This window comes from Alcaligenes sp. WGS1538 (assembly GCF_043187505.1).
Classification (GTDB): domain Bacteria; phylum Pseudomonadota; class Gammaproteobacteria; order Burkholderiales; family Burkholderiaceae_B; genus Alcaligenes.
This window is the reverse complement of record NZ_CP171109.1, coordinates 1,861,291-1,917,097: the sequence shown is the minus strand read 5'-3', so window position 1 is coordinate 1,917,097 and position 55,807 is coordinate 1,861,291. Positions and strand designations below refer to the sequence as shown.

The following is a 55,807-nucleotide window of genomic DNA, read 5'->3' as shown; positions in this document are numbered from 1 at the left end:
GGTCGGCTGGCCCTGCTGACCAATTACCGCGAGCCCCTGGTCGCCCCCGAGCCCGGGCGACGCTCGCGCGGCGAGCTGCCTCCGCAATTTCTGCGTGATGAACGCTCGCCACAGGCTTTCCTGCAGCAACTGCATGAGCAAAAAGATCTGTATGCAGGCTTCAACCTGCTCGCGCTGCAATGGCCGAACGGCGCCGGCCCCATGCTGGCGGGCTATTACAGCAACCGGCATCCGCAAGGGCATCCGCTGGCCCTGGACCCGGGCATCCGGGTGCTGAGCAATGAATGGCTGGACAGTCCCTGGCCCAAGAGCCTGTACTTGAAAGAAACATTGGACGCCGAAGGCTTCGACGGTTCGGATGCAGCGCTGGAGCAATTGTTCATGGGTCTGCGATATGATCGAGCCGCGCCGGACGCCGATCTGCCCCGCACGGGCCTGAGCCTGGAACGCGAGCGCCTGTTGAGCAGCCCGTTCATCGTCAGTCCCGACTACGGCACGCGCTGTTCCACCGTCATCGTGGTGGACAAGCAGGGCCGCGGCCTGCTGCGTGAACGCAGCTTCACGCAGCAGGCCGCCGTCTCCCGCCAGCACGACTGGCACTTCCAATGGCCGGCGCCCCTGGAGGCCGCCCCCACCCGACACGACAACCCTTCTTTCAGCAAGGAAACATCATGAGCACTCGTCTTTCCCTGGCCGGCCTGGGCCTGGCCCTGGCTGTGCTGGCCGCTCCTTCGGCCCATGCGCAAGAGCTTCCCCCCAGCCAGCACTACGGCTCCACGGAATACATCAGCGGCGGCATAGGCAGCGACGAGGCCGAACTGTTCCGCCTGGCTCGCAAGACTTTCCCGCTGTCGGTGAATTTTTCCGCCAACCTGGGCGAGCGCGCCGGCTATGTGTCCGACGTGCAGCTCGTCATTCGCAACAGCAATGATCAGACTGTATTGAACAGCCTGATCGACGGCCCCTATTGCCTGATCCGCCTGGCTCCCGGCGCCTACAAGGTATTCGCCACCTACCAGGGCGTGACCCAGGAACGCAGCGCCGAGATCGTGGACGGTCAGCCGCGCGAGATCAACTTCATGTGGAAGTAGGATAGTTGCGCCGGTACGTATCCGGGCCCATGGCCTGGATCTGCTCGGCGATCAATTGCTCGAAGGGCCGCAGCAAAGGCGTGAAGTCCCGCTGCGGCTCCAGTATCTGCAGGACCCGGACGATGGCTTCCAGCGTGGACACGGCCTGCGGATCCGGCGCTTTGCGCAGGCGATAACGCGACGGCGCTCCGGCCGGCAAGACCCAGCGCGGCAGCTCCAGCAGGAGCGGGTTGGCCGTCAGGATGCGGCGCGCCTTGCGCCAAGTGCCGTCCGGCACCACGATAAGGTCGGGCGGCCCGCGATCGGGCGGCCCGCGTTCGGGCGGCCCGCCGTCGGGATGCGCGCCGACGGGCTGGCCTGCCGGCACGGCCCCCTCGCCTGGAAACAGCAGCACGGCCTGGCGAGCCTGCGCCAGACGCGCGGGCAGCGCATCGAAACATTCCCCCACCCACAATTCCGTATCCTGCAGGCCCAGATGGGCCAGGCGGGCCGTATTCAAGGCATGGCGCGCCTCGGACGCATGTTGCAGGATCAATATGGGGCACGCCTGCTCCAGCGATGGAATCAGGGGACACAGGCAGCGGGGCTGAGGCCGCTGGCAACGAGAGCAGCGACGGGAAGGGACGGGGCTCATGCCGGAACGCGAAAACAGGAAGGACCCATTATAAAAGCCTCCCCTTCGAGCCGGGGATCGGCATGAGGAGCGCTCGCCGCCACGCGCCTGTCCATTTCGCGGCCGGCTCCGGGCAAGCGGCATTTTCTTGAAGAAGTCTCTGCAGACAGGACGTTTCGCTCAAGCTGAACTTGGGCAATTCCTATAAATACTGTATATTTATACAGCTAAAAAGGAAAACAACCATGACTGCCGCCTTGCGCCCTCTTCTCGATCTGCACCCGTCCCTGTGGACCGGCCAGCACTGGTCCCGTCCCGCTGACGCCTGTCTGCCCAGCGGCTTTGCCGAACTGGACGCGGAACTACCGGGCGGCGGATGGCCGCGGGGCAGCCTGGTGGAATTGCTGGCCCCCCGGGACAGCAGCGCCTTGTCCCTGCTCCTGCCCGTTCTGAACGCGCTGGAAACCGACCGGCTGCGCGTGCTGGTTGCTCCGCCCTACCAGCCCGTGCACCAGGCCTGGCGCTCCCCGCCTCCCGCATCGGATCCCGACCCGGCCCAGGCGCCCGGCAAAGCCGCGCACAGCGATTCCAGCCCTTGCCCGCCGCGTCTGCTCTGGATACGCAGCCGCCAGGTCTCCGACACGCTGTGGGCCAGCGCCCAGGCGCTGCGTCATGGTCATTGCGGCGCCGTCCTCGCCTGGCTGCCCGCCCAAGTGCCGCTGGCCGCCCTGCGCCAGCTGCAATTGCTGGCCAGCCAGGGCGACAGCCTGTTCTTTTGCCTGCGCCCAGCCGGCGCCCTGCTGCCCGCCAGCCCGGCCCTGCTGCGCCTGCAGCTGGAAACCCGCCAGGATGCGCAAGGCCGCGCCTGGCTGGACGTGCATACCCGCAAGCGCCGCGGCCCGCCCTGCCCCCGCCCCATCTGCCTGCGGCCTCAGGATATCGCTGCGGGTTCCATTTCCACGCCTGCCACGCCTCGCCATGTCCCCCTGGCTATGCCTGCCCCTGTCCGGCAACAGCACCTCGCCTGATGCCTGCCGCGAACAGGTCCAGGCCGTGCTGCCCCTGCTGCTGCGCTACAGCCCGCAGCTGGCGCAGCCGCAACCCGGCGTTCTTCTGCAGAACCTGGGCGCCAGCCTGATGCTGTTCGGCGGATTGCGCACGCTGTACGCCCGCATACGGCAGGACCTGCAGCCCCTGCTGCCCGGTCTGCGCCCGGCGCTGGCCTCCACCGCCCGGGGCGCCTGGATGCTGGCGCTCGCGCCAGGGCGGCAGCGCCGGTGCCTGCGCCGTCTGCAGCCACGCCTGGACGCCTTGCCGGTGGATCTGCTGGGCCCCTCACCGGACGAACTGCGCTGGCTGCACAGTTTGGGCTGCCGGCGCCTGGGCCAGTTGCGCCAATTGCCGCGCGATGGCCTGGCGCAACGCGGTCTGCGCGATCTGCTGCTGCGCCTGGACCAGGCCTACGGCGAACGGGAACTAGTCCTGGACTGGCTGCAGGCGCCTCCCGCTTTCCAGCTGGCCCTGGATCTGGATTATTCCTCCCGCGCCAGCGGCCCCCTGCTGCACGGTTTGCAGCGCCTGTTGCACACTCTGGAACAGTGGCTGGAGCAGCGCCAGCTGGCCAGCGGCCAGCTGCTGGTCCTGCTGCAGGCCGAACGCCGCCGCGACCACCTGCATGAAGCCAGCCTGAACATCCAGATGGCGCGTTCCTGCTGGCGCAGCCAGGACTTTCTGCCCTTGCTGCAGGAGCGCCTGCTGCAGATCCGCCTGGACGCGCCCATCCAGCGCCTGGAGCTGCAAGCCCTGCAACTGCATCCCCGAAAGGCGCAGCCCAGCAGCCTGTTTCCGGACGCCCGGCATTGGCAGGAACAGGACCAGCGCCTGCTGGAACGCCTGCAGGCCCGGCTGGGCGCCGAACAGGTGCTGGTACCGGCGCCGCAGGCCAGCCATTTGCCCGAACAGGCCAATCAATGGCGGCCGGCCCTGGCCGGCACTCATTCCGCCTGTCCGGTTTCCCCTGCCTTGAGCCGGCCTGTCTGGATGCTGGAATCCGCGCAGCCCTTGACCCATGACCAGAATGCCGTCTGGCTGGAGGGCCGGCGCCTGCGCCTTGTGCAAGGCCCCGAACGCCTACAGACGGGCTGGTGGACCCCCGAAGGCCACCAACAGCGCGACTACTTCGTGGCGCAGGACGACCAAGGACGGCGCTACTGGGTCTACCGCGACCTGGGCCAGGAACAGGCCTGGTATCTGCATGGGGTGTTCGGATGAATGCCGCCCCCGAGTCCGGCCTGCTGTATTCGGAACTGGACTGCATCTCCAACTACAGCTTCCTGACCGGCGCCTCGCATCCCGAAGAACTCGTCACCCGGGCGGCCGAGCTAGGCTACCAGGCCCTGGCCCTGTGCGACTACGCCTCCATGGCCGGGGCGGTGCGCGCCTACGCGCAAGCCAGGCTGCACAAGAACATCCGCCTGCTGGTGGGCAGCCGCTTTCGCTTTATCGACGACAGGGACCTGGCCGGTCCAGAGCCCGGCCCCGCCGCAAGCACGCCGCACGAACTTCTGATCCTGCCGCGCAACAAGCAGGGCTACGGCAATCTGTGCCAGTTCATCTCCTTGCTGCGCCAATCCCTGGACCTGAAGAGCCAGCCCGACATCCCCTGGACCTGGCTGCAGCGGGCGCGTTTCGGCCAGGACAGCGAGCCTCTCCAGGACTGCCTGGTCATCTACAAGCCGGCCTACGGCCTGCCCGCCCGGGACATCGTGACCCAGGTGCGCCGCCTGCAGACGCTGTTTCCCGCCCGCCTTTTCCTGGGCGTCAGCCTGCACCGCCGCGACCAGGATGCTCGGCACCTGCAGCAGCTGCGCCTGGCCTCCCGGCACGCGGGATTGCGTTGCGCCGCGCTGGGCGGCGTGCAGATGCACGTGCGCTCGCGTCAGCCCCTGCACGACACCCTGGCCGCCATACGGCTCAAGACTCCGGTCCATGAATGCGGCTGGGCGCTGGCGGGCAACGCCGAACAGCATCTGCGCACCCGCCTGCAACTGGCCAATATCTATCCTGCCGACATGCGCGAAACCACGGACCAGATCCAGCAGCTGTGCCAGTTCTCCCTGGACGAGATCCGCTACGAATACCCTGTGGAAATCGTCCCGCCCGGCATGAACGGCATGCAGTACCTGCGCCAGGAAACCGAACGCGGCATAAGGCGGCGCTATGCCCAGGGCATCAGCGCCGAATTGCGCATCCGCCTGGAGGAAGAACTGGCCCTGATCCGGGACCTGAAATATGAATCCTATTTCCTGACCATCTACGACATCGTGACCTATGCTCGCAGCCAGGGCATTCTGTGCCAGGGACGGGGCTCGGCGGCCAATTCGGCGGTCTGCTATTGCCTGGGCATCACCGAAGTGGACCCGGCCAGCAGCCACACCCTGTTCGCCCGCTTCATCAGCCGCGAACGGGCCGAGCCGCCCGATATCGACGTGGACTTCGAACACCAGCGGCGCGAAGAAGTCATCCAGTACATCTACGGCAAATACGGCCGCGAGCGCGCCGCCCTGACCGCCGTGGTCATCACCTATCGGCGCCGCAGCGCGCTGCGCGACACGGGCAAGGCCCTGGACATCCCTCAGGCCCTGGTCGAGGCCCTGGTCCAGTGCGACCGGGCCTGGCTGAAGGACACCCGCGTGCAGGAAGAAGTCCTGGCGCGCTTTCCGGAATGCCCGTCCGAACTGGCGCATCTGTGGCTGTCGCTGACCCGCCAGCTGATGGGCTTTCCCCGCCACCTGTCCCAGCATCCGGGCGGCTTCGTGATTTCCCAGTCTCCCCTGCACCGGCTGGTCCCCATCGAGAACGCCGCCATGGCGGGACGCAGCGTCGTGCAATGGGACAAGGACGACCTGGACATCCTGGGCCTGCTGAAAGTGGACATCCTGGCGCTGGGCATGCTCAGCGCGCTGCGCCGCTGCCTGGACAGCATCAGCCGGGAGCTCGGCCGGCCCTATCCCCTGCAGGATATCCCCCTGGAATGCGACGAGACCTTCGCCATGATCCAGCGCGCCGATACGGTGGGCGTGTTCCAGATCGAGTCGCGCGCTCAGATGAGCATGCTGCCGCGCCTGAAGCCCGCCTGCTTCTACGACCTGGTGGTGCAGGTGGCCATCGTGCGCCCCGGCCCCATCCAGGGCGGCATGGTGCACCCCTACCTGGAGCGGCGCCGCGATCCCAGCAAGGTGGACTACCCCGCGCCCGAGATCCAGCACGTGCTGGAGCGCACGCTGGGCGTGCCCATCTTCCAGGAACAGGCCATGGAACTGGCCATGGAAGCCGCGGGATTCTCCGCCGACGAAGCCGACCAGCTGCGGCGCGCCATGGCGGCCTGGCGCCGGCGCGGCGGATTGGGCCCGTTCGAGGAAAAACTGAAGGAAGGCATGAAGAAAAAGGGCTACGACGACGACTTCGCCCAGCGCCTTTTCGACCAGATCAGCGGCTTCGGCGAATATGGCTTTCCGGAAAGCCACTCGGCCAGCTTTGCCAAGCTGGCCTGGATCAGCTCCTACCTGAAATACCATCGTCCGGACCATTTCCTGGCCGCCATGCTCAATTCCCAGCCCATGGGATTCTATGGCCCCAGCCAATTGGTGCAGGACGCACGCCGTCACGGCGTGCGGGTCCTGCCGGTGGACGTGCAGCACAGCGACGTGGAAAGCGCGGTCTGCCCCGCCGCCCAAGGCGGGCGCGCCGTGCGCCTGGGCCTGCACATGGTGAAAGGCCTGAGCCAGGACGGCGCCCGGGCCATCGTGGCCTACCGGCAGGCGCATCCCGGGCGCATCGTGGACCTGGCCTGCCTGCGCCAGGAACTGGGCCTGTCGCCCCACGACCAGCAGGCCCTGGCCCAGGCGCATGCACTGCGCAGCGCCTATGACCAGCGCCGCAGGGGCCTGTGGGAGGCTCGCCGCCACAGCCAGCCCGGCCTGCTCAGCCATGCGGAGACCCCCAACACCACGCCCGTCCTGCAAGCCGCCACGGCCGGCCAGGAAGTCCTGAACGATTACCACTCCCTGGGTCTGACGCTGGGCCGCCATCCCGTGGCGCTGCTGCGCGCCCGGCTGGAGCGGCTGCATTTCGTGCCGGCGCAACAGTTGCATGCCGATTACCCGGACCGGCGTCTGGCGCGCGCCTGCGGGCTGGTGACCACGCGCCAGCGGCCCGGCACCGCCAAAGGCACGATTTTCGTCACCCTGGAAGACGAGACCGGCAGCGTCAACGTGATCGTGCGCGACGAACTGGCCCAGCGGCAGTCCGACGCCCTGTTGCAATCGCGCCTGCTGGGCGTCTATGGCGTCTGGCAGCGCGAAGGCAGCGTCTGCCACCTGATCGCCCGCCGGCTGGTCAAGCTGAACCACCTGGTGGGCGAACTGGCGGCGCGCAGCCGGGACTTCCAGTAAGCGGCTCGCCCGCCGGCCGCCTGCGGTAAAATAAATGCTTTGCCCGTTCAACCAGGAACCACCATGAGTCAGACACTCAAAGCCCGCTTAGCCGACGACATCAAGACCGCCATGCGCGCTCGCGATAGCGAACGCCTGGGCACGCTGCGTTTTCTGCAGGCCGCCGTGAAACAGCGTGAAGTCGATGAACGCATCGAACTGGGCGACGCCGAGATCACCAGCATCATCGAAAAACAGGTCAAGCAGCGCCGCGAATCCATCCAGGCCTTCGAACAGGCCGGCCGCACGGAAAGCGCCGACAAGGAAAAAGCCGAACTGGCCGTGCTGCAGGAATACCTGCCCAAGCAGGCCGACGAGGCCGAAATCAACGATGTCATCGCACAGGCCATCGCCCAGGCCCAATCCGAAGGCGCCCAGGGTCCGTCCCTGATGGGCAAGGTCATGGGCCTGGTCAAGGCCAAGCTGGCCGGTCGCGCCGACATGTCCGCCGTCTCGGGCCTGGTCAAGCAAAAACTGAACTCGTGATGCAGCCCTTGCAGGCCGAAGCCCTGTCGGACAAGCAGGACTTCTTCGGCGCCCACATCCCCCTGATGCAGCACCTGGGCCTGCAAACCGTCTCCAACACGCCGCAAGGCGTGGAGACATTTCTGCCTTGGCAGGCCTGCAACGCCAATGCGCGCGCCGACGTGCACGGCGGCACCCTGATGGCGGTGCTGGATTTCACGCTCAGCGCCGCCGCGCGGGCCTGCAGGCCGGGCTCGGGCATGGCGACCATAGACATGAACACCCAGTTCCTGCTGCCGGCGCGCGGCGATGTCTGGTTCCGCGCCCGCTGCCTGTTCCTGGAAGGCGACACCGCTTACTGTGAAGGCGGCGGCTATGACGACAAGGACCGTCTGCTGGTCAAGGCGGCGGCCACCTTCCGCGTCGTGCGCGGCAGCTGAACCCGGCATCCGGAACGAGCCGGCCTTCGAGCTCCGGCTAGCTCCGCCCCCCCTCGGACGAACTCTCCCAAGCGTTGCGCCCGAACAGCCCCGCCATCTCGGCGGCCGCTTCGCGCATGGGCCCGGCAAACTGCAGCAGCTCCGCCATGGAACGCTGGGCCGTGGCGGCATGGCAGGCCAGCGCCGCCACCACGCGCCCCTGCTCATCCTGCACCGGTACGGCGATGGCCACCATGCCGCGCACGAACTCCTCGTTGTCGATGCCGATGCGCTGGCTGCGTATCCCCTGCAGCTCTGACTCCAGGCGGGCCCGATCGGCGATGGTGCGCGGCGTCAGCGCCTCCAGCGTGATCCGGTCCAGCATCTGGCGGCGCTGCACGTCCGGCGCCAAGGCCAGGAACAGCTTGCCGCTGGCCGTGCAATGCAAAGGCACGCGCGCGCCGATTTCCATGCGCAGCTGCAGCCGCATGGGCTCGGGACTTTCCACCCTGGACAGATATTGCACGGTGTCGCCGGCCAGCGCCGTCAGGTTGCAGGATTCGCCGATGATGCCCACCAGCCGCCCCAGTATGTGCCGGCTGGCCCGCAGAAAATGCGGCGAGCCCAGCAGGCCCGCCGCCAGGTGATGGGCGCGCGGACCGGGCATGTAGCCGCCTTCGCCCGGCACGCGCATGACGTAGGCCGCCTGCTCCAGCGACTGCAGGATGCGCAGCAGGCTGGTCTTGGGCAGCCCCGTGCGTTGCGCCAGCTGGGCCAGGGTCTGGGCGTACTGCGTATGCGCCAATTGTTCCAGCACGGTCAGAACCCTCAAGGGACGGCAATCCTCTGCCTGCATCACGGCCTCGCTACCTGAAAAATGAAACGGAAATGATACTTAGCGTTCCAGGTGCGGAACTTTCCGTGTTTACCCTATAAATGTTTCAAGCCTGAATCTTCAGACTGGCGGCACGAACAGAACTGGAGTGAGGCAATGGACACCACTGAAAACGTTGACTATGTCATCGTGGGAGCGGGATCGGCCGGCTGCGTGCTGGCCAACCGGCTCAGTGAAAACGGCAAGTACACGGTCTGCCTGCTGGAGGCCGGGCCGCCGGACAGCAATCCCTGGATACACATTCCCATCGGCTACGGCAAGACCATGTTCAACCCCCGGCTGAACTGGGGCTTCCACACCCAGCCCGACCCCAACATGCTGAACCGGGAGATCTATTGGCCGCGCGGCAAGACCCTGGGCGGCTGCAGCTCCATCAACGGCCTGATCTACGTGCGCGGCCAGAAGCAGGACTACGACCACTGGGCCGCGCTGGGCAATGAAGGCTGGTCCTGGGAGGAGTGCCTGCCGTATTTTCGCCGCATCGAGAACAACGACCTGGGCCCCGGCCCCACACGCGGCACCCAGGGGCCGCTGCACGCCACCAGCATACGCACCCGCAACGAACTGGTGGACGCCTTCATCGCTTCGGCCGAAAACAACGGCATCGCCCGCGTGCAGGACTTCAACACCGGCGACCAGGAAGGCGCAGGCTACTACCAGTTGACCACGCACCGCGGCCGGCGCTGCTCGACCGCCGTGGCCTTCCTGAACCCGGCGCGGGAGCGGCCCAATCTGCGCATCAAGACCCTGGCCCAGGCCAGCGCCATCCTCACCGAGCAGGGCCGCGCCGTGGGCGTGCGCTACCGCCAGGACGGAGTGATGAAGACCTTGCGGGCGCGACGCGAGGTGATCCTGTCGGCCGGCGCCCTGCAGTCGCCCCAGCTCATGCAGCTCTCGGGCATAGGCCCGGCCGCCATGCTGCAGAAATTCGGCATTCCTGTGGTGCGCGACATGGCCGGGGTGGGCCGGAACCTGCAGGACCACCTGCAATTTCGCCTGATCTACGAGGTGAACAAACCCATCAGCGACAACGACAGGCTGCGCTCGCTCTGGGGCAAGGCCAGCATGGGGCTGCAATGGCTGCTGTTTCGCGGCGGGCCGCTGTCCATCGGCATCAATCAGGGCGCCATCTTCTGCAAGGCCTTGCCCGAGGCCGCCACGCCCGACATCCAGTTCCATTTCGGGACCCTGTCGGCGGACATGGCCGGCGGCAAGGTGCACGATTTCTCCGGCTGCACCTTTTCGGTCTGCCAGCTGCGTCCCGAATCGCGCGGCCACCTGGAGCTGCGCTCGGCCGATCCGTTCGACGCACCCGCCATCCACCCCAACTACCTGTCCACGGACCTGGACCGCCGCACCGCCATCGCCTCGATCAAGATGGCGCGCCGCATCGCCGCCACCGAACCCATGGCCGGCCTGATGGCGCGCGAGTTCCGCCCCGGCCACGAGGTCCGCAGCGACGAGGAAATCCTGCATTTCTGCCGCGAATACGGCGCCACCATCTTCCACCCCACGGGCACGGCCCGCATGGGCCGGGCCGACGACCCGCTGGCCGTGGTCGACGCACGGCTGCGCGTGCACGGCGTGCCGGGCCTGCGCGTGGTCGACGCCTCCATCATGCCCACCCTGGTATCGGGCAATACCAACGTGCCCATCGTGATGGTGGCCGAGCGCGCCAGCGAGTTCATCCTGGCCGACGCCCGCCGCCAGGACAGCGGCGCGCACGCGCCCGACGCACGGCTGGCCGCCTGAAGGAGCCCCGCACCGCACAAAGGCAGACCCCAGCAGTTTCGATCGCCACACAGCACGAACCGGGGCGCAGACCCCGGCCCATCACAGGAGACAATGCATGTCAGCAGATCAGAAAACCGTCAAGCGCGTGGTGACGGCCTCCGTCATCGGCGCCACCATCGAATGGTATGACTTCTTCCTTTACGGCGTGGTCGCCGGACTGGTGTTCAACAAGCTGTACTTTCCCAGCGACGACCCCTATGTGGGCACGCTGCTGGCCTACGCCACCTTCGCCGTGGGCTTCATCGCCCGTCCGCTGGGCGGCGTGGTGTTCGGCCATTTCGGCGACAAGATAGGCCGCAAGAGCATGCTGGTGCTGACCCTGACCATCATGGGCCTGTCCACCATGGCCATAGGCCTGATTCCCTCGTACGACAGCATCGGCATCTGGGCCCCCGTCCTGCTGCTGATCTGCCGCGTCTTCCAGGGCATAGGCCTGGGCGGCGAATGGGGCGGCGCCGTGCTGATGGCCTATGAATACGCGCCGGCCGACAAGCGCGGCCTGTACGCCTCCTGGCCGCAGGTGGGCCTGGCCACCGGCCTGTGCCTGGCCTCGGGCGTGGTCGCCCTGCTCTCCAGCCTGCTGTCGGACGCGCAGTTCCTGGCCTGGGGATGGCGCATCGGCTTCCTGGGCTCCGTGCTGCTGGTGCTGGTGGGCATGTACATCCGCCTGTCGGTCAAGGAAAGCCCGGAATTCGAGCAGGTCAAGCAGGCCAATGCGGAAAGCCGGATTCCCTTCTTGGACATGATCAAGCGCTACCCCGGCAATATCCTTAAGGGCATGGGCGCGCGCTTCATCGACGGCGTGTTCTTCAATATCTTCGGCGTGTTCATGATCAGCTACCTGGCCGATCACCTGAACCTGACCCGCACCCAGGCGCTGACCGGCGTCATGGCCTCGGCGGTGGTGATGTGCTTCACCATCCCCCTCTTCGGCGCCTTGTCGGATCGCCTGGGCCGCACCCGCGTCTACTTCTGGGGCGCGCTGCTGACCGGCCTTTCCTCGCTGCCCGCCTTCTGGCTGATCACCACCCACAGCGACAATCTGATGACGGTCTGGCTGGCCATCGTCATCCCCTTCGGCATTCTGTACGCTTCGGTCTACGGGCCGGAGGCCGCCCTGTTCTGCGAGCTGTTCGACACCAAGGTGCGCTACACCGGCATTTCCTTCGTGTACCAGTTGTCGGGCATCTTCGCGGCCGGCATCACCCCCATCATCTCCACGGCCCTGCTGCAGGCCAACGGCGGACGCCCCTGGCTCATCGTGGCCTACACCATCGTGGTGGGCCTGATCTCCGCGATCAGCGTGGCGACCATCGCCGCCCCGCCGCCGGAGCGCCAGGCCGGGACCAAAGGCTCCCAGGCCATCCGCAAGGCGCGCGCCTGAACATTGCGCCCGCCTGCGTGCAGACGGCAAAAGGCCCGCCTGGAGCGGGCCTTTTCGCAAATGGACGATGCGGGCTCAGTGTGCCTGCAGGTCCGCCCCTAGCTGGTACTCGCACTCGGGCTCGGTGTCCAGAAAGGGATAGTCGGTGTAGCCTTTGGGGCCCTGGGTATAGAAGGTGGCGCTATCCCAGGCGTTGAGCGGTGCACGCATCTGCAGGCGCAGGGGCAGGTCGGGATTGGACAGAAATGCCTTACCGAACGACACGGCGTCGGCCATGCCCTTGGATAAAGTCGTCTGCGCGGTGGGCAGGTCGAAGTGCTCGTTGGCGATGAGCGCGCCGCCGAACTGGCACTTGATCATGGGCAGCAGGCTGTCCGAGGCGGGGCTTTCGCGCAGGAAGATGAAGGCGATGTCGCGCCGGTCCAGCTCGCGCGCCACATAGGAGAACAGGCGCTGCGGGTCGGAGTCCTTCATGCTGTGCAGATCGCCGCGCGGCGACAGATGCACGCCCACCCGGCCCGCGCCCCAGATCGCCACACAGGCGTCCACCACCTCCAGCAGGAAGCGCGAACGATTCTCGATGGAGCCGCCGTAGGCGTCGCTGCGGGTATTGGAGCCATCGTGCAGGAACTGGTCGATCAGGTAGCCATTGCCCGCATGGACCTCCACGCCGTCAAAGCCGGCGCTGAGCGCATTCTGGGCGGCGACGGCGAAATCGTCGACTACATCGGCGATTTCTTCTGTGTGCAGGGCGCGCGGCACCACGAAGGCGCGCTCGGGCCGCAGCAGGCTGACCGTGCCTTCACAGGCGATGGCGCTGGGCGCGACCGGGATCTGGCCGTTCAGGAACTCGGGGTCGGAGACGCGGCCCACATGCCAGAGCTGCAGCACGATGCGCCCGCCCTTGGCGTGCACCGCCTCGGTGATGTGGCGCCAGGCTTCCACCTGGGCGCTGCTCCAGATGCCCGGCGTATGCGCATAACCGACGCCTTGAGGCGATACGGACGTGGCTTCGGCTACAATCAGCCCCGCGCTGGCGCGCTGGCAATAGTAGATCCGCATCAGATCGTTGGGCATGCGGCCCTCGGAAGCGCGCGAACGTGTCAAGGGCGCCATGACGATGCGGTTCCTGAGTTCAATATCACCCAGCTTGATGGGGTCAAACAAACTAACCATTGTTTTACACTGTCCACTAGTGATGTCTCCCCAGGATCAATGCGACACGTACCCAAGGGAATACCCGATAAGGGTTTTTACCAGATTTTCCTTTATAACATCAACGCTTAATTTGACTAGCACGTCTTTCAAGCCTCAATCGGATCAATGACCTATGGCACAGTTTGCAGTAATCGGGCTTGGCCGCTTCGGCTCGGCCGCCGCCCTGGAATTGATGAAGATGGGTCATTCGGTGCTGGGCGTGGACGCCAATCCCAAGCTGGTGGACAAGTACGCCGATCAGCTCAGCCGCGCCGTGATCGCGGACGTGACCGATCGGCAGGCCCTGGAAGAGCTGGGCCTGGACAACTATGACGTGGTCCTGGTGGCCATCGGCGCCGATATCGAGGCCTGCCTGGTCTGCGTGGTGCACCTCAAGAGCCTGGGAGCGCCCACCATCTGGGCCAAGGCCATTTCGCACGCCCAGCACCTGATCCTGGCCAAGATAGGCGTGAACCGCATCGTCCACCCCGAAGAAGAGATGGGCATGCGGGTGGCGCAGATGCTCAGCTACCCCATGGTGAACGACTACATCACCCTGGGCAACGGCGACTACCTGGTGGAGGTCACCGCCAGCGACAGCCTGAACGGCCAGACCATACGCGAGGTGCTGCGCGAGCAGCTGGACGACGTGCAGGTGCTGCTGGTCAAGCGCCGTGGCGAAACCATCATCCAGCCCGAGCCCGACTACGCCCTACATGCCAAGGATCTGCTGATCCTGTTCGGCCAGCTGCAGGCCCTGCGCACGGCGGCTCCCAAGCTGGTCTGACCATGCGCGACTGGCTGCCCACCCTGATCCCCCGGCGCCCGGGGGCCCATCACCGCAATCGCACGCTCGGCGCCAGCCCGCCGCAGGTGCTGGCGCTCGGCTTCCTGGGGCTGATCGTCGTGGGAGCCGTGCTGCTGAGCCTGCCCCAGGCCGCCGTGCAGCGCCTGAGCTTTTTCGAGGCCCTGTTCATGGCGACCTCGGCGGTCACCGTCTCGGGCCTGGCCGTGGTCGACCCGGCGTCCGAACTGACTCATTTCGGTCAGATCACCCTGGCGCTGCTGGTGCAGATCGGCGGCATGGGCTTTGTCACCTTCGCCGTGATCGCCGCCATCACCATGCGCAAGCGCATCAGCGTGAACCAGCAGGCGCTGGCCCTGGAGGCCTTCAACCAGACCAGCGTCTCGCGCATCCGCGACACGGCCCTGCAGGTCTTCAAGATCGCCGCCCTGATCGAGCTGAGCGCGGCCCTGATCCTGTTCCTGCGCTGGCTGATCGACATGCCCTGGACGACCGCCCTGTACCGCGCCCTGTTCCATTCGGTCACGGCGTTCAACAACGCCGGCTTCTCGCTGTTCCACGATTCCCTGGTGCCGGTCTCGGGCGACCTGATCGTGGTCATGACGCTCTCGGGCCTGATCATCCTGGGCGGCATCGGCTTTACCGTGCTGGCCGATGTGGGCCAGAAGTGGCGGTGGCGCAATCTGCAGGCCTACACCAAGCTGATCCTGATCGGCACCCTGGTGCTGAACCTGATCGGCTTTGCCGCCCTGTGGCTGCTGGAGATGAACAACCCCAACACCCTGGGCATGCTGGGCCGGGCCGACCAGGCCCTGGCGGCCTGGATGCAGAGCGCCGCCACCCGCACGGCCGGCTTCACCACCATGGACCTTCATCACCTGCGCGACAGCACTCAATTGGTGCTGATCCTGCTGATGCTGATCGGTGGCGGTTCGCTCAGCACCGCCAGCGGCATCAAGATCGGCACCCTGATCGTGCTGCTGGCCGCCGTGCGCTCCTATGTGCGGCAGCGCCAGGAAGTCGTGCTGATGGATCGCACCGTCGCCCCCGAAACCGTCCAGAAGGCGCTCGCCCTGTTCCTCATCACCGGAGCGCTGTATTTCGCCTCCGTGCTGTTAATGACCCTGTTCGAGGACCTGCCGCTGATCAGCATCCTCTTCGAGGCGGCCTCGGCGCTGAGCACCACGGGCATGAGCCACGGCATCACCGACAAGCTGTCCACGCCCAGCCAGCTCCTGCTCATGATTCTGATGTTCACCGGCCGGCTGGGCCCGCTGACCCTGGTCTACACGCTGGCCACGCGCAAGCGCAGCCGGATCCGCTACCCCGAAGGCAACTTCCAGGTGGGCTAGGCGCGCCCGGTTTGCGCCATGTTCAAGAAAAGTAAATAAAAAATACAGCTGTCATAGAATTTTGGTATGGTTTAAGGATGTAGTCCACAACCAACCACAAATCAGGACGCAGGCTTATGGATCACAGGAAGATGGCTACCTTGACCAAGCGCGCCAGCACGGGGCTGAGCGCGCTTTGCCGGGAACTTACCAGCCGGGGCATGAGCTACCACCCGCTGGTCGAGATGTATCAAAGCCAGATGAGCATCATCGGTCAACTCAACGACGAAGTCCTCGCCCTGCGCAAGGAAATCGACGACCTGAAGAAAGCAGCAAAAAAGTAGGACGGCCCACGGGCCGTTTTTTCATGCCCGACCGCCTTTCTGCCAGGATCGGAACCTCCCTCAATCACTTTGTGAAGCCATGTCCGCCGCTTTGCCGTCTCTATTGCTTGGCGCCGTCCTGACGATCGTGCTCGCTTGCGCCCAGGCCCAGGAAGACCAGGTGCTTTCCACCCAGTCCCTGCCTCACCCGCCCATCGGAACCCCGCCGCCCGCCCTGCCGCCGGCCTTGCTGGCACCCGTGGCGCCGCCGCAGTTTCGCACCGCGCGCCTGGCCATCTCTATAGACTCCGCCCGCCTCCAGCAGGGACTGAACGACAAGGAGCTCCCCGTCCCGGCCCGAGGCGACGCCATCTTGCTGATCGTGCGCTACCACTACGCCAACCTGACCGAGCGCCCCATCGACATGCGGGTCCATCGTCCCCGCCTGTACCTGATGGACGGCCTGGGCCGCCGCCTGGAGCCCAACCGGCGCGCCACGCGCGACTACCTGTATCAACAGGACCTGGACACGCCGGGGCTGGACAAGCTCAACCCCCTGGTCAGCGTATCCGAAGCCGCCGTCTTCGAAATCAGTCCCGCCCTGTTCGATCCCGCGAGCTGGAGCCTGCTCGTGAAAGCCGGACAGGACGTGCGCGTGCCGCTGGATGAGCTCATCGGCCGACGCTGACGCGTTCAGGAGAAGGCCGAGGGCGCCTCGTCCGCCTGCCCCGCGCCCTGAAAACGCACTGCCAGAAATTCGATCAAGGCACGTACGGCGGGCAGCACGCCGCGTCGGGAAGGCAGAATGGCATGAATCACCTCGCGCCGCGGCGTCCATGCCGGCAATACATCCTGCAGCAAGCCCTGCTGCAGATACTCCCGGATCAGCATCTCGGGCAGTTGCACCACGCCCATGCCGGACAGCGCCGCCTTGCACAAAGTCAGCATGTCGCTGGTCACCAGGCGCGGTTCGAACGGCTGCACGCGCTGTTCGCCATCCGCACGTTGCAAAACCCATGCATGGCCGTCCATGGAGGGGCCGTAGCCCAGGCCGGGCCAGGCAGCCAGATCGCCTGGTTCATCCGGGCGGCCCCGCGCCTGCAACAGCTCCGGACTGGCCACCAGGCGCTGGGGCGCATAGCCCAGCACGCGGACCGGCAGGTCGCTGTCATCCAGCGGCAGAGGCCGCGCGCGCAAGGCCAGGTCCAGATGATCCTCCACCACATTCAAGGCTCGGTTCATGGCCAGCAACTGAATGCGCACGCCCGGATGCTGCCGCCCGAACTCCGTCAGCATGTCGGCGACCCTGGCATGGAGCAGGCCGATGGGGCAGGACAGACGGATCAGCCCGCAGAGCTCTTCGCGGCTGGCCTGCACCAGCGCCTGGGCGGCGTCGGCCTCGACCAGCATGGCGCAGCAGCGCTCGTAATAGCTCTGTCCTAACTGCGTTACCGCAAAACTGCGCGACGAACGCTGGATGAGCCGCACGCCCAGCTCGCCTTCCAGCCGGGCGATACGCCGGCTCAGTCGCGATTTGGGCACGCCCAGCACGCGACCGGCCGGCGCAAAACCGCCATGCCTGACTACCTGGACAAAAAAATACAAGTCGTTGAGGTCTTGACGCATCATCACTCCATCGTTCCAGAAACAGAACGCTGCAGATCGAAAAAACCGTCTATCTGGAGCCGCTCCAGCTGCTCATAATCAAACCATGCCTGATCCGTTGCACGCCCACCCGCATGGCACGGACACCAGGGCAGACCCTGGTTTTTTACCATGAACCAGCCGGCGCGCAGAGGCCTCACCCACGACGCCTCCGGCGCGACGGCATCCACGACACAGCTCTTCAGGAGAAATCTCATGAGCATCCCTGCGAACTTCAACAATCAGCGTCCCGTCATCGACCCCGATCAGGTCGCCATGTTGCTGATCGACCACCAGAGCGGCCTGTTCCAGACGGTGCACGACATGCCCTTCACCACGCTGCGCCGCCTGGCCGCCACCCTGGCCCGCATCGCCACCCTGGCCAAGATCCCCGTCATCACGACGGCATCGGTCCCGCAAGGCCCCAACGGCCCGCTGATCCCCGAAATCCACGCCAACGCGCCTCATGCCACCTACGTGGCCCGCAAGGGGGAAATCAACGCCTGGGACAACCCCGACTTCGTGGCCGCGGTCAAGGCGACCGGCAAGAAACAGTTGATCATCGCCGGCACCATCACCAGCGTATGCATGGCATTTCCAGCCATTTCCGCCGTGGCGGATGGTTATCAGGTATTTGCCGTGATCGACGCTTCCGGCACCTACTCCAAGATGGCCGAAGAGATAACCCTGGCCCGCGTCATGCAGGCCGGCGTGGTACCCATAGACGTGGCCGCCGTGGCCTCCGAGCTGCAGAAGACTTGGAACCGCGACGATGCGGCAGACTGGGCCCAGGCCTACACCGGCATCTTCCCCAACTATCAATTGCTGATCGAAAGCTACTCTAAGGCTCAGGAGGTAGCGAAAAACAATGAGCAGCTGGACTCCCAGCGGACTTGATGCGCGCAGCCGGCCCTTCTCTGCGGCCGGGTCGAGCTACAGGTTAACGCTAGTAGCAATAGCCTTTTCCTTGTCCATACAATACCAGCGTCAGTAACGGTTCAGGTGAGAGTCTTCATTCTTGTGAAGCGCCGACGGAGCAACGACCCCGGAATCTCTCAGGCAAAAGAATCCTGTACCCGCGACGATCTGGAGAGAGGCATGTCAATGCCCACCGAAGGGGACCATCTTAAAACCATGGATAAGCTCTCAGGTAAAAGGACAGAGGGGGTACGGAGGCCACATGGCCTCTGTCCACCTTCTCGTCCGGAGCATTTCTATGGCTATACCGCCAAGCGCCTGTAAACGGCGGCTTGGCCCGATACTTCACATAAATTCCTGTTCGCGCACCCGCCTGTTTTGAGACCAAGCCGTCAAAATGGGACGCATCGCCGCGCGCTCGTCAGCCTGCCCGCATCGGCATCAGGAAAACCGTCCAGCAGGACGGGAGGTACCCCCTTTTTTCTCGCAGCACAGTCATACTTAAGCATTTGAATGAAAAAATCGAGGAGAACAGTGTGTCTCAGCAACACTCATCTGGACTGCAACGCTCGTTGAAAAACCGGCACCTGCAGCTAATAGCGATTGGAGGAGCTATCGGCACAGGGCTATTCATGGGGTCGGGCCGCACCATCAGCCTGGCCGGACCCTCGGTCTTGTTCACCTACATGATCATCGGGTTCTTTCTGTTTTTCGTCATGCGGGCAATGGGCGAATTGCTCTTGCATAATCTGGAATACAAGTCGTTCGTGGACTTCTCGGCCGATATACTGGGCCCCACCATGGGTTATTTCCTGGGCTGGAGCTACTGGTTTTGCTGGGTGGTCATAGGCATTGCGGACATTGTCGCCATCACCGGCTACACCCAGTTCTGGTGGCCCGATGTACCTTTGTGGCTGCCGGGGCTGGCCTGCATCGTTTTCCTGCTGGTCTTCAACCTGCTGTCGGCAAAGCTGTTCGGTGAACTGGAGTTCTGGTTCGCCCTGGTGAAGATCGTCGCCATTGTCGCGCTGATCCTTGTCGGGGCCTACCTGTTGATCACCCGCTTTGTCGGTCCTACGGGTGATACGGCCAGCCTGAGCCATTTGTGGGACCGCGGCGGCATGTTCCCCAATGGCATCACCGGGTTCTTCGCCGCATTCCAGATCGCCATTTTCGCCTTCGTGGGAATAGAACTGGTGGGCACGGCCTCGGCCGAAACCGCGGACCCCGCCAAGAACCTGCCCAAGGCGATCAACAAGATCCCGGTACGGGTGATCGTGTTCTACGTGCTGGCCCTGACCGCCATCATGACGGTGACGCCTTGGGATGTCGTCGCCCCGAACAAGAGCCCTTTCGTGAACATGTTCCTGCTTATCGGGATAGGTGCCGCGGCGGCCATCATCAACTTCGTGGTGCTGACCTCCGCCTTGTCGTCGGCCAACAGCGGCATGTTCTCGACGGGCAGAATGCTCTACGGCCTGTCCAAGAACAAGCTGGCGCCGGAGTCATTCGGCAAGCTCTCGCGCAATGGCACGCCGCGCAACGGGCTGATCTATTCCTGTGCCTTGTTGCTCTGCGGCATTTTCCTTCTTTATGCCGAAGGGGACGTCATGCGGGCCTTTACGATCGTGACGACGGTAGCCAGCATCTGCTTCATCTTTGTCTGGGCCGTCATCCTGATCTCCTATCTGAAATACCGCCGGATTCGTCCGCATGCGCATGCGGCGTCAAGCTACAAGATGCCTTTTGCCATTCCCATGTGCTATGCGACACTGGCATTTTTCGTGTTCGCCCTGTACCTGTTCAGCCAGGAAGAAGAAACCTTGATCGGCCTGATCGCCACGCCCTTCTGGTTCCTGGCCTTGTTCCTGTTCCTGCCTTTCTATAAGAAGCGGCTCAAGCAAGCTTCGACGCTGAACATGGCTGCCCAGACCGCCCGATAAGCATGACGGCACTGTCTCGCAAGAGGCAGTGCCGCTAGGCTAGAACAACAAGAGCAACCGAAAGCGCACCCCTCGTATGCTCTCAAGAGAAAGTCGGCCGTATGACCTGGGCGATCCGGCCATGCCCCTACCCCGAAACCAGCAAGAATGTCATGCTTGCGACTATAAATGGAGAGTTCGTCAGACAGCCTCAGACGCCGACCCGGCAGGCATTTGAAGTTCACGATTGCGCGCATCTTCTACAATGACGTCAATGTCGCTTAGCAGTTGCCCCATCTCCAATTGCACCTCTTCAGGCGCCCACTCAAAGGCGTTGAATTCTCTCCACAGATCTATAAAGCTCCTCGCCGCCGCCTGGGCCCTGCTCAAATCTGGCGCAGCCTTCAGCCCATCCACGTAGTCTTGCAAATACTCCACCCTAGGGCCAACCCATTTTTCGTACAACTCGCATCCAAAAGCGATATGTACCCGCTCCAACACGGTGCGTGCCAGCCGCTGCTCTGGACCATCACTGAGCTCACACAGGGCCTTATCGGCGGCCAGCAGTTTTTGAGGCTGCAAATCAACCATCCGCGCTGCCAGCTTATTCCTTTTCAAGGACCGGAAATAGATCTCCAGCATGGAGTCGGCCGGAAATCGGTCCATCAGCCTGCTGATGTGCGGCGCGGCCATGTCTGCGTGCAACTTGAGCAACTGCGCCTCCAGCTCCTCCGCATCCACGGGCGTATCGTTCAACGCGTCGATAATCTTGCCCAAAGGCTCGGACACGATCACATGGGCCAATTGTTCATACAAGGCCGCTCTTATTTTATTCAGCACCCCGGCCGCCGAAGAGCGTAACTCGGCAGGTGAAATCTGTTCAAGCACGGCATCGCAGGCTTGCGGATGATTGAAAATCCCCTCGCACAGCGCGATGAGCTCCGGATGCGTCATGGCCTTCAGGCAAGCGTACAGGGCTCTCTCCCATCCGTAAAAAAAAAATGATACTTCCCGAGTCAGTTCACTGATGAGTCCCAATTCCTTGGCGATTCTGCTCAAGGCGCGGGCATCATTGGCCGGGGCCGACAGGCTGCCCAGCAAACTACCGATACGGCGGCTGTTCTCCCTGACTTCCATGCAGCGTTCGAGCCTTGCGCGCGCCTTCGCGGAATCACCGCCGACGGAGAGCCTCAGATCCTCGGGAAAACTGCCATGTAGAAATGCGCGTGCGCGACCGACAGGCGCTGTACCGCGCTGCTGAGGCATATAACGCAGCTTGCCCACCGCTCCCAAAGGACCGGGTGCGTATTTTTGCAGCGGCAGAATCCGGGCTCCCGTCTGGGTCGGAGTTTGGATAGTCATGTCAACCCTCCTAGAGAAATAAACTCGCGCTGAAGAGCTGGCGGATGCCATAGGTCAGCGATTCAGAGTTTCAGGAGCAATGCCCGGCAAGGCCCCGGCAGAGGCAGGGAGCCGCCATCGCAAGACCCGGCGACCACGGTGAAACCACGAGGCCATTCACCAAGCCATGACGCGGCCCGGATGGGAGGACGAACGCCGCCCCAGCCCTGACTATGGCAGTCTCAAGAAGCATCACCGATGAGCAGCACCAACATGCACCTGAGGCTCCAGCTCCAGCCCAAAGCTGCGCAAGACTACGGCGGCGGCACCGAGATTCGCGCGCATGCTTTCATCCAGCTTGCATAGGGAATGCAAATTGAGCGGTCCATCCGGATTATTCTGGCGGTCACGGAGCAGGCCCATGCTTGCCCCGATCAATACCCTCATCCGCTCAACCAAGCTTTTGGGCAGCGCTTGCCAGATCTGAACGGTGTCTTCCACCGCGAGACTTAAACGACGCAAAGCATCAGGCACGGCAGTCCTATCACCCTGCAGCACAGCCGCGGTCAGATGCTGTGCCTCGATCGACAGGCTGCGCGGAGCCCGTCTAGAAGAAAACTCATCATCCATCTCCTCTATCAAAAAGTCGAAACGACTCGCCGCCGAATCCAAGCCCTTATGCTGCAAAACCCCTTGGATGGCATACAGTTTTTGGAAACTCAACGCGCCCAGCAGCGTCTTGAACTCGTCCGTGGACAGGCCTCTCAAATAGCGGCTAATCGTGTTGTGATCATCGGTAAGCGCCAACAATTGCGCACACAAGTCTTGCTCATTTACTGAGCCAGCGGCCAGCAGATCGACAATCTTCGACAAAGGCTCATGCACGCTATGTCGGAGCACTCGCTGATTGAAGGCTTCCGCGATATTGCTCAGCAAGCGGAACGCCTGCCCGCGCACCGCATCATCAGGACGAGTCGAAATCTCGGCCAGAGTATCGTCGACAGCTCGCCCATTGCACAGCCCGCCTTGGCTCAGAGCAACAAAATCGAGTACCTTGAACTCATCCAGATAAGTATCCAGGCAGTACTTCGCTCCCTTTAGCGAGTACAAACCGCCCTCCCCGCCCGACTCATTCAGCTCTATTAGCGCTCGGACGACTTTGGCGCGCTCATTGGCATTGACAAACCGGCCTTCCTCATCCACCTTGGCCGTCAAGCTGCCCAGCAAATTGCCGATGAGCCGGCTGCTGGCGCGAACCTCAACACGTGCCTGGAGCAACGCTGCGCGCGGCGACCGCGCCTGCGGGTGGTCGCAGGGGACGTCAGCGCTCAATTCAGCACGTCTGTTGGTCAATGACCGGCGCTGTTCCGACACGAGCACCTCGACACCGCGGGCAGGTGCTGTCCCGCCCTGCTCTGCGCTGAATTGCTGGTTGCCGATGGTCCCCAGATGACAAGGTTCCAGATCTTCCCGCTGCAGCTGCAGCACCAGCTCCTGCCGGCTATCCACCGGGATAGCAATGCTAGAAGTTTGAGTCATCATGATCATCTTTCTCAGGATAAGCAGCCCCGGCACCCAAACCAGGATCGGGAACACGAATGGTCTTCGTTACGGATCAAAGCACGCAGTCGGCACAATACTGTTGCCTCAACCCAAGGTTGGGTAACCGATGAGTCACTTGGCGTTCCTTTACCCGGATGTCAAACGCATTGCCCGCTCGGGCACGTTTCCTCCTTCGCCGAACCACTGGTCGATCGTCGCTTGCAACTCTTTCTCAACCCGATCCAATACCTGAGACGCCAGCCTACGTGATAGGTCTGCTTTATTGCGCGAGATCCGATTCAGCACCACCTGTCTGGCGCTTTGAATGCCCAGGACTCCATTGTGCAGGGCCTTGATACCCGGATAGTTCAGCTCGCCGATGCAGGTAGACAGGCTGTGACGCCACCCCACCAATTTGGACAGGTCTACTGTGTTGACATAGGCCCGAACAACGCCCAAGTACTGCATCCAGGGCTCATTGATGGGGATGACTGCGTCTGGTTGGCGGGCGGCCAGGCGTCGAGCCGTTGATAAAGGGGAGGCAACGTCCAAGCGCCCTGCCCCCGGGAGCTTGCGCTGTGTCTGAGTTCACGATTCGAAACACGCCTTCGGCCGGCGCCTGCGCGCGGCCGGTGTTCCCTTGAAGGATAGGCGGGTGCTTCCGGGGCGCGCGAAGAAGCTGCTGAGCACCCGTTAGTCGGCCGCCGATCTATGCAACCCGCTCAAGCAAGCGGAAAAAATGGCAACTGAAACCGAAAACACAGCAGTTGTGACGCCTCTAGGGAGAAGATAGCCAAATGGCCTAGCCCGCCAGGCGCCCTCATAAAATTCCACGGCAAAGCAAAAGGGCCCGCAATGAAATCATTGCGGACCCTTGTCTTATTTGGTCGGAACGGAAGGATTTGAACCTTCGACCCCTTGCACCCCATGCAAGTGCGCTACCAGACTGCGCTACGCCCCGAAAGAATTAAACTATAACCCCGTTTTCTCTGTAGCGCAAGCTTTTTTTTAAAACGCTTTTTGCTTAGGCCATGTGGCTTACTGCAGAAAACCCGGCGGCTTACGTCGAAAGGCCAATTACTGCCGGGCATGCACACTTCTAGCATACCCCTCAAGACCCGTCCCACTGCTCAGCCGTCGAACAGTGGACAGGAGTATATACAAAGAACAAGGGGAAGAGAAGTGCCTAGGCGATCAATAAGAAGGCGTGTCACACCAAGCGCCAGCCTAATTCCAGCCAGAACCCCGCCTATGCGCCGGTTCTGGCTGGATTCCTTCACCGTGCTGGTGCTGGCTGCAAGCAGCATCGGCGTGCAGGCCTTCGCCTACGAGGACTGGATACGCCAGGCCCGGCAAGGCCAGTACCAGCCTGCCATCGAAGCACTGCAGCAGTACCAGCGGCAAAACCCGGCAGATCTGCGCGCGCAATACGACTTGATGCGCATCCATGCCTGGGCCGGCCAGGCCGAGGAGGTGCTGAGGATCTACCAGGCGCTGCCTGCCGGACGGATGCTGCCGGCCGACGTGCTCCAGGCGGTTGCGCGCGCCTACAAGGACACCCGCCAATGGGAGCCTGCCCTGCGGCTGTACCGCGAAGGCGAACGACGCTTTCCCGGCCAGACCGCCTTCACCATGGGCCTGTGCATGACGCTGGCCGACGCGGGCCAGCCTTCCAGGGCCTTGGACTGCACCCAGGCGCTGCAGCCGGCCACCCGCCGCAACCCTGACTACCTGCTGGCGCGCAGCTACATCTATCGCGCCTCGGGGCAGAACTACGAGGCCCTGCGAGCCAGTCAGGACGTGCTGGCTCTCCAGCCCGGCAAGCCCGACGTCATCCGCGATTATGACCTGTCCCTGCACGCCGCTGGACTGGATCGCCAGGCCATGGAGTGGCAGTCCCGCCATCCCGCCATCTTCTCCGCGGCCGAACGGGCGGACCGGCAGGCCGACTACGCCGCCGAACTCACGCGTCTTGCCCCGCAGCCCGCCCGCACCCTGCCCGAACGCTTTCTGGTGGCCGATCGCGCCGTACGCCTGCAGGACGAGTTGGCCGACAGCGCGAGTTTCCGGGGCCGTCCCGCCTTCCAGCGGCGCATACGGGGCGATCGCCTGATTGCCGTGGACGCGCGCGAAGACGCGCCCGGCAGCGTGGATATCGCGCCCGAACGCGCCGCCCAGTATCCGGACTACGCCTACGCCTCGCTGGGCGCTCTGCAACTGCGCGCCCGCCGGCCCGAACAGGCCATCTCCAGCTATGAGCGGGCGCTGGCGAATTCCTCTCTCGACGCCAAGACGCGGCTGCGTTACCAGACCGGCCTGGCCTTTTCCCTGCTGGAATCGGGCCATGAAGACCAGGCGCTGGCGCTGGCCCAGGGCATGGAACAGAACGCCCCGTCCACCCGCTACCTCCCCGGGAACCCCGAAGCCCTGCCCAATCCCGGCTATGCCGACGCCCTGATCCTGAAAAACTCCCTGTACATGTACACGGGCTTGCTCAAACCCGCCCGGGAAAATCTGGCGCAGGCCAGCGCCCAGGCTCCCGGAAACATCAACTTGCGCGTGCCGCTGGCCGACGCCCAGCGCATGTCCGGCATGCCGCGCCAGGCCGAACACAACCTGAAGATCGCCGAAACCTACGCGCCGCGCCAGGAAGACGTGATCATCAGCCAGGCCCGGACCGCCCTGGAGCTGCGTGAATACCGCCAGGCCGAAGAACTGCTGGCCTACGCCAAGGCCCGCTACCCCAGCAATATCCGGGTCGCGGAACTGGAAAAAGACTGGCAGTCCTACCGCAGGAACGAACTGATCGTGAGCGGCGGCTTCGAAAGCGGCAAGGGCGCCGACGTGTCCGGACAGGACGGCCTGCGCGTTCAAGCGCAGTGGTACAGCGCCCCGCTGGCCTACAACTGGCGCGCCACCGTGCTCGCCGGCCACCTGGATACCAGCGACGAGCTGGGCCGCAACGTCAACTGGCAGGGAGCGGGCCTGGAGTGGCGCGGACGCGACTGGCAGTCCCTGTTGCTGGTCAACCGCCAGGACTGGGGCCAGGGCGGCAAGGTGGGGGCCGGCCTGCAGCTCGACCACGAGGTGAACGACCACTGGCGCGTGGGCGCCACGCTGGAGTACCGCACGCTGGACATTCCCAATCGTGCCCTGGCCCAGGGCGTCACCGCCAACCAGGGCCAGTTGCGCCTGCGCTGGCAGAACGGCCCCGAGCAATGGGTGCAGGCCGCCTACACCGCCACGCGCTTCACGGACGACAACCGGCGCCACAGCCTGCAGATCACCGGCAGCCAGCGCCTGTACGCCAGCCCGCGCGTGAAGGCCGACGCCCAGCTGGAACTGTGGACCTCGGGCAACCGGGACGAAGACAGGCCCTACTTCAGTCCGCGTCGGGAATACATGGCCGTGCCGGCCCTGCGCCTGGAGCACCTGATCTACCAGCGCTACGAGCAGCGGCTGACCCAGGCTCTGACCCTGGGCGCCGGCGTGCTTCACCAGAGCGGCTACGGCAGCGGTGCGGTGGGCTCGGCCGCCTACGAGCTGAACTACCAGCACGACCGCAACCTGGAAGTCGGCCTGCGCCTGCAGGCCCTGACACGACCCTATGACGGCCAGCGCGAGCAGCAGTACAGCGGCGTGGTCGAACTCAAGATCAAATTCTAGGCGGCCATGATGATGAGCGCACGACTCCTTCCTCTTTTGCTGCTGGCGTTCGGCGCCCTGCTGTCGGCCTGCGGCACCGGCACGCCGGCTCCCTACACGCCGCCCGAACAGCGCCGGATCGAATCCCAGGAACAAGCCTGGCGCGACGGCGAGCTGATCGTCATCGCCTACCACGACGTGGAAGACCACGTCCCCAGCCAGGCCTACCTGAGCGTCAGCACGGAACACCTGCGCCAGCAGTTCTCCTGGCTGCAGGAGAACAACTACGTGCCGGTCAGCGTGGACCGGATCCTGCAAGCCCGGAGCGGCAAGGCCCCCTTGCCCGACAAGGCCGTGCTGCTGTCGTTCGACGACGGCTACCGCAGTTTCTACACCCGCGTCTTCCCGCTGCTCAAGGCCTACGGATGGCCGGCGGTGCTGGCTCCGGTGGGCCAGTGGCTGGACACGCCCGCGGACCGGAAGGTGGACTTCGGCGGCCTGCCCACCGAGCGCAGCCGTTTCCTGCAATGGGACCAGGTGCAGGAGATGGCGCGCTCCGGCCTGGTGGAGATCGGCGCCCACACCCAGAACATGCACTACGGCGCTATCGCCAACCCGCAAGGCAATACGCAGCCCGTGGCCGCCGCCCATCGCTACCTGCCGCAGCTCAAGCGCTATGAGACCGATGCGGAATTCTCCGCGCGCTTCCGGGCCGACGTGCGCGCCATCTCGGCCAATGTGCACAAGCACGCCGGCAAGCCGCCGCGCGTCTGGGTCTGGCCCTATGGCCGGGTCAGCGGCCTGGGCCTGAGCATTCTGGAAGAACAAGGCTATGAGCTGGCCCTGACCCTGACCGATGGCGTGGCCAGCGTGCATGAGCTGATGAACATGCCGCGCTACCTGGTGGACAACGACCCGGACATCGGAACCTTCGCCGGCTTCATCACCGCGCGCGAGGACCGCGAGCCCGAGCGCGTGATGCACGTGGACCTGGACTATGTCTACGACGCGGACCCCGCGCAGATGGAGCGCAACCTGGGCGCGCTGGTCCAGAGGGTGGCCGACCTGAAGCCGCGCAGCGTCTACCTGCAGGCCTTCGCGGATCCGAGCGGCGACGGGCTGGTGCGCTCGGTCTACTTCCCCAACCGGCATCTGCCCATGCGCGCCGATCTGTTCAACCGCGCCGCCTGGCAGATCAGCTCGCGGGCCCATGCCGACGTCTATGCCTGGATGCCCGTGCTGGCCATCGAGACGCCCGAGCCGGTGGACCGGGTCCTGCAATGGCGGGCCGGCGGCATCCCCACCGTGTCCGCCGAGGGCTACCGGCGCCTGTCGCCCTTCGATCCCCGCGCGCGGCAGATCCTGGGCGAGCTGTACGAGGACCTGGGCCGAAGCAGCATTTTCCACGGCTTGGTATTCCATGACGACGCCACGCTGACGGACTTCGAGGACGCATCGCCTTCAGCCTTGAAGGCTTACGAGCAGGCCGGATTCGGACGCGACCTGACGGCCATACGCGCCGATCCGGAACGCATGCGGCGCTGGACGCGCTTCAAGTCGCAGGCCTTGATCGAGCTGACGCGCGAGCTGGCCGCCCGGGTCAAGACCCAGCGCGGACCGCAGATCATCACGGTGCGCAACATGTACGCCCTGCCGGTGCTGCAGCCTGAAAGCGAACAGTGGTTCGCCCAGAACCTGGACGACTTCCTGCAAGCCTACGACTGGACCGCCGTCATGGCCATGCCCCGCATGGAAGGCATCGCCGATCGCAAGGCGGTGGCCTGGCTGAACCAGCTGGTCGACGCCGTGGCCCGCCACCCCCAGGGCCTGAGCCGCACGATATTCGAGGTGCAGGCCGTGGACTGGCGGGGCAAGGGAGGGTCGCCGCGCCCTCTGGATTCGCGCCAGGTGGCCGGCTGGCTCAACGCGCTGACGGCACGGGGCGCGCGCCACGTGGGCTACTACCCCGACGATTTCATGCGCAATCAGCCCGAGATGAACGTGATTCGTCCGGAAATCACGATTGACTGGTATCCGACAAGAAAATGATAGAACGACTCATCGCCCTGCTGGCCCTGTGCCTGATCGTCGGGATTCCTCTGGGAATCACCGTCGCCCTGACCAGCCACCTGCTGCTGTATTTCATCTTCATGTATCCGCTGTTCATGTCGGGACTGTGGATAGGCGGAGGGCTGATCTTCTGGTTCCAGCGCGAGCGCCGCTGGACCTACAAGCCCGCGGCCCCGCCCGAGCTGGACGGCATGCCGCTGGTCAGCATCCTGGTCCCATGCTTCAACGAACAGGCCCATGCGCGCCATACCATCCTGTCCGCCCTGAACCAGGCCTACCCCAACATCGAAGTCATCGCGATCAACGACGGCTCCAGCGATCGCACCGCCGAGGTGCTCAACGCACTGAGCCAAGAGCACGAGAAGCTGCGCGTGATCCACCTGGCGCAGAACCAGGGCAAGGCGCTGGCATTGCGCATGGGGGCCATGAGCGCCAGCGGCGACTACTTCGTATGCATAGACGGCGACGCCTACCTGGATCCCGAGGGCGTCAACTACCTGGTCGCCCCCATGCTGCGCAACCCCGAAGTGGGCGCCATCACCGGCAATCCCCGCATCCGCACGCGCTCCACGCTGATCGGCCGCATCCAGGTCGGCGAGTTCTCCTCCATCATCGGCCTGATCAAGCGCACCCAGCGGGTCTACGGGAAGATCTTCACGATTTCAGGGGTGATCGCCGGCTTTCGCCGCCGGGCGCTGGAAGAGGTGGACTACTGGAGCCTGGACATGATCACCGAGGACATCGACGTGACCTGGAAGCTCCAGCTGGCCGGCTGGCAGGTGTTCTACGAGCCGCGGGCCCTGTGCTGGGTGCTGATGCCCGAAACCCTCAAGGGCTTGTTCAAGCAGCGCCTGCGCTGGGCGCAGGGCGGGGCCGAAACCTTCCTGAAATATGCTCCGCGGGTCTTGCGCTGGGAAAACCGCGGCATGTGGCCGCTGACGCTGGAATACCTGTGCTCGACCCTGTGGAGCTTCGCGCTGGGCGTGGCGGTCCTGGTCTGGCTGGCCGGACAGGTCTTTCACCTGCCCGCCGCCACCCATATCGACGGATTGTTCCCGCCTTCCTTCACCGGCATGGTGCTGGCCGCCATGTGCCTGCTGCAGTTTGCCGTCAGCGCCTGGATAGACCGCCGCTACGAGCCCGACCTGCACCAATCGATGTTCTGGATCATCTGGTATCCGTTCGCGTACTGGCTGATCAATTTCTTAACCACGCTGTGGAGCTTTCCCATGGTCATGCTGCGCCTGCGCCGCAAACGCGCCCGCTGGAGCAGTCCGGACCGGGGCATCAAGGAGCTGTCATGATCATCACCACCCAACGCCATCCCGTCAACCGCTGGATAGACCGCCTGCTGACCCTTGCCGGCTGGCTGGCCTTCAGCTATCTGGTCGCCCAAGGCCTGCTGCTGTTGATCAATCACTCGATGAACAAGGCCGGGTTCGAACAGATCGATCCGATCTTTCCCACGCTGACCACCTTCCTGTTCTATGGCGCCGTGCTGCTCGCCAACGGCCTGCTGCTGCTCGCCTGGTCCCGCTGGCGCCAGCGGCAGCGCCAGGAACGCCATCTGCGCCAGGCCCTGTATCGCCAGCGCAGCCGCGCAGCGCACATCGGGCAGGGCCCGCTCACGCGCTTTGACCACAAGCACATCGACGCCGTGCGCCAGAGTCGCGTCGTCGTGCTCTACCACTCTCAGGACGGCGCGGTGCAGCACGTGGAGCCGACCGGCCCGGCAACCGTGCGACAGGCCACCGGCACGGACGACGCCCAGGCGCTCGCCCCGCTGATCTTCCACCCTCGCGCCTACTCCGAACGGCCTACGCCGAACCAGCGCGACTGGGGCTGATACGCCCCCTCGCAAGCGGCGAACAGCCTAGGAGATGCGGCTCATGTAATCGTGGACGGCCCTCTCTACCATAGTCGGTAACGCCAATGTATCAAGCCGTAAGGCTGGGGAACGAAAGGTGCAGCGATGACAAGAACGTATCAACGAAGGAGAGCCATGCTGCTGGCGCTGCTGCTGTCCGCGCTGGGCAGCGCAGCCGCCCAGCCGAGCCGTGACTCCGGCAAGACGCGGCCGGCCAACTTCATGGACGCCATCCGGCAGGCCGAAGTCATACGCAAGAGCCTGTTCGACGATCCGCTCTCGGGCATTGTCGTCAACCGGACCGTCACCGTGCAAGGACAGGAATTCTACCGCTACTTCACCAATCGCTGGCGCGAACTGAGCGCAGCGAGCCCCTTCACCCTGACGGTATTTGAGCGCCCCTCGGCCCGCTGGGGCAGCGAAATCTGGGTGGAATACCGCCGCCAGCGCATGTATCACGCTTTCCTGGCCCCTGCGCGCTCGGGCACGAAGAAAGCCAGCGAGCGCGCCGTGGACCTGGTTCTGGAGAACGTCAATAAAAGCGAAATCGAACGCGTACTCACCCGCAACCCGGATCTGGCTCCGGACGAACTTTGACAAGAGAGACATACCGTGAAGACCTTACTGCCCCTTGCACCCGCCCTGCTGGCCGGCGCCCTGCTCGCGCCCGCCCAGGCGACCGAACTGGTTTACACACCCGTCAATCCGAGCTTTGGCGGCAGCCCGCTCAACGGGCAATGGCTGCTGAATTCCGCCCAGATTACCAACAAGCACACCGACCCGGACGCCCAGGACCTGGGCTCGGCCTTCGAGCAGCGCACTCCTTTCCAGGATTTCAACGACCAGCTCGAGCGCTCGGTGCTCAGCCGCCTGGCCTCGGCCGCCTCCTCGCAATTCGTGGACAGCAACGGCAAGTTCGTGCCCGGCACCTTCGAGACCGGCAGCTTCACCGTCAGCGTCGTGGACGTGGGCGGCGGCGCCTTGACCATCACCACCACGGACCGGATCACCGGCGCTTCCACGACTTTCAGGGTGATGCAGCCATGAAGCCCCCATGCACTGTCTTGAACGCGCGTCCCGCCCGCCTTCTGAGCATGTTGGCGCTGAGCTCGGTCCTGGGCGCCTGCGCCCTGCCCTCCACGCCCGCGGACGTGAACAGCTCCGCCCACCTGACGCCGGCCTCGCCCGCCACCCATGACTTGCTGGAGCTGCCCGCCCCCTCCCAGCGCCTGACCGTGGCCGTCTACGGTTTCCGCGACCAGACCGGACAATACAAACCCAATCCGGACAGCTCCTTCTCCACTTCGGTGACGCAAGGCGCGGCCGCGCTGCTGGTCAAGGCCTTGCGCGACTCGCGCTGGTTTACGCCGGTCGAACGCGAAAGCCTGCAGGAGCTGCTGACCGAGCGGCGCATCGTGCGCGCGCTGGACGGCTCGCAGGAAAACGGCAGCCGGCCGGCGATCCACATTCCGCCCCTGGCGCCGGCTGAAATCATGATGGATGGCGGCATCATCTCCTACGAAAGCAATGTGCGCACCGGCGGAGCGGGCGCGCGCTTTCTGGGCGTGGGCCTGTCCACCCAGTACCGCGTGGACCAGGTCACCGTGAACCTGCGGGCCATCGATGTGCGCACCGGCAACATCCTGCAAAGCGTATCCACCACCAAGACCATTTTTTCCTATGAAGTGCGGCCGAGCGTCTACAAGTTCGTGAACTTCAAGGATCTGCTGGAGATCGAGGCCGGCGTCACCAACAACGAGCCCGCCCAGCTCTCGGTCAAGGAAGCCATCGAGTCGGCCGTGGTGCACCTGATCGTGCAGGGCTTGAAGGAAGGCCAATGGCGCCTGCAGAACGAAGCCGACTGGAACAACGGCATCGTGCAGAACTACCTGAAGCAGAACGAGGTCTACCGCAGCCTGCGCCGGCAGGCCGGCCCGGTCGAGGACATGCCGGTCCAGACGCCGGCGAACAGCGTCCAGGCCGTCCCGGTCGAGGGCGCCTGACCAAGAGCAGACAGTGCGGCGGCTATGCGAAGACCGGCCGCCGCTCTCTCCCCCCCCGAAGGTCTTCGATGTGCAACGAGGAGAAGTACATGAACAGCAAACTGTCCACATTGGCGATCGCTCTGGGCGCGGCCCTGGCCTTGCCCGCCGTGGCCCTGGCCGACAACGCCACGGTGACCCAGACCGGCAGCCACAACAAGGGCGTGGTCCTGCAAGACGGCAACACCAGCGCCAGCGCCACCATAGACGTGAAAGGAGACCGCAACGACGACTACATCGACCAGCAGGACAATGGCTCGGTCCGCGCCACGGTGAAGGTCATCAATGGCAATGACAACAAGGCGGTGGTGGAACAAAGCCGCAGCAGCGGCAACTCCACGGTGAACATCACCCAGTCGCGCAACCGCAACGACGCCTTTGCCAGCCAGGTGCGCGCCACCGGTTCACAGGTGAACATCACGCAGTCGCGCTCCGACAATGACGCGGTGGTCGAGCAGGAACGCAGCAAGTCCGACCAGGCCACCGTCAACCAGAGCGGGACCAGCGGCGATGCCTTCATCCGCCAATACGACACCCAGAACGCCCTGGCCGTCATCAATGACAGCGGCAGCCGCAACGACTCCGTGATCCGCCAGCTCTCCAGCAGCAACGTCAACGCCTACATCACTCAATCCGGCTACAAGGGCGACGCCTACATCAAGCAATACGAGAGCACCGGCTCGACGGCCCGCATCACCGACAGCGGCAAGTACGACAAAGGCGTGATCGACCAGTGGAACGTCAGCAACTCGAACGCCGCCATCATCCAGGGCGGCGGCCACAAGAATGACGCCACCGTCAGCCAGACGGGCCTGTGGTACGGAAACTCGGACCGCCTGAACGCCAGCATCTCCCAAAGCGGCTCGCACAACAAGGCCGTCGTCGAACAGACTGGCTACAGCAACGACAGCAGCATCATCCAAAGCGGCCTGGGCAATGACGCCTACAACGTGCAGTCGGGCGCTGGCAACGACTCCTACATCAGCCAGGGCGGCGCCTACAACAAGGCCGTCGTGACTCAGGCCGGCTACAACCTGGATTCGTCCGTGACGCAGAATGGCTGGGGCAATCGCGCTCAGGTGATCCAGACCGGTTGGAGCCACAACAGCACTGTCAATCAGACGGGCAACTTCAACAACGCCTACGTCCGCCAGAACTAAGGGAACATAATGTAATTGCATATATTTCGGCATTCCGGGAGCAAATGGAATGCCGAGTTTTTTTTCTGCAAAAAAACCAAATTATTGACAGCGGTTGCAAAAGTAACCGGTTGATTACACAGCGATTAGTACAAGACCCAATTCATTATACAAGTCAGATTTATAACAATTGCAATGTTCTGTTTAACAAAAAAATATAATTCGTCAGCCCTGAAATTCAGGCGCCGCCGGATAATTGCACCATAACCGGCTATTTGCATAAATGAAAAAATACTGAAGCCAAAAATGCTGCCCGGAAAAAAATTTTCATGAGCTGATGTTACCAGGCACCGCGGCATCAAGCATGCCGTCGCCATATAAATGCGGCAAGGGAGAGAGCAATGACTACGATCATCGTCGTGGAACCCCATACACTATTCAGACTAGGCATCGTCCGTCTGCTGGCCGATACCCTGCCCGGAGCGCAACTGCTGGGCATGGACTACACGTTCCCGGATGCGCCCGCCCTGGAGCGGCCTTGCGAGCTGCTGCTTCTGTCCATACCGTCCGTCGAAGCCTGCCGTGCCCTGCTGGATCATGCGCATCGCAGCCTGCATCCCAATGCTGTACTCCTGATGGCGGAATCCCATTGCGCCCTGCCTGCGTTTCACGACATGTCCGCCGGGGTCATGGGCCATCTGCTCAAGAACGCCACTCCTGAACTGATGATGGCGTCGGTCAATCTGGTGCTGGCCGGCGGAACCTGCTTTCCCTCGCCCAGCACGGCGGCGCACACCCTCGACGCAGGCCCCGGCGACACGCCCGCTCCCGTCAATCATCATGCCGCGCCGCTGGTCAAGCCGTACGAACCCATACGCTGGCCGCCCGAGGAAAAAGACCAGGGCCGGCTGCACGCGGAGGAAGCCAGGCTGCTGGGGCTGACGCCGCGTCAATATGAAGTGCTGGTGCTGCTGGCCCGCGGCATGACCATCAAGGGCGTGGCCCGCCAGTTGAACATTTCCTCGGCCACGGCCAAGGCGCACGCCGAAACCCTGTACATGCGCATGAACGTGCACAACCGCAACGAAGCGGTCTATCGCGCGGTCTCCATGGGTGCTCGTCTGGGAATGCCCTCCGCATGAACACCATATGGCCGCCGACAGGGAATCTGCCAGGGCTCGCGCTCTGCAACAGACGCGCACCCGGCCCTTACGTGATCAAAAAAAGGCCTGCTGAACAGCAGGCCTTTGTTTTTACAGCATGCCCAGTTGCAGGCGCGCCGATTCGCTCATGCGCTCCCGGCTCCATGGCGGATCCCAGACCAGGTCCACGACGGCTTCTTCCACGCCCTGGATGGTCTGCAGCTTGTAGCGGGCCTCGTCGGCGATCATGGTGCCCATGCCGCAGCCCGGCGCCGTCAGCGTCATCTGCATGGTGATGGAGAAAGCGTCCGGCCCGGTCTGAGTGACCTTGCAGTCGTACACCAGCCCCAGGTTGACGATGTCCACGGGAATCTCCGGGTCGTAGACGCTGGAGAGCACGATCCAGGCCGCGTCCTCCACGGTTTTTTCGGTCAGAGGCAGTGCCGGGACGAAGACCTCCGGCTTGTCCTGGGCGTCATAGCCCAGGGCGTCGGCATCCACGCCCTCGATGCGGTACAGATTGCCCTCCACCATGACGGTGTAGCTGCCGCCCAGCTTCTGGGTGATGGTGGCCGTGCAGCCCTTTTCGATGGTGACCGGGGCGCCATAAGGGATGCTGACCGCCGGGCAATCCCGGCTGACCAGCACATCGTGTCGTTCAAAATAGCTCATGCCTTGCGCCTTTATTCGGTTTGCGCGGTTTCCTTGGCCTGATGGATGGCGTTGTGCAGGGTATGCCAGGCCAGGGTGGCACATTTGACGCGCGCCGGAAACTCGCGCACTCCCGACAACACTTCGAGTTTGCCCAGATCTCGGTCGGGATGAGCCTCGGTCAGCATGGCGTGCATGTCCTGGAACAGAGACTCGAATTCGGCCAGGGTCAGGCCCTTGACGGCTTCGGTCATCAGCGAGGCCGACGCCTTGGAGATCGCGCAGCCGTGGCCGATGAAGCTGACCCGCTGCACGATGCCGTCCTCCACCACCGCGTACACGGCCAATTGGTCCCCGCATAGCGGGTTGTGCCCATTGGCGTGATGGGTGGCGGTATCGATCACTTCAAAATTGCGGGGGCTGCGATTGTGATCAAAGATGACCTCCTGGTAGAGATCGCGCAGCCCGTTGAAATCCTGGCTCATCAGCCAACTCCAAATAATTTTTGCGCTTTGCGCAGGCTGCCCGCCAATGCGTCGATGTCGGCATAGTCGTTGTACAGGGCAAACGACGCCCGAGCGGTGCCCGGGATGCCGAAACGCGTCATCAGGGGCATGGCGCAATGGTGGCCGGCGCGGATCGCCACGCCGTCCATGTCCAGAATGGTGCCCAGGTCGTGCGGGTGTATGCCCTCGACCAGGAAGGAGACGATGCCCGCCTTGCGCTCGGCCGTGCCCACGATGCGCACGCCGGGCAAGGACTGGAGGGCGTCGGTCGCATAGTCCAGCAGCAGGGCCTCGTGTTCGGCGATGCGCTCCATGCCGATGGCCGTCAGGTAATCGATGGCCGCCGCCATCGCGACGGCGCCGGCGATGTTGGGCGTGCCGGCCTCGAAACGCTGCGGCACCGGGGCGTACTGGCTGCCCTCGAAGCTGACGGTCATGATCATGTCGCCGCCGCCCATCCACGGCGACATGCCGTCGAGGATGGCGTGGCGCACGTACAGCGCGCCCATGCCGGTGGGGCCGTACAGCTTGTGGGCGGAGAAGGCGTAGAAATCGCAGTCGATCGCCTGCACGTCCACCACGCCGTGGGGCACGGACTGGGCGCCGTCCACCAGCACCTTGGCGCCGAACTGATGCGCCAGGCGCGTCATTTCGGCAACCGGATTGATGGTGCCCAGCGCATTGGACACATGGCCCACGCCGACCAGGCGGGTCTTCTCGTTGAGCAGCCGGCGATAGGCGTCCTGGTCCAGTTCGCCGTTGTCCAGCACCGGCACCACGCGGATCACCGCGCCGGTGCGCTGGGCGACCAGTTGCCAGGGCACGATGTTGGAGTGATGCTCCAGCCCGGTCAGCAGGATCTCGTCGCCGGCCTTCAGGTTGTCCATGCCCCAGCTATGGGCCACCAGGTTGATGGACTCCGTGGTGCCGCGCGTAAAGACGATCTCTTCGTCGCGCGCGGCGTTCAGGAATGCCCGCACCGTGCTTCTGGCCTGGTCGTACAGGTCCGTGGCGTGCTGGGACAGCCAGTGCACGCCGCGATGGATGTTCGCATTGGACTGTTCGTAGAATCGCGCTTCGGCTTCGATCACGGCGCGCGGCTTTTGCGTGGTGGCGCCGTTGTCCAGGTAGGACAGGCGCTGGCCGCGCACGGGCCGGGCCAGGATGGGAAAGTCGTCGCGATGATTCAACAGGACAGGTTCGGTCACGGGCAATGGGGCGTTCATGCAAGCTCTCCAAGGGCAAGTCCGCCGGGCAGCAAGGCGCTGATGCCCGCCGTGGCGCGGCGGCGCAAGCCGTCCGAGGCGATGCGGTCCAGCGACTGGGCGGCAAAAGCGTAAATCAGCATGTTGCGGGCGTCTTCCTGAGTCATGCCGCGCGAGCGCAGATAGAACAGGCTGTCCGCATCGAGCTGGCCGACGGTCGCGCCGTGCGCGCACTTGACGTCATCGGCGTAGATCTCGAGTTCAGGGCGGGAATCGGCGCGCGCCAGCTTGGACAGCAGCAGGCTGTCCGAACGCTGCACGGCGTCCGTGCCGTCCGCGCCCTTGCCCACCAGCACCCGGCCGCAGAACACGCCGCGGGCGGTGTCGGCCAGGATGCCGCGGTAGTACTCGCGGCTCTGGCAATTGGGCTGCGCGTGGTTGATCACGGTGTTGTGATCCACATGGCGACGCCCATCCACGAAATAAAGGCCATTGAACAAGGTTTCGCAGCGCTCGCCGTTGAACACCGTGGAGATGTCGTTGCGGGCCAGGCGGGCGCCGAAGGACAGCGAATGCGAATTGAACACCGAGCCCTGAGCCTGCTGCACGTCGATGTTGGCCAGGTGGAAGTCCTGAGGGGCTTCCTGCTGCAACTTCAAGTGCGTCAGGTTGGCGTCGCGGGCGACGTTCAGGCGGGTGACGGCGCTGCTGAGCGAGGCTTCGTCGGCCTGCCGGCCCACATAGTGCTCCACCACCGTGGCGCTGGCGCCCGATTCGAGGGCCACCAGGTTGCGCGTGAAACTGGCGCTGCCGCCCTGCGTGCTGACGAACACCAGATGCACGGGTTGCTCCAGCCGCGTGCCGGCGGCCAGGCTGAGCACCGCCCCGTCATGGGCCAGCGCCAGGTTCAGCGCGGCCGTGGACTCGCCCAGGGACTCATCGCCGTACAGGCTCTGGACCCAGTCGCCGTCCTGCTCGATGCATTGGGCAAGCGAGCCCAGGCGCGCGCCGGCGGGCAGCGCGCCTATGCTCGACAGGGAGGCGTCGTAGCGGCCGTCGACGAACACCAGGAAATAACCGTCTTCCTGCTGACGCACCGCCTTGACCAGTTCGGCCGCAAGGCCTTGCGTACGCGGCGCAAAGCGCTGCTGCTCCAGCAAGGCCAGCGAGGTGTGGTGCCAGGCCTCGATGCGCGTGGTCGGCCAGCCTTCCTGCGCGAAACGGTCCAGGGCCCGCTGGCGCAAGGCGCTCAGCCAGGGCAGCGCGGCGCCGGGCCGCTGGGCGGCCTGGGCAGCGAAATCATTCACCCAATCCGGCAGGCTCATACGGCAGCTCCTTTGGCGGCCTCGTCGGCCGCGGCCTGTTCCAGCACCCAGCCGTAACCGCGCTCTTCCAGCTCCAGGGCCAGCTCGCGGCCGCCCGAGCGGATGATGCGCCCGCCCGCCAGCACGTGCACGAAATCAGGCACGATATAGTCCAGCAGGCGCTGGTAGTGAGTGATGACCAGCAGCGAGCGCTCGGGCGAGCGCAGGCGGTTCACGCCGTCGGCCACCACGCGCAGCGCGTCGATGTCCAGGCCCGAATCGGTCTCGTCCAGAATGGCCAGCTTGGGTTCCAGCAGGCTCATCTGCAGCACTTCGTTGCGTTTTTTCTCGCCGCCCGAAAAGCCTTCGTTCACGGAACGGTAGAGGAATTCCTCGCGCATGCCCACGACTTTCATTTCCTCCTTGACGCGCTTGAGGAAATCCATGGCGTCCAGTTCGGGCAGGCCCTGGTGGCGGCGCACGGCGTTGACCGAGGAGCGCAGGAAGTAGGCGTTGGACACGCCGGGGATCTCGATGGGGTACTGGAAGGCCAGGAACAGGCCCGAACGGGCGCGTTCCTCGATCTTCATCTCCAGCAGGTCCTGGCCCAGCCACTGGACCGAGCCGCCCTCGATGGTGTAGTCCTCGCGGCCGGCCAGCACCTGCGACAGCGTGCTCTTGCCCGAGCCGTTCGGGCCCATGATGGCGTGGACTTCGCCGGGGTTGATCTGCAGGTTCAGGCCCTTCAGGATGGGTTTGTCTTCAACCGAGGCGCGCAAATCTTTAATCGTCAGCATTTCATTGTTCTCCTTAACCTACACTGCCTTCCAAGCTGACGCCGAGCAGATTCTGTGCTTCGACTGCAAACTCCATGGGCAATTCTTTGATCACTTCTTTACAAAAACCGTTCACGATCATGGACACGGCGTCTTCGGCGCTCAGGCCGCGCTGCATGGCGTAGAAGAGCTGGTCCTCGCCGATGCGCGAGGCCGTGGCCTCGTGCTCCACGCTGGCCGTGGGATTCTGCACCTCCACCGTGGGAAAGGTGTGGGCCGCGCACTTCTTGCCGATCAGCAGCGAGTCGCACTGGGTGTAGTTGCGGGCGTTCTCCGCCTTGGGCGTGATGCGCACCAGGCCGCGGTAGGAATTGATGCCGTGGCCGGCCGAGATGCCCTTGGAAATGATGGTGCTGCTGGTGTTGCGGCCCATGTGGATCATCTTGGTGCCGGTGTCGGCCTGCTGGCGATGGTTGCTCAGGGCGACCGAGTAGAACTCGCCCTGGGAATCGTCGCCGCGCAGCACCACGCTGGGGTACTTCCAGGTGATGGCCGAGCCGGTCTCCACCTGGGTCCAGGAAATGTGCGAGCGGGCGCCGCGGCATTCGCCGCGCTTGGTCACGAAGTTGTAGATGCCGCCCTTGCCGTCCTTGTCGCCGGGGTACCAGTTCTGCACGGTCGAGTACTTGATCTTGGCGTCATCCAATGCGACCAGCTCCACGACCGCTGCATGCAGCTGGTTCTCATCTCGCATTGGCGCCGTACAGCCTTCCAGATAGCTGACCGAGGCGCCTTCCTCGGCGATGATCAGGGTGCGCTCGAACTGGCCGGTGTCGCGGGCGTTGATGCGGAAATAGGTGGACAGCTCCATGGGGCAGCGCACGCCCTTGGGGATGAACACGAAGGAGCCGTCGGAGAAGACGGCCGAATTCAGCGCGGCGTAGAAGTTGTCGCTGGGCGGCACCACCGTGCCCAGGTACTTCTGGACCAGCTCGGGATGCTCGCGCACGGCCTCCGAGAAGGAACAGAAGATGACGCCCACTTCTTCCAGCTGCTTGCGGAACGTGGTGGCCACCGAGACGGAGTCGAACACCGCGTCCACCGCCACGCCGGCCAGGCGGGCGCGCTCGTGCAGCGGCACGCCCAGCTTTTCGTAGGTGCGCAGCAGTTCGGGGTCGACCTCGTCCAGGCTCTTGGGGCCGTCGGCCTTGCTCTTGGGCGCGGAGTAGTAGCTGATGTCCTGGAAGTCGATGGGCGGATACTCCACGATGGACCAGGTCGGCTCCTTCATGGTCAGCCACTGCCGATAGGCGGCCAGGCGCCATTCGAGCATGAATTCCGGTTCGCGCTTTTTGGCGGACAGGAAGCGGATGACGTCTTCGCTCAGGCCTTTCGGGATGGTTTCGGACTCGATCTCTGTGACGAAGCCCGCCTCGTACTCGCGGTCGAGGAAGGTGTCCAGGTGTTCGTTGACGGTACTCATTCGGTTAACTCCACGTTGGAGGTGCTCGCCTTGTTTCTGGTTTTCAATTCGGGGCCCGGCTTGTGCGTGAGGGGAAATTCATTGGCCGGCGGCCGTATCATGTCCGCAACACTGACTTCTTCCAGCGTGCGCCGGACAATATCGTTGATCCGCTGCCAATTGCTGCGGATATGGCAGTCGGATTCCACTGAGCAGGCGCCGGGGCTGGCCACGCATTCGGTCAGGCCGAAAGGCTGTTCTTCCAGTGCATCGATGATCTGCGCTACACTTATCTGTTTGGCGGGGCGGCCCAGCACATACCCTCCCCGCGCGCCTCGGCTGCTGATGACCAGCTCGTGCTGGCCCAGCAGTTTCAACACCTTGCTGACGGTAGGCTGGCCCAGGCCCAGGATGGCGGCCAAATCAGATGCGCTGAACACACGGTCCGGTTCCCCGGCCATGTGCGTCAGCACCAAAGTGCCGTAATCGATGATCTTGCTGATTCGCAGCATTCGTTCTCTCTGAACTGGTCATGTAGGCATATAGTACCGCTTTGGTACTATATGGTCAAATTATCCCCTAGAGACTTTGCTGGATATGCCACATGCGCGCATAGGCGCCCTGGCGCTCCAGCAGTTCGGCGTGCGTGCCCTGCTCCACGATCCTGCCGCGCTCCAGCACCAGGATCCGGTCCGCGTCCGTGATGGTCGAGAGCCGGTGCGCGATGATCAGCGTGGTGCGCTCGCGCGCGATCTCGCTCAGCTGCGACTGGATGGCGCGCTCGGTGCGGGTGTCCAGGGCGCTGGTGGCCTCGTCGAAGATCAGGATGGGCGGATTCTTGAGCAGCGTGCGGGCGATGGCCACGCGCTGCTTCTCGCCGCCCGACAGCTTCAGCCCGCGCTCGCCCACCACGGTGTCGTAGCCGTCCGGCAAGCCCTGGATGAAGTCATGGATGCTGGCGGCGCGCGCGGCCGCCACGATGTCGTCGCGGCTGGCCTGCGGACGGCCGTAGGCGATATTGTGCAAAATGGTGTCGTTGAACAGCACGGTGTCCTGCGGCACGATGCCGATGTGGCGGCGCAGGCTCTCCTGGCTCCACTGGCGTATGTCCACGTCGTTGACCAGGATGCGTCCGCCCGTGACGTCATAGAACCGGAACAGCAGCCGCGACAGGGTGGACTTGCCCGCGCCCGAGGAGCCCACCACCGCCACGGTCTTGCCCGCAGGGATCTCGAAGCTCAGATGCTCGATCACGGCGCGCCGCGCGTCATAGGCAAAGCTCACGCCCTCGAAGCGCACGCTGGCCTGTGCGCAATCCAGTTCGCGGGCCTGGGGCGCGTCGCGCACTTCCTGCTCGCGGCGCAGCAAGGCGAACATGCGCTCCATGTCGGCCAGCGAATTCTTGATCTCCCGGTACACGAAGCCCAGGAAATTCAAGGGCGCGTACAACTGCGTCAGAAAGGCGGACACCAGCACCACATCGCCCACCGTCATGCGTCCGGCCAGCACGCCCTGCGCGGACATGAGCAGCAAGGCGGTCACGCCCGCACTGATGATGGCTGCCTGCCCCATGTTGAGCATGTTCAGCGACACCTGGTTGCGCACGGCGGCGTCCACCCACTGCCCCATGTTCTGGTCGTAGCGGGCCATCTCGTACTGCTCGTTGCCGAAATACTTGACGGTTTCATAGTTCAGCAAGGCGTCGATGGCGCGCGAATTGGCCCGGCTGTCCAGCTCGTTCATGGCGCGCCGGTAGCGCATGCGCCACTCGGTCACCAGCAGCGTGAACACGATGTAGCAGGCGATCGTGCCCAATGTCACCAGCGCGAAGCGCCACTCATAGCGCCACAGCAGGATGCCGCAGACCAGCGCGATCTCCAGCAGCGTGGGCAGGATATTGAAGACCAGGAAATTGAGCAGAAAGCTGATGCCCTTGGTGCCGCGCTCGATGTCGCGGGACAGGCCGCCGGTCTGGCGTTCCGTGTGAAAGCGCAGCGACAGGCCCAGCAGATGCCGGAACACATGATTGGCGATCAGGCGCACCGAACCTTGCGTGACGCGGGCGAACAGGGCGTCGCGCACCTCCCCCAGGGCGCTGGAGGCCAGGCGCACCGCGCCATAGCCCAGCAGCGCCGCCACCGGCAGCACCAGAACCGTGGCCGGCAGGCTCAGCGCGTCGATCACCTGCTTCAGGTAGATGGGCATCAGGACGGTGGCCACCTTGGCCAGCACCAGGCAGGCCAGCGCCAGCAGGACGCGCTTCTTGAAGCGCCACACATAAGGAAAGAGGGATTTCAGGGTGCCGAAGTTACCGGAGGCACCATCGAGGGAAGGAGGACGAGGAGGCACAAGCAGAGGGCCGGCGCCGGGCGGAACGGGTCCGCCGGCGGCCGGACTGGTCAGAATCAGGTTACAGCGGCTCGCTGGGGATCGAGGTCGAAATCGCGCCGGGTCAGCAGTTCGCGCAAAATGCGCACCGCCAGCCAGACATCCTCGAAACGGGTATACAAGGGCGTGAAGCCGAAGCGAAGTATATCCGGTTCCCGGTAATCGCCGATGACGCCGCGCTGAATCAGGGCCTGCATCAGCCCATAACCGTGCGGATGCGCATAGCAGACCTGGCTGCCGCGCAAGGCATGCTCGCGCGGGCTGACCAGGGCCAGTTCCACGCCGCATTCCTGCTCCACCAGCGCCATGAACAGGTCCGTCAGGGCCAGGGACTTGCGCCGCACCGCGGCCATGCCGGCCCGCTCGAACATGTCCACGCCGATCTCCACCAAGGCCAGCGAAACCATGGGCTGCGTGCCGCACAAAGCCGCGCGTATGCCCTCATGCGCCTCGAAGCCCGGCTCCATCGCAAAGGGGCGCGCATGCGCCCACCAGCCGCTCAGCGGGCTGCGGAAGGCGTCCTGGTGCCGCTTGGGCACCCACAGGAAGGCCGGCGCGCCCGGACCGGCATTGAAATACTTGTAGGTGCAGCCGACGGCGAAGTCGGCCCGGCAGCCGTTCAAGTCCACTTCCAGGGCGCCGGCCGAATGCGCCAGGTCCCAGATGGCCACCGCGCCGGCCTCGTGGGCGCGGCGGGTCAGGCCCTGCATGTCCAGCAGGCGACCCGTGCGATAGTTCACGTGCGTGAGCATCATGACGGCCACCTCGGGCGTCAGCGCGCCGGCGATCTGGTCCGGGTCGTCGATCAGGCGCACTTCATAACCCTGGTCCAGCCAGCGGGCCAGCCCCTGGGCGATGTAGATGTCCGTGGGGAAGTTGCTGCGCTCGGTCAGGATGACGCGGCGCTCGGGATGGGCGGCCTGCATGTGCAGCGCCGCGGCCAGCACCTTGAACAGGTTGACGGAGGTGGAATCCGTGACCGCCACTTCGCCGGGGGCCGCGCCCACCAGCGGCGCGATCCGGTCACCCAGCCTCAGCGGCATGTCGAACCAGCCGGCCGTGTTCCAGCTGCGCACCTGGCCTTGTCCCCACTCCTGCCCCACCACCTGGGCGGCGCGCTGCGCCGCCGCCCGGGGCTGGGCGCCCAGTGAATTGCCGACCAGATAGATCTGGTCCTCGTTCAACTGGAACTCGTCCCGGAAGGCTGCCAGTTCGTCCTGGCGGTCCAGCTCCCGGCAATACTCTAGATCGATCACGCTCATTCTCCTGGATGGATATCCCGCCCGCCCTGTTTCTGCACTTTGTTACCCTCGGGCTTGAAGCGAAAAGCATACAATACGATCTTGTCCGAAAGGAGGCTTTTCCCCCTCCCTGAGAACTTGAATGCGCCAGGCCGCGCCTGCCGCCATGGCGGGCGTCCGGCCCATGGTCACCCTTACAGTGCAGAATCCATCCATGCCGTCTTCCCCGTTTTCCTATTCTTCTTCACTGGCCCAGCTTGCCGCGCAGGACGCCCTGGCGCTGGACCTGCTCTACGACCAGGAGGCCCCGCCCATGCTGGCCCTGGGGCAGACTGTGCTGGGCCGGCGCATCGACGCCGAAGAAGTCCTGCGCGACACCTTCGTGCTGCTCTGGAAGAATGCCGCCGGCTACGACCCCGACCTGGGCGAAGCCCGGGCCTGGATCTACAGCATCCTGCGCTTTCGCCTGATCGCCCGCCTGCGCCAGCGCAGCAGCCAGCAGGACGCCGCCACCGCCCTGCCGGCCATCCAGCCGCGCGCCGGGCAGGTCTTCATTCCCGCCCTGGGGGGGCTGGACGGCACCACCCAGCGCGCCATGATCTCGGCCTACCTGCACGGCAGCAGCTACGAACAGCTGGGGCCGCGTCTGAACCGCTCGCCGGCGCAATTGCGCGCCTTGGTGCAGCAGGGCCTGCAACAGCTCAGCCCGCTGCTGGGCACGGAGCGCGGCGTCGACCCGCGTCATGCCCTGCTGATCGGCGAATACACGCTGGGCCTGCTCAGCCAGCATGAACTGGCCCAGGCGCACGCCCTGATGCAGCAGAACGACGATGCCGCCCGCCTTGCCCTGGCCTGGGAGAAAGCCTGGCTGGAGCTGGTCGACTGCCTGACGCCGGTCCTGCCCGCGCCCACCAGCCTGGCGCATGTGCACCAGACCTTGGGCCTGCCTCCGCCCGCCGCTCGCCGCCAGGCCGGCGCGGCGCCCGCGCCGGCTGCCGCCCAGCCGGCCAAGACCAGCGCAATCCCCGCAGCGCGCCGCCAGGAACCGGCTCTCAAGAGCGAACCGTCCGCGAAAGACGCCTCTGAAGGCGCCGCCGCGCCGGCCGCCAAGGAACGGGCCGAGCCGCGCTGGAGCGCCACGCCGGCGCCGCGCCCCGAAGATCTGGACGCCCATGCGCCGCCTTTTCCGACCTTGCTGCGGGCCGATCCCGAGCCCGGCGCCAGCTCTGCGCTGCCCTTGCGGCAGGCACAGGACGCGTCCGTGGCCGACAAAAAAGACAAGCCCAGAAAGGATAAGGCGGTCAAGGAAGCCGCTCCCCTGCCCTCTCACGCCGAACCCACGGCCCAGCCCCCCGTGCGCGAGGAAGCTCGCAAGCGCCCAGGCATCTCCCGTGGCATGGTCGTGACGGCGGCGGCGGTGCTGGCGGCGATCGGCCTGGGCCTGACCCTGCTGCTCACCCGCAATACCGAGCCCCCCGTCACCATGATAGAAATGAAGCCGCGCCAGGCCGCCATTCTGCAGGCGCCGGGCCAATCCTCCACGCCGGCCTGGATCGTCACGGTCGATCCCCAGGGCAACGTCCTGCTGGTGCCCAAGGTCAGGACCGAGGTCAAGGCGGGCCAGGCCGTGCAGTTATGGACCCACTCGCCGCGCGCCGCCCAGATCCGCTCCCTGGGCCTGATCGATCCCAACCGGCCCATCACCGTGCCGGCCAACCTGATCGGCACGCTGGAAGACGACCAGATCCTGGAAATGACGCTGGAGGCCGATGGCGGTTCGGACAGCGGCAGCCCCGAAGGCCCTGTGCTGTACATCGGCAGCATCGTCAGTTTCGGACAGCTCGACTCCCTGCCCGCCCAGAACGACGCTACGCAGGCCGCCCGCTCCTGATCTCTTCATCCAGGCGTTCCAGCTCGTCGATTTCCGCTTCGGTAAAGCCCGCCTCCAGCCTGGCGGGCCGATTGAAGGGACCGCGCAGGCGCGGCGCCCGATAGCGCCCCGCCAAGCTTGCATAAGTCTCGAAATCCGACAGCCCCTGCTCCTGGCAGACCCGCCTGTACCAGTAATTGCCCAGGGCGACGTGGCCGACCTCGTCGCGCAGGATGACGTCGATGATGGCGGCAGCCTCGTCGTCGCCCGCCTCGGCCAGTTTCCTGCGCACGATGGGGCAGGCGTCCAGCCCGCGCGCCTCCAGGGTCCGGGGCACCAGCGCCAGGCGCGCCAGCAGGTCCGAACGCGTACGCTCGGCCATCTCCCACAGGCCGTCATGAACCGGAAGATCGCCATAGCTCACGCCCAGCGCAGCCAGGCGGGCGCTGAGCAGCTCGAAGTGCAGCGCCTCCTCCACCGCCACCTGCAGCCAGCCGGCGTAGAAGGCCTCCGGCAGGCCGGGGTAGCGCCAGAGCACGTCCAGCGCCAGGTTGATGGCATTGAATTCGATATGCGCCAGCGAATGCAGCAAGGCCGCGCGGCCCTCGCGCGACTTCACGGAACGCTTGGGCACCTGCTGCGGCGGCACGAATCGCAAGCCCGAGGGCCGGCCGGGGATTCCCGGCGGCTCGACCAGGTCCAGATCGGCCCCTACCGGCAAGCCGTGGGCAATGGCGCGCACGGCCGCCACCTTGGCGGCGGGGTCCTCGATCAACAGCGCCCGCAGCGCCTGACTACGCAAGTTCATGACGGTCTTCCTGGCATGAAAAAGGCCGGCTCAGCGGCCGGCCTGTCTCCACCCGCCCTGGCGGGAGGCCTTACTGAGCGGCGCTCGGCGCGGTCATTTCCAGCGCCTTGTCCAGCATGGACTGGATCTGGCCCAGGTCCGCGCGCAGCGCCTGCATTTCCTGTCCCGTCAGGCGCACGGCGGCGTCCTGGTCGAACGGGACGTCCGGGCCGTCGCCCAGGCGGTTGCGCGCCCCGCTGATGGTAAAGCCTTCGTCATACAGCAGGCCGCGGATCCGGCGGATCAGCAGCACTTCGTGATGCTGATAGTAACGCCGGTTGCCGCGGCGCTTGACCGGCTTGAGCTGGGTGAATTCCTGCTCCCAGTAACGCAGGACGTGCGGTTTGACCAGGCAAAGCTCGCTGACTTCGCCAATGGTGAAGTAGCGCTTGGCGGGAATCGGAGGTAGGGCTGCCGTCTTTTCGTTCGTGCTCATGGCCACTGATGCTCATCAACAATAGGAGTGATTTTACACGTTTGGTCAGGCAAAACTGTACGCAAACGTACCAGGGCTCAGTCCTGCTCGTCCTCGGGGGACACCGGGGCGCCCTCCACCACGCTCTTGAGCTTCTGGCTGGCATGGAAAGTAACCACCCGGCGCGCCGAGATGGGGATGACCTCGCCCGTCTTGGGGTTGCGCCCGGGACGCGGCGGCTTGTCCCGCACCTGGAAATTGCCGAAGCCCGACAGCTTGACTTCCACGCCGTCGGCCAGGGAATCCCGGATCTCGGCAAAGAAAGTATCCACAATATCCTTGGCTTCGCGTTTGTTCAAGCCGACGCGCTCGAACAGCAGCTCGGCCAGATCCGCCTTGGTCAGGGTGCGATCTACGTTCATCGTGTCTCCTTATGCTCGCGCCCGCGCACCATGCGCGGACACCAGTGCCTCCAGCAGCGCCTGCATGCACTGCTCTACCCGTGCGTCATCCAGCGTGGCGGCGCTGTCCTGCAGCCAGAAGCGGATGGCCAGACTCTTCTCGGCCGAATCGCTCTTGTCGCGCCAGACGTCGAACAACTGGATGTCCTTGACGATGGCCGCCTGCGGCGCGGTCCGGCGCACGGCGTTCAAGGTATCGAGCACGGCCTGATAGGCCACCTCGTTGCTCACCCAGACGGCCAGGTCGCGCTGCACCACGGGCTGCCTGGAGACTTCCGATGCCTGCACGACAGCGTCGCGGGAAATGGCGTCCACGTCCACCTCGAACACCACCGGGGCCTTGCTCAGGCCGAATACGCTCAGCCATTGGGGATGCACCTCGCCGATCCAGCCTATGGGCCGGTCGTCCAGCAGGATGCGGGCGCTGCGGCCGGGGTGCAGCGCCGGATGGGCCTGCGCCTCGAAACGGGCGTCGGCGGCGCGACGGCCCAGCAGCGTCTCCAGATCGCGCTTGACATCGAAAAAGTCCACGTCGCGATCGGCCTGGCCCCATTGCTCGGCCACGGCCGGCCCCCAGGCCGCCGCGGCGATGCGATTGGGCTGATGGATGCCGGCCACGGCCAGAGGACCGTTTTCCTGGGCCGGGTCGCGCATGAACACGCGGCCCAGCTCGAAGACGCGCACGCGCGGCTGGCGGCGGTTGGCGTTGTGTTCGATATTGGCCAGCAGGCCGGGAATCAGGCTGGAGCGCATGACCGCCAGTTGGCTGGCGATGGGGTTGAGCAGGCGGATGGGATCGGCCTGGCCGTTGATGTCTTTTTCCCAGGATTCCTCCACGAAGGAGAAATTGATGACTTCCTGGTAGTCCTGCGCCGCCAGCACGGCGCGCAAGGCGTGCGGGCCGCGCAGCGATTCAGGCTGCACGCGCATCTGCGCCGCCGCCACGGGCGGCAGGTCCGGGATATTCTCGAAGCCGTAGATGCGCGCCACTTCCTCGATCAGGTCTTCTTCGATGTTCAGGTCGAAGCGAAAGCTCGGCGGCGTCACGGTAAACACGCCGTCGGACACGGTGAACTCCAGACCCAGGCGATTGAAGATGCTTTCCACCTGGGCCTGCTCCAGGGCGATGCCCAGCACGCGGCGGCAGCGCTCCAGGCGCAAGGCGACGGGTTCGCGCTTGGGCAAGGCGATGATCTGATCGTCCAGCGGGCCGGCCTGGCCGCCGCAGATTTCCAGGATCAGCGCGGTAGTGCGTTCCAGATGCTGTGGAATGGTGTCGAAGTCCACGCCGCGCTCGAAGCGATGGCTGGCGTCCGACGAGAACTTGTAGCGCCGGGCGCGGCCCATGATGGCCTCGGGCCACCAGAAGGCGGCTTCCAGGTAGACGTCCGTGGTATCCAGGGTGACCGAGCTTCGCTCCCCGCCCATGATGCCGGCCATGCTCTGGGGCACGTCGTTCACGGCGATCACGCCCACGTCCGTGTCCAGTTCCACGTTCAGGCCGCTGAGCAGCTCCAGCTGCTCGCCCTTGCGGGCCCAGCGCACGTCCATCCCGGACTGCACGTGCTGCAGGTCGAACACGTGCGTGGGACGGCCCAGCTCCAGCATGACGTAGTTGGAAATATCCACCAGCGCGGAGATCGACCGCTGGCCGCTGCGCTCCAGCCGGGTCTTCATCCAGTCCGGCGTCTTGGCGCGGGCGTTCACGCCGCGGATGACCCGGCCGCCGAAGCGACCGCACAGGTCGGCATCGTGCACGGTGACGCGCACGCGATCCTGAATGGTGACGGGTGCGGCGGCGAATTCAGGCAGGGTCAGCGCCTCGCCGGTCAGGGCGGACACTTCGCGCGCCACGCCCAGCACGGACAGGCAGTCCGCGCGATTGGGCGTGAGCTTCAGTTCGATGATTTGATCGTCCAGGTCCAGCAACTCGCGCAGGGACTGCCCCACGGGCGCATCGGGATCCAGCACCAGCAGGCCGTTGTGGTCCTGGGACAGGCCCAGTTCGCGCGCCGAGCACAGCATGCCGCTGGACTGCACGCCGCGCATCTTCACCGGGCCGATCTTCATGCCGCACGGCAATTGCGCGCCGATGCGGGCGACCGGCACCTTGATGCCCTGCGCCGCATTGGGAGCGCCGCACACGATCTGCAGCAGCTGGCCCGAGCCGTCGTCAACCTGGCACACGCGCAGGCGATCGGCGTCCGGATGCTTTTCAATGGCGGTGATCAGCCCGACGACCACCTGGTCGAATGCGGGCGCGGCCGCCTGGATATCTTCGACTTCCAGGCCGGCCATGGTGAGTTGGTGGCCCAGTTCTTCGGTGCCCAGCTTGGGATTCACAAAGCGGCGCAACCACGATTCGGAAAATAACATGATGCTGAAGATGGAAACGTAAAACGGCGAGTACCGGAACCGCCCGGACGCAATGAGCCGAGCGGTGCGAAGGAAGAATCAGCGATTGAACTGCTTCAGGAAGCGCAGGTCGCCCTCGAAGAACTGGCGCAGATCATTGACACCATAGCGCAACATGGTCAGGCGCTCCAGCCCCGAGCCGAAGGCGAAGCCGATGTAGCGTTCGGGATCAAGGCCGAAGTTGCGCACGACCTGGGGATGCACCTGCCCGGAGCCGGAGATCTCCAGCCAGCGGCCCTTGTTGGGACCGGAGGTGAACATCATGTCGATCTCGGCCGAAGGCTCGGTGAAAGGGAAGAAGGAAGGACGGAAGCGCACGACCAGGTCGTCGCTTTCGAAGAAGGCGCGCAGGAAGTTCGTGTAGACGCCCTTCAGATCGGCAAAGGAGATGTCTTCGGCGATCCACAGGCCTTCGACCTGGTGGAACATGGGCGAGTGCGTGGCATCGCTGTCCACGCGATAGGTGCGGCCCGGCGCGATGACCTTGATGGGCGCCTGGTTCATGCGGGCGTAACGCACCTGCATGGGGCTGGTATGAGTGCGCAGCAGGTAAGGCAGGCCCTGGTCGTCCTGCATGTCGACGTAGAACGTATCCTGCATGGACCGGGCCGGATGATTCTCCGGGTTGTTCAGGGCCGTGAAGTTGGTCCAGTCGTCCTCGATCTCGGGGCCGTCGGCCACGTCGAAACCGATGGAACGGAAAATGGCTTCCACACGCTGCCAGGTCTGGATGACGGGGTGAATGCCGCCGGTGCCGCGGCCGCGGCCGGGCAGCGTCACGTCGATCTTCTCCTGGGCCAGGCGCTGGTTCAGTTCCGCGGCGGCCAGCGCGGCGCGACGATCATTGAGCAGGGTTTCGATTTCGCGCTTGAGCACGTTGATGCCGGCGCCCGCGGCTTTCTTCTGCTCCGGGTCCATCTGCGCCAGGCCCTTCATCAGCGTGGTGATGGCGCCCTGCTTGCCCAGGAATCGGGCTTTGGCATTTTCCAGCGAAGCGGCGTCCTGGGCCTGCTCGAACAAAGCCCGTGCCTGGGCGATCAGATCATCGTGGGGGGAAGTCATGGCGTGTTACTTTCCAAAAACAAACGGAGCCCCAAGGCCCCGTTTGCGAACTATACAGTCGGATACCGCTTAAGCAGCCAGAGCGTTCTTAGCCTGTGCAACAACGGCGGCAAAGCCGGCCTTGTCGTTAACCGCCAGGTCGGCCAGAACCTTGCGGTCCAGGGCGATGGAAGCCTTGTTCAGGCCAGCGATGAACTGGCTGTAGCTGATGCCCAGTTCACGGCAAGCAGCGTTGATACGGGTGATCCACAGCGAGCGGAACACGCGTTTCTTGTTGCGGCGGTCACGGTAGGCGTACTGGCCTGCCTTCATGACTGCCTGCTTGGCTACCCGGAACACGTTGCCGCGGCGACCGCGGAAACCTTTGGCTTGGGCAATGACTTTTTTGTGGCGGGCGCGAGCGTTTACACCGCGTTTTACTCGAGACATGTTGAGTTCTCCCTAATCAAGCGAAAGGCATCATGGCCTTGACGGAAGCGACGTCGGATTTGTGAACCTCGACGGCGCCGCGCAGTTGGCGTTTGTTCTTGGTCGTCTTCTTGGTCAGAATGTGACGCTTGAACGCTTGGCCCCGCTTGATGGAACCGCTACCACGAACCACAAAGCGCTTAGAGGCGCTTTTCTTGGTTTTCATTTTAGGCATGAAATTACTCGATTAATTTATGTCTGTGGGTGGCCGCCCAACAACCAGGCTGCACTTGTAAGACCCAAAAACAGGCACTTGTTTTTTTTTCTTCCCCTGATTCCGTCAATGCCCGCAAAAAAGCGGCCAGGCAAAGCCAAAACGTGGAAAAGCCATTGATTATAGAGTGATTCCCGAAAAATTGTCCAGCCATCCGATGCGTTTTCACCAACGCAGGAAGAACAGCAGCCAGGCATCCAGAAACGGCAGCAGGCCCAGGACCACACAGGCCATGGCGGCCCACCGCCGTCCCGCCAACGGCGTGCGCCGCGCGGCCAGGCGCCAGCACAGGCGCAGGCTCCAGGCCAGCGCCAGGGCCAGCATGGCCAGCCGGACCGCGGTCGCCCAGGCCGTGTCCACGCCTTCGTGCTGCAACAGCGTCAGGGTGGTGGCCGTCAATCCGAGGAAGACGCCGGCGCCGGCCAGGGGGATCAGCCCCAGCGCCAGCTTGTTGACGCCTTCCCAGGCGCGCCCCGCCCCCGGTACGCGCGGCAGGACGCGGTCGGCCGCCGCCAGGCCCGCCAGGACTGCTCCGCCGCACACCACGCAGGCCCCCCCGATGAATGCCAGGATGACGGCGCCGTCCAGCCAGCTGAAGCTGTCGTTCACCTCGGGATAGTGCGTCAGAAGGAACCAGGGCGCGGTATCCAGCAAGGGCCAGATGATGTCGCGCTCCACCAGCCAGGTGGCCGCCGCCTGCTTCAAGGCGACGAACCAGGGGCTGGCACTCCACAGGAAGGCGCCCACCGCCAGACCCATCAAGCCCAGCGTGATCAGCAGGGTCTGCCAGCCGCCGCCGGCGGAGTCCTGCAGGATGTCGCGCTCGGGCGAGCGCAAGCGCAGGCTGATCGCGCCGCGATAGTCGCTGCATCGCCCGCACATATGACAGTCCCCCGCCCCTTGCATGGTGCGCAGCGGCAGCAGCGGCGCGCAATTGATGCTCTGCGTGCGACGCTCCGCCTGACGCCAGGCCTGCCCATCCACCTGGAACTGCCAGGGCGAGAGCTTGGCCAGCAGATTGAACACGCCGTTGACCGGGCACAGGTAGCGGCACCATACCCGCTTCTCCCGTCCATACAGCCAGCCCACCGCCATGGCGCCCAGGGTGGAGCCGCCCAGGATCAAGGCCACGGCCAGCGGATACTGGTAGACGCTGATCAACTGCCCATAGATCGTGGTCAAGGCGAACGCGACGAAAGGCCAGCCGCCCCAGCGCATCCAGCGCGGGATGGCCCCGCCCCGCCCATGCCGGCTGGCCCATTCCGTCAACGCCCCCTCCGGGCAGAACACGCCGCACCAGGTCCGCCCCATCAGCGGCATGGACAGCAGCACGAACGGCCACCAGACGCCCCAGAAGGCGAACTGCGCCAGCACGGTGAGGTTGTTGAACATCGACGCGCTGCGGTCCGGCAAAGGCAGGAACACCGGCGCCAGCAGCAGGACGGCGTAGACGGCCACCACCAGCCACTGCATGCGGCGAATGGCTCGCTGATGATCGCGCAGGAAGTCGCCCAGGCGAGCCGGCCAGGGGCGGCGGGCGGACAGCGCAGCACTCATCGTGTCGCTCCCCTCGTCGTGGCGGCTTGCGGGCTGCGCGCGCGCAGCAGCCAGCAGACCGCAAGAATGTACAGGACATAGATCAGCACCTGGCTGAGCGCGGGGTAGTCCCGATAACCCGCGAAATCGGCCAGCAGCTTGCCCAGCCCGGAGTCGGTGCCCAGCAGCCAGGACGAGTCCCAGACCGGGTCCACCAGGGCCGGCAGCGCATCCAGGGAGATCAGCCTGTCGGTCGCCGACACCAGCAGGGCCGCGCCCAGCAGAAGCAGCAGAACCTCGGTCAGCGCGAAAAAGCGCCGCCAGGTGATGATGCGCCCGCCCCATTGCAAGACCGCGAATGTCAGGATGGCAGCCAGCAGCCCGCCCGCGCCGGCCAGGACCAGGGACAAAAGACTCTGGTCCCGGGGGGCCGCGGACAGCACGCCGTACAGAAACACCACGGTCTCGCTGCCTTCGCGCGCCACCGCGATCATGACCAGCGCCAGCACGCCCCATTGGCGCCCCTGGCCGAGCTCGTCGGACAGCCCCTGCTGCAGATCATGGCGCAAGGTGCGTCCATGGCGCCGCATCCAGACCACCATCTGCACCACCAAAGCGCTGGCCGCCAGGCTCATGCCGGCCTGGAACCACTCTTGCCCGGTATCGTCCAGCCAGCTCGACAGGCCCAGCAGAAGCAAGGCCAGCAGGACGGCCAGGGCCAGCCCGGCGGCCACCCCGCCCCACAGCCACGGCAGGCCCTTGCGGCCCTGGGGCGTGCGGCACAGCCAGGCATACAGAATGCCGATGACCAGCAAGGCTTCCACGCTTTCACGCCAGACGATGAATGACACTTGTTCCATGGCAGTTGCTCAAGGAGCGGGACGAACTCGCAACGTGCCTTTCACGGCGGGATGGAAGTCGTCGAAAAATGGATAATCGCCGGGGCGCGACACGGTCAGCACCACAAAGGACGTGACGCCGGGCCCCAGCACTTTTTCTTTGCGCAGAGGCAGGCTCTCGAACTCGACCGCCTCCTGGCTTTCATTGACCAGCACGATCTTGAAACGCCCGGCCTGCACCTCCAGAACGGCCGGCTCGAACGTGCCGTCCGGCTTGAAGGCGAGCGTATGCACGGGCATGTCCGCCCAGGCGGCCGACGCGCCGCCCGCCGCCAGCATGAGCGCAGCGGCCAGTCTGGCTAGCCGGCGCATGATCAGTACCCGCCTTTCTTGCCCGTTCCGGCGAAGACGAATTCGTACTGCTGCTCGAAAGTCTGGAACCAGGGCGCCACGCCGGTCTCCTTGTCCACATGGCGGCCGAAATGGTTCATCTTGCCGCTTTCAGGCGAACCGATGGTCAGCACCAGCGTGTACTTGCCCGGGCCGTCCAGCTTGACGTTGTCACCGTAGTGGGGACCGTCATTGGCCACCATGGGCATCATCTCGCCGGAAATCACCGTGTCGCTGCCCTGCTTCTGCAGCTTGTACTGGATGTTCAAGTACGGCGCCCAGGCGCCTTCGGGCAGGCCGTTGCGATTGTCGGCGGTGGCGTGGATGTCCGCCTCCAGGTGGATGTCGGACTCGGCGGCGGCGCGCATCATGCCGGGCGGATCCATCTCCACCGGCTGCAGGTAGACGGCCGCCACCTCCAGGCCGTTCTTCTCGACCGGCTTGCCGATGGGATACTCAGCGGCGAGCGCTGAACCGGCCAGGCTCAGGGCCAGCATGGAAAAAAGAATAGGTTTGCGCATCATGGTCTTTGAAGTGAGAGCTGAAAACATATAAAGACTGATTCTTATTCAGACTTGTTTTCAAGCATACAAAAAAAGACCTGAAAAAACGCTTAATGAGCGCTTGATGGTGCGCGCCGAGCCGCCATGGAAAGCACCATGGCGGCCGGAAAAAG

The 55,807-nt window shown here is 64.6% G+C and carries 53 protein-coding genes, 1 tRNA gene and 1 riboswitch (1 of these 55 cut by a window edge); of the genes, 25 read left to right on the top strand and 29 right to left on the bottom strand.

The features are described from left to right. Both ACF3ND_RS08940 and ACF3ND_RS08935 read left to right on the top strand, forming a co-directional pair. On the top strand, positions 1-675 hold the 3' portion of the coding sequence (locus ACF3ND_RS08940) for an NRDE family protein (protein ID WP_394065723.1). It extends 183 nt beyond the left edge of the window; 675 of the gene's 858 nt are visible here — the last part of the coding sequence; the start codon falls outside the window, past its left edge; the stop codon is at positions 673-675. Continuing rightward, complete coding sequence (locus ACF3ND_RS08935) at positions 672-1,091, top strand: carboxypeptidase-like regulatory domain-containing protein (protein ID WP_394065722.1); 420 nt, start codon at positions 672-674, stop codon at positions 1,089-1,091. The genes ACF3ND_RS08940 and ACF3ND_RS08935 overlap by 4 nt, the downstream gene beginning before the upstream one ends. On the opposite strand, the gene ACF3ND_RS08930 is transcribed toward ACF3ND_RS08935, so the two are convergent. Next, on the bottom strand, positions 1,078-1,725 hold the full coding sequence (locus ACF3ND_RS08930; protein ID WP_394065721.1) for a tRNA-uridine aminocarboxypropyltransferase: 648 nt from the start codon (positions 1,723-1,725) through the stop codon (positions 1,078-1,080). The genes ACF3ND_RS08935 and ACF3ND_RS08930 overlap by 14 nt on opposite strands. Positions 1,726-1,949: 224 nt before the next feature. Between ACF3ND_RS08930 and ACF3ND_RS08925 the strand changes: the two genes are divergently transcribed. From ACF3ND_RS08925 to ACF3ND_RS08905, 5 genes are all read left to right on the top strand, one after another. Then, a complete protein-coding gene (locus ACF3ND_RS08925; RefSeq protein WP_394065720.1) occupies positions 1,950-2,732 on the top strand; it encodes a hypothetical protein in 783 nt (260 codons plus the stop codon). Continuing rightward, positions 2,683-3,975 carry a Y-family DNA polymerase gene (locus ACF3ND_RS08920; protein ID WP_394065719.1) on the top strand — a complete coding sequence of 431 codons (1,293 nt, stop codon included), beginning with the start codon at positions 2,683-2,685 and terminating at the stop codon, positions 3,973-3,975. The genes ACF3ND_RS08925 and ACF3ND_RS08920 overlap by 50 nt, the downstream gene beginning before the upstream one ends. Further along, positions 3,972-7,157, top strand: a complete 3,186-nt coding sequence (locus ACF3ND_RS08915; protein WP_394065718.1) for an error-prone DNA polymerase — start codon at positions 3,972-3,974, stop codon at positions 7,155-7,157. The genes ACF3ND_RS08920 and ACF3ND_RS08915 overlap by 4 nt, the downstream gene beginning before the upstream one ends. A gap of 63 nt (positions 7,158-7,220) precedes the next feature. Continuing rightward, positions 7,221-7,682, top strand: a complete 462-nt coding sequence (locus ACF3ND_RS08910; protein ID WP_394065717.1) for a GatB/YqeY domain-containing protein — start codon at positions 7,221-7,223, stop codon at positions 7,680-7,682. Next, positions 7,682-8,101 carry a PaaI family thioesterase gene (locus tag ACF3ND_RS08905; RefSeq protein WP_394065809.1) on the top strand — a complete coding sequence of 140 codons (420 nt, stop codon included), beginning with the start codon at positions 7,682-7,684 and terminating at the stop codon, positions 8,099-8,101. Before ACF3ND_RS08910 ends, ACF3ND_RS08905 begins: the two co-directional genes overlap by 1 nt. Positions 8,102-8,138: 37 nt before the next feature. On the opposite strand, the gene ACF3ND_RS08900 is transcribed toward ACF3ND_RS08905, so the two are convergent. After that, positions 8,139-8,912 carry an IclR family transcriptional regulator gene (locus tag ACF3ND_RS08900; protein ID WP_394065716.1) on the bottom strand — a complete coding sequence of 258 codons (774 nt, stop codon included), beginning with the start codon at positions 8,910-8,912 and terminating at the stop codon, positions 8,139-8,141. A gap of 159 nt (positions 8,913-9,071) precedes the next feature. Between ACF3ND_RS08900 and ACF3ND_RS08895 the strand changes: the two genes are divergently transcribed. Then, positions 9,072-10,727: a GMC family oxidoreductase gene (locus ACF3ND_RS08895; RefSeq protein WP_394065715.1), complete on the top strand. Its 1,656-nt coding sequence runs from the start codon at positions 9,072-9,074 to the stop codon at positions 10,725-10,727. A gap of 97 nt (positions 10,728-10,824) precedes the next feature. Next, the gene (locus ACF3ND_RS08890; RefSeq protein ID WP_394065714.1) at positions 10,825-12,153 is read left to right on the top strand and encodes an MFS transporter; all 1,329 of its coding nucleotides are present in this window, start codon (positions 10,825-10,827) and stop codon (positions 12,151-12,153) included. A gap of 75 nt (positions 12,154-12,228) precedes the next feature. Here ACF3ND_RS08890 and ACF3ND_RS08885 read toward each other — a convergent pair whose 3' ends face one another. Further along, positions 12,229-13,329, bottom strand: a complete 1,101-nt coding sequence (locus tag ACF3ND_RS08885; RefSeq protein WP_394065713.1) for an alkene reductase — start codon at positions 13,327-13,329, stop codon at positions 12,229-12,231. A gap of 154 nt (positions 13,330-13,483) precedes the next feature. On the opposite strand from ACF3ND_RS08885, the gene ACF3ND_RS08880 reads away from it, so the two are divergent. The 4 genes from ACF3ND_RS08880 (at position 13,484) to ACF3ND_RS08865 (ending at position 16,497) form a co-directional block, all read left to right on the top strand. Next, the gene (locus ACF3ND_RS08880) at positions 13,484-14,137 is read left to right on the top strand and encodes a potassium channel family protein (protein WP_394065712.1); all 654 of its coding nucleotides are present in this window, start codon (positions 13,484-13,486) and stop codon (positions 14,135-14,137) included. A gap of 2 nt (positions 14,138-14,139) precedes the next feature. After that, positions 14,140-15,507, top strand: coding sequence for a TrkH family potassium uptake protein (locus tag ACF3ND_RS08875; protein WP_394065711.1), 1,368 nt, complete (start codon positions 14,140-14,142; stop codon positions 15,505-15,507). Positions 15,508-15,638: 131 nt separating this feature from the next. Further along, positions 15,639-15,830, top strand: a complete 192-nt coding sequence (locus ACF3ND_RS08870; protein ID WP_394065710.1) for a hypothetical protein — start codon at positions 15,639-15,641, stop codon at positions 15,828-15,830. A 79-nt stretch (positions 15,831-15,909) separates the two neighbouring features. Further along, entirely contained in the window at positions 15,910-16,497 is a 588-nt protein-coding gene (locus tag ACF3ND_RS08865) for a hypothetical protein (protein WP_394065709.1), read from the top strand. Positions 16,498-16,502: 5 nt separating this feature from the next. On the opposite strand, the gene ACF3ND_RS08860 is transcribed toward ACF3ND_RS08865, so the two are convergent. After that, positions 16,503-17,438: a LysR substrate-binding domain-containing protein gene (locus tag ACF3ND_RS08860; protein WP_394065708.1), complete on the bottom strand. Its 936-nt coding sequence runs from the start codon at positions 17,436-17,438 to the stop codon at positions 16,503-16,505. Beyond that, positions 17,438-17,671: a hypothetical protein gene (locus ACF3ND_RS08855; RefSeq protein WP_394065707.1), complete on the bottom strand. Its 234-nt coding sequence runs from the start codon at positions 17,669-17,671 to the stop codon at positions 17,438-17,440. Before ACF3ND_RS08855 ends, ACF3ND_RS08860 begins: the two co-directional genes overlap by 1 nt. Between ACF3ND_RS08855 and ACF3ND_RS08850 the strand changes: the two genes are divergently transcribed. Continuing rightward, the gene (locus ACF3ND_RS08850; RefSeq protein WP_394065706.1) at positions 17,670-18,350 is read left to right on the top strand and encodes a hydrolase; all 681 of its coding nucleotides are present in this window, start codon (positions 17,670-17,672) and stop codon (positions 18,348-18,350) included. The two genes, ACF3ND_RS08855 and ACF3ND_RS08850, sit on opposite strands and share 2 nt — an antisense overlap. Positions 18,351-18,444: 94 nt before the next feature. Then, positions 18,445-18,534, top strand: a riboswitch (glycine riboswitch). Positions 18,535-18,880: 346 nt separating this feature from the next. Beyond that, the gene (locus ACF3ND_RS08845) at positions 18,881-20,314 is read left to right on the top strand and encodes an amino acid permease (protein ID WP_394065705.1); all 1,434 of its coding nucleotides are present in this window, start codon (positions 18,881-18,883) and stop codon (positions 20,312-20,314) included. Between the two features lie 180 nt (positions 20,315-20,494). Here the strand turns inward: ACF3ND_RS08845 and ACF3ND_RS08840 are convergent, their stop codons facing one another. The 4 genes from ACF3ND_RS08840 to ACF3ND_RS08825 all read right to left on the bottom strand — a co-directional run bounded on the left by ACF3ND_RS08840 (position 20,495) and on the right by ACF3ND_RS08825 (position 24,137). Continuing rightward, positions 20,495-21,655, bottom strand: coding sequence for a hypothetical protein (locus ACF3ND_RS08840; RefSeq protein ID WP_394065704.1), 1,161 nt, complete (start codon positions 21,653-21,655; stop codon positions 20,495-20,497). A gap of 231 nt (positions 21,656-21,886) precedes the next feature. Beyond that, complete coding sequence (locus ACF3ND_RS08835; RefSeq protein ID WP_394065703.1) at positions 21,887-23,230, bottom strand: hypothetical protein; 1,344 nt, start codon at positions 23,228-23,230, stop codon at positions 21,887-21,889. Between the two features lie 93 nt (positions 23,231-23,323). Continuing rightward, complete coding sequence (locus ACF3ND_RS08830; protein WP_394065702.1) at positions 23,324-23,644, bottom strand: hypothetical protein; 321 nt, start codon at positions 23,642-23,644, stop codon at positions 23,324-23,326. 416 nt (positions 23,645-24,060) lie between these two features. Then, positions 24,061-24,137, bottom strand: a tRNA-Pro gene (locus ACF3ND_RS08825). 290 nt (positions 24,138-24,427) lie between these two features. Here ACF3ND_RS08825 and pgaA point away from each other — a divergent pair. The 9 genes from pgaA (at position 24,428) to ACF3ND_RS08780 (ending at position 35,081) form a co-directional block, all read left to right on the top strand. Continuing rightward, complete coding sequence (gene pgaA, locus ACF3ND_RS08820; RefSeq protein WP_394065701.1) at positions 24,428-26,842, top strand: poly-beta-1,6 N-acetyl-D-glucosamine export porin PgaA; 2,415 nt, start codon at positions 24,428-24,430, stop codon at positions 26,840-26,842. A 12-nt stretch (positions 26,843-26,854) separates the two neighbouring features. Beyond that, complete coding sequence (gene pgaB / locus ACF3ND_RS08815; RefSeq protein WP_394065700.1) at positions 26,855-28,870, top strand: poly-beta-1,6-N-acetyl-D-glucosamine N-deacetylase PgaB; 2,016 nt, start codon at positions 26,855-26,857, stop codon at positions 28,868-28,870. After that, positions 28,867-30,195: a poly-beta-1,6-N-acetyl-D-glucosamine synthase gene (pgaC, locus tag ACF3ND_RS08810; RefSeq protein ID WP_394065699.1), complete on the top strand. Its 1,329-nt coding sequence runs from the start codon at positions 28,867-28,869 to the stop codon at positions 30,193-30,195. Before pgaB ends, pgaC begins: the two co-directional genes overlap by 4 nt. Next, entirely contained in the window at positions 30,192-30,737 is a 546-nt protein-coding gene (gene pgaD / locus ACF3ND_RS08805; protein ID WP_394065698.1) for a poly-beta-1,6-N-acetyl-D-glucosamine biosynthesis protein PgaD, read from the top strand. Before pgaC ends, pgaD begins: the two co-directional genes overlap by 4 nt. 156 nt (positions 30,738-30,893) lie before the next feature. Further along, a complete protein-coding gene (locus ACF3ND_RS08800; RefSeq protein WP_394065697.1) occupies positions 30,894-31,355 on the top strand; it encodes a curli production assembly/transport protein CsgE in 462 nt (153 codons plus the stop codon). Between the two features lie 15 nt (positions 31,356-31,370). Next, positions 31,371-31,805, top strand: coding sequence for a curli assembly protein CsgF (locus ACF3ND_RS08795; RefSeq protein ID WP_394065696.1), 435 nt, complete (start codon positions 31,371-31,373; stop codon positions 31,803-31,805). Continuing rightward, a complete protein-coding gene (locus tag ACF3ND_RS08790; RefSeq protein WP_394065695.1) occupies positions 31,802-32,761 on the top strand; it encodes a CsgG/HfaB family protein in 960 nt (319 codons plus the stop codon). The genes ACF3ND_RS08795 and ACF3ND_RS08790 overlap by 4 nt, the downstream gene beginning before the upstream one ends. An 89-nt stretch (positions 32,762-32,850) precedes the next feature. Then, a complete protein-coding gene (locus ACF3ND_RS08785; RefSeq protein WP_394065694.1) occupies positions 32,851-33,960 on the top strand; it encodes a curlin-associated protein in 1,110 nt (369 codons plus the stop codon). Between the two features lie 380 nt (positions 33,961-34,340). Further along, complete coding sequence (locus ACF3ND_RS08780; protein WP_394065693.1) at positions 34,341-35,081, top strand: DNA-binding response regulator; 741 nt, start codon at positions 34,341-34,343, stop codon at positions 35,079-35,081. Positions 35,082-35,192: 111 nt separating this feature from the next. On the opposite strand, the gene sufT is transcribed toward ACF3ND_RS08780, so the two are convergent. The 9 genes from sufT to kynU all read right to left on the bottom strand — a co-directional run bounded on the left by sufT (position 35,193) and on the right by kynU (position 44,635). Further along, positions 35,193-35,753 carry a putative Fe-S cluster assembly protein SufT gene (gene sufT, locus ACF3ND_RS08775; RefSeq protein WP_394065692.1) on the bottom strand — a complete coding sequence of 187 codons (561 nt, stop codon included), beginning with the start codon at positions 35,751-35,753 and terminating at the stop codon, positions 35,193-35,195. Positions 35,754-35,764: 11 nt separating this feature from the next. Beyond that, positions 35,765-36,217, bottom strand: a complete 453-nt coding sequence (gene sufU / locus ACF3ND_RS08770; protein WP_394065691.1) for a Fe-S cluster assembly sulfur transfer protein SufU — start codon at positions 36,215-36,217, stop codon at positions 35,765-35,767. After that, complete coding sequence (locus tag ACF3ND_RS08765; protein WP_394065690.1) at positions 36,217-37,464, bottom strand: cysteine desulfurase; 1,248 nt, start codon at positions 37,462-37,464, stop codon at positions 36,217-36,219. The genes sufU and ACF3ND_RS08765 overlap by 1 nt, the downstream gene beginning before the upstream one ends. Then, the gene (gene sufD / locus ACF3ND_RS08760) at positions 37,461-38,768 is read right to left on the bottom strand and encodes a Fe-S cluster assembly protein SufD (RefSeq protein WP_394065689.1); all 1,308 of its coding nucleotides are present in this window, start codon (positions 38,766-38,768) and stop codon (positions 37,461-37,463) included. The genes ACF3ND_RS08765 and sufD overlap by 4 nt, the downstream gene beginning before the upstream one ends. Continuing rightward, positions 38,765-39,544 carry a Fe-S cluster assembly ATPase SufC gene (gene sufC, locus ACF3ND_RS08755; RefSeq protein WP_394065688.1) on the bottom strand — a complete coding sequence of 260 codons (780 nt, stop codon included), beginning with the start codon at positions 39,542-39,544 and terminating at the stop codon, positions 38,765-38,767. The genes sufD and sufC overlap by 4 nt, the downstream gene beginning before the upstream one ends. A 13-nt stretch (positions 39,545-39,557) precedes the next feature. Next, positions 39,558-41,006 (bottom strand): Fe-S cluster assembly protein SufB, encoded by a 1,449-nt coding sequence (gene sufB / locus ACF3ND_RS08750; protein WP_394065687.1) that lies wholly within the window; start codon positions 41,004-41,006, stop codon positions 39,558-39,560. Continuing rightward, a complete protein-coding gene (locus ACF3ND_RS08745) occupies positions 41,003-41,497 on the bottom strand; it encodes an SUF system Fe-S cluster assembly regulator (RefSeq protein ID WP_394065686.1) in 495 nt (164 codons plus the stop codon). The genes sufB and ACF3ND_RS08745 overlap by 4 nt, the downstream gene beginning before the upstream one ends. A gap of 67 nt (positions 41,498-41,564) precedes the next feature. Continuing rightward, positions 41,565-43,340 carry an ABCB family ABC transporter ATP-binding protein/permease gene (locus ACF3ND_RS08740; RefSeq protein ID WP_394065808.1) on the bottom strand — a complete coding sequence of 592 codons (1,776 nt, stop codon included), beginning with the start codon at positions 43,338-43,340 and terminating at the stop codon, positions 41,565-41,567. Positions 43,341-43,390: 50 nt separating this feature from the next. Beyond that, on the bottom strand, positions 43,391-44,635 hold the full coding sequence (gene kynU, locus ACF3ND_RS08735) for a kynureninase (RefSeq protein WP_394065685.1): 1,245 nt from the start codon (positions 44,633-44,635) through the stop codon (positions 43,391-43,393). Between the two features lie 163 nt (positions 44,636-44,798). Between kynU and ACF3ND_RS08730 the strand changes: the two genes are divergently transcribed. Further along, positions 44,799-46,505, top strand: a complete 1,707-nt coding sequence (locus tag ACF3ND_RS08730) for an anti-sigma factor domain-containing protein (RefSeq protein WP_394065684.1) — start codon at positions 44,799-44,801, stop codon at positions 46,503-46,505. Here ACF3ND_RS08730 and ACF3ND_RS08725 read toward each other — a convergent pair. From ACF3ND_RS08725 to ACF3ND_RS08675, 11 genes are all read right to left on the bottom strand, one after another. Then, a complete protein-coding gene (locus ACF3ND_RS08725) occupies positions 46,483-47,292 on the bottom strand; it encodes a ferritin-like domain-containing protein (RefSeq protein WP_394065683.1) in 810 nt (269 codons plus the stop codon). The two genes, ACF3ND_RS08730 and ACF3ND_RS08725, sit on opposite strands and share 23 nt — an antisense overlap. Positions 47,293-47,362: 70 nt before the next feature. Beyond that, positions 47,363-47,767, bottom strand: a complete 405-nt coding sequence (locus tag ACF3ND_RS08720) for a MerR family transcriptional regulator (RefSeq protein ID WP_394065682.1) — start codon at positions 47,765-47,767, stop codon at positions 47,363-47,365. Positions 47,768-47,844: 77 nt separating this feature from the next. After that, positions 47,845-48,168, bottom strand: coding sequence for an integration host factor subunit alpha (locus tag ACF3ND_RS08715; RefSeq protein WP_394065681.1), 324 nt, complete (start codon positions 48,166-48,168; stop codon positions 47,845-47,847). Between the two features lie 9 nt (positions 48,169-48,177). Then, a complete protein-coding gene (gene pheT, locus ACF3ND_RS08710) occupies positions 48,178-50,583 on the bottom strand; it encodes a phenylalanine--tRNA ligase subunit beta (RefSeq protein WP_394065680.1) in 2,406 nt (801 codons plus the stop codon). Positions 50,584-50,661: 78 nt separating this feature from the next. Next, positions 50,662-51,684 carry a phenylalanine--tRNA ligase subunit alpha gene (gene pheS, locus ACF3ND_RS08705; protein ID WP_394065679.1) on the bottom strand — a complete coding sequence of 341 codons (1,023 nt, stop codon included), beginning with the start codon at positions 51,682-51,684 and terminating at the stop codon, positions 50,662-50,664. 69 nt (positions 51,685-51,753) lie between these two features. Next, positions 51,754-52,113: a 50S ribosomal protein L20 gene (gene rplT, locus ACF3ND_RS08700; protein ID WP_394065678.1), complete on the bottom strand. Its 360-nt coding sequence runs from the start codon at positions 52,111-52,113 to the stop codon at positions 51,754-51,756. A gap of 16 nt (positions 52,114-52,129) precedes the next feature. Next, positions 52,130-52,327, bottom strand: coding sequence for a 50S ribosomal protein L35 (rpmI, locus tag ACF3ND_RS08695; RefSeq protein WP_394065677.1), 198 nt, complete (start codon positions 52,325-52,327; stop codon positions 52,130-52,132). Between the two features lie 204 nt (positions 52,328-52,531). Further along, complete coding sequence (locus ACF3ND_RS08690) at positions 52,532-53,923, bottom strand: 4Fe-4S binding protein (RefSeq protein WP_394065676.1); 1,392 nt, start codon at positions 53,921-53,923, stop codon at positions 52,532-52,534. Continuing rightward, the gene (locus ACF3ND_RS08685; protein WP_394065675.1) at positions 53,920-54,762 is read right to left on the bottom strand and encodes an FTR1 family protein; all 843 of its coding nucleotides are present in this window, start codon (positions 54,760-54,762) and stop codon (positions 53,920-53,922) included. Before ACF3ND_RS08685 ends, ACF3ND_RS08690 begins: the two co-directional genes overlap by 4 nt. Positions 54,763-54,771: 9 nt before the next feature. Continuing rightward, positions 54,772-55,113, bottom strand: coding sequence for a cupredoxin domain-containing protein (locus ACF3ND_RS08680; RefSeq protein ID WP_394065674.1), 342 nt, complete (start codon positions 55,111-55,113; stop codon positions 54,772-54,774). Between the two features lie 2 nt (positions 55,114-55,115). After that, on the bottom strand, positions 55,116-55,655 hold the full coding sequence (locus ACF3ND_RS08675) for an iron transporter (RefSeq protein WP_394065673.1): 540 nt from the start codon (positions 55,653-55,655) through the stop codon (positions 55,116-55,118). Between the last annotated feature and the right edge of the window lie 152 nt (positions 55,656-55,807).

Coding starts and splice junctions, on each gene's coding strand:
- ACF3ND_RS08935 (WP_394065722.1), top strand. CDS start 672: ATGAGCACTCGTCTTTCCCTGGCCGGCCTGGGCCTGGCCCTGGCTGTG.
- ACF3ND_RS08930 (WP_394065721.1), bottom strand. CDS start 1,725: ATGAGCCCCGTCCCTTCCCGTCGCTGCTCTCGTTGCCAGCGGCCTCAG.
- ACF3ND_RS08925 (WP_394065720.1), top strand. CDS start 1,950: ATGACTGCCGCCTTGCGCCCTCTTCTCGATCTGCACCCGTCCCTGTGG.
- ACF3ND_RS08920 (WP_394065719.1), top strand. CDS start 2,683: ATGTCCCCCTGGCTATGCCTGCCCCTGTCCGGCAACAGCACCTCGCCT.
- ACF3ND_RS08915 (WP_394065718.1), top strand. CDS start 3,972: ATGAATGCCGCCCCCGAGTCCGGCCTGCTGTATTCGGAACTGGACTGC.
- ACF3ND_RS08910 (WP_394065717.1), top strand. CDS start 7,221: ATGAGTCAGACACTCAAAGCCCGCTTAGCCGACGACATCAAGACCGCC.
- ACF3ND_RS08905 (WP_394065809.1), top strand. CDS start 7,682: ATGCAGCCCTTGCAGGCCGAAGCCCTGTCGGACAAGCAGGACTTCTTC.
- ACF3ND_RS08895 (WP_394065715.1), top strand. CDS start 9,072: ATGGACACCACTGAAAACGTTGACTATGTCATCGTGGGAGCGGGATCG.
- ACF3ND_RS08890 (WP_394065714.1), top strand. CDS start 10,825: ATGTCAGCAGATCAGAAAACCGTCAAGCGCGTGGTGACGGCCTCCGTC.
- ACF3ND_RS08885 (WP_394065713.1), bottom strand. CDS start 13,329: ATGGTTAGTTTGTTTGACCCCATCAAGCTGGGTGATATTGAACTCAGG.
- ACF3ND_RS08880 (WP_394065712.1), top strand. CDS start 13,484: ATGGCACAGTTTGCAGTAATCGGGCTTGGCCGCTTCGGCTCGGCCGCC.
- ACF3ND_RS08875 (WP_394065711.1), top strand. CDS start 14,140: ATGCGCGACTGGCTGCCCACCCTGATCCCCCGGCGCCCGGGGGCCCAT.
- ACF3ND_RS08870 (WP_394065710.1), top strand. CDS start 15,639: ATGGCTACCTTGACCAAGCGCGCCAGCACGGGGCTGAGCGCGCTTTGC.
- ACF3ND_RS08865 (WP_394065709.1), top strand. CDS start 15,910: ATGTCCGCCGCTTTGCCGTCTCTATTGCTTGGCGCCGTCCTGACGATC.
- ACF3ND_RS08860 (WP_394065708.1), bottom strand. CDS start 17,438: ATGATGCGTCAAGACCTCAACGACTTGTATTTTTTTGTCCAGGTAGTC.
- ACF3ND_RS08850 (WP_394065706.1), top strand. CDS start 17,670: ATGAGCATCCCTGCGAACTTCAACAATCAGCGTCCCGTCATCGACCCC.
- ACF3ND_RS08855 (WP_394065707.1), bottom strand. CDS start 17,671: ATGAGATTTCTCCTGAAGAGCTGTGTCGTGGATGCCGTCGCGCCGGAG.
- ACF3ND_RS08840 (WP_394065704.1), bottom strand. CDS start 21,655: ATGACTATCCAAACTCCGACCCAGACGGGAGCCCGGATTCTGCCGCTG.
- ACF3ND_RS08830 (WP_394065702.1), bottom strand. CDS start 23,644: ATGCAGTACTTGGGCGTTGTTCGGGCCTATGTCAACACAGTAGACCTG.
- pgaA (WP_394065701.1), top strand. CDS start 24,428: ATGCGCCGGTTCTGGCTGGATTCCTTCACCGTGCTGGTGCTGGCTGCA.
- pgaB (WP_394065700.1), top strand. CDS start 26,855: ATGAGCGCACGACTCCTTCCTCTTTTGCTGCTGGCGTTCGGCGCCCTG.
- pgaC (WP_394065699.1), top strand. CDS start 28,867: ATGATAGAACGACTCATCGCCCTGCTGGCCCTGTGCCTGATCGTCGGG.
- pgaD (WP_394065698.1), top strand. CDS start 30,192: ATGATCATCACCACCCAACGCCATCCCGTCAACCGCTGGATAGACCGC.
- ACF3ND_RS08800 (WP_394065697.1), top strand. CDS start 30,894: ATGCTGCTGGCGCTGCTGCTGTCCGCGCTGGGCAGCGCAGCCGCCCAG.
- ACF3ND_RS08790 (WP_394065695.1), top strand. CDS start 31,802: ATGAAGCCCCCATGCACTGTCTTGAACGCGCGTCCCGCCCGCCTTCTG.
- ACF3ND_RS08785 (WP_394065694.1), top strand. CDS start 32,851: ATGAACAGCAAACTGTCCACATTGGCGATCGCTCTGGGCGCGGCCCTG.
- ACF3ND_RS08780 (WP_394065693.1), top strand. CDS start 34,341: ATGACTACGATCATCGTCGTGGAACCCCATACACTATTCAGACTAGGC.
- sufT (WP_394065692.1), bottom strand. CDS start 35,753: ATGAGCTATTTTGAACGACACGATGTGCTGGTCAGCCGGGATTGCCCG.
- sufU (WP_394065691.1), bottom strand. CDS start 36,217: ATGAGCCAGGATTTCAACGGGCTGCGCGATCTCTACCAGGAGGTCATC.
- ACF3ND_RS08765 (WP_394065690.1), bottom strand. CDS start 37,464: ATGAACGCCCCATTGCCCGTGACCGAACCTGTCCTGTTGAATCATCGC.
- sufD (WP_394065689.1), bottom strand. CDS start 38,768: ATGAGCCTGCCGGATTGGGTGAATGATTTCGCTGCCCAGGCCGCCCAG.
- sufC (WP_394065688.1), bottom strand. CDS start 39,544: ATGCTGACGATTAAAGATTTGCGCGCCTCGGTTGAAGACAAACCCATC.
- sufB (WP_394065687.1), bottom strand. CDS start 41,006: ATGAGTACCGTCAACGAACACCTGGACACCTTCCTCGACCGCGAGTAC.
- ACF3ND_RS08745 (WP_394065686.1), bottom strand. CDS start 41,497: ATGCTGCGAATCAGCAAGATCATCGATTACGGCACTTTGGTGCTGACG.
- kynU (WP_394065685.1), bottom strand. CDS start 44,635: ATGAGCGTGATCGATCTAGAGTATTGCCGGGAGCTGGACCGCCAGGAC.
- ACF3ND_RS08730 (WP_394065684.1), top strand. CDS start 44,799: ATGGTCACCCTTACAGTGCAGAATCCATCCATGCCGTCTTCCCCGTTT.
- ACF3ND_RS08725 (WP_394065683.1), bottom strand. CDS start 47,292: ATGAACTTGCGTAGTCAGGCGCTGCGGGCGCTGTTGATCGAGGACCCC.
- ACF3ND_RS08720 (WP_394065682.1), bottom strand. CDS start 47,767: ATGAGCACGAACGAAAAGACGGCAGCCCTACCTCCGATTCCCGCCAAG.
- ACF3ND_RS08715 (WP_394065681.1), bottom strand. CDS start 48,168: ATGAACGTAGATCGCACCCTGACCAAGGCGGATCTGGCCGAGCTGCTG.
- pheT (WP_394065680.1), bottom strand. CDS start 50,583: ATGTTATTTTCCGAATCGTGGTTGCGCCGCTTTGTGAATCCCAAGCTG.
- pheS (WP_394065679.1), bottom strand. CDS start 51,684: ATGACTTCCCCCCACGATGATCTGATCGCCCAGGCACGGGCTTTGTTC.
- rplT (WP_394065678.1), bottom strand. CDS start 52,113: ATGTCTCGAGTAAAACGCGGTGTAAACGCTCGCGCCCGCCACAAAAAA.
- rpmI (WP_394065677.1), bottom strand. CDS start 52,327: ATGCCTAAAATGAAAACCAAGAAAAGCGCCTCTAAGCGCTTTGTGGTT.
- ACF3ND_RS08690 (WP_394065676.1), bottom strand. CDS start 53,923: ATGAGTGCTGCGCTGTCCGCCCGCCGCCCCTGGCCGGCTCGCCTGGGC.
- ACF3ND_RS08685 (WP_394065675.1), bottom strand. CDS start 54,762: ATGGAACAAGTGTCATTCATCGTCTGGCGTGAAAGCGTGGAAGCCTTG.
- ACF3ND_RS08680 (WP_394065674.1), bottom strand. CDS start 55,113: ATGCGCCGGCTAGCCAGACTGGCCGCTGCGCTCATGCTGGCGGCGGGC.
- ACF3ND_RS08675 (WP_394065673.1), bottom strand. CDS start 55,655: ATGATGCGCAAACCTATTCTTTTTTCCATGCTGGCCCTGAGCCTGGCC.